The 54,851-nt window shown below is 72.9% G+C and carries 55 protein-coding genes and 1 riboswitch (2 of these 56 only partly in view); of the genes, 30 read left to right on the top strand and 25 right to left on the bottom strand.

Going from position 1 to position 54,851, the window contains the following annotated elements; translation table 11 throughout:
• Positions 1–130, bottom strand: partial view of a winged helix-turn-helix transcriptional regulator gene (locus ACQZ2A_RS02615; protein WP_430206943.1) — the beginning only. It extends 248 nt beyond the left edge of the window; 130 of the gene's 378 nt are visible here — the first part of the coding sequence; its start codon is at positions 128–130; the stop codon falls past the left edge of the window.
• Between the two features lie 114 nt (positions 131–244).
• Between ACQZ2A_RS02615 and ACQZ2A_RS02610 the strand changes: the two genes are divergently transcribed.
• The gene (locus tag ACQZ2A_RS02610; RefSeq protein ID WP_430206942.1) at positions 245–1,126 is read left to right on the top strand and encodes an NmrA family NAD(P)-binding protein; all 882 of its coding nucleotides are present in this window, start codon (positions 245–247) and stop codon (positions 1,124–1,126) included.
• Between the two features lie 19 nt (positions 1,127–1,145).
• Positions 1,146–1,988, top strand: coding sequence for an SDR family oxidoreductase (locus ACQZ2A_RS02605; RefSeq protein ID WP_430206941.1), 843 nt, complete (start codon positions 1,146–1,148; stop codon positions 1,986–1,988).
• Positions 1,989–2,109: 121 nt separating this feature from the next.
• Here the strand turns inward: ACQZ2A_RS02605 and ACQZ2A_RS02600 are convergent, their stop codons facing one another.
• Genes ACQZ2A_RS02600 through ACQZ2A_RS02590 form a run of 3 tightly spaced genes read right to left on the bottom strand, consistent with a single transcriptional unit; the run spans position 2,110 to position 4,568 of the window.
• Positions 2,110–3,120 carry an aldo/keto reductase family protein gene (locus ACQZ2A_RS02600; protein WP_430206940.1) on the bottom strand — a complete coding sequence of 337 codons (1,011 nt, stop codon included), beginning with the start codon at positions 3,118–3,120 and terminating at the stop codon, positions 2,110–2,112.
• A gap of 48 nt (positions 3,121–3,168) precedes the next feature.
• The gene (locus ACQZ2A_RS02595; protein ID WP_430206939.1) at positions 3,169–3,504 is read right to left on the bottom strand and encodes a hypothetical protein; all 336 of its coding nucleotides are present in this window, start codon (positions 3,502–3,504) and stop codon (positions 3,169–3,171) included.
• 35 nt (positions 3,505–3,539) lie between these two features.
• Positions 3,540–4,568: a hypothetical protein gene (locus ACQZ2A_RS02590; protein ID WP_430206938.1), complete on the bottom strand. Its 1,029-nt coding sequence runs from the start codon at positions 4,566–4,568 to the stop codon at positions 3,540–3,542.
• 243 nt (positions 4,569–4,811) lie between these two features.
• Here ACQZ2A_RS02590 and ACQZ2A_RS02585 point away from each other — a divergent pair, with 243 nt between their 5' ends.
• The 4 genes from ACQZ2A_RS02585 to ACQZ2A_RS02570 all read left to right on the top strand — a co-directional run bounded on the left by ACQZ2A_RS02585 (position 4,812) and on the right by ACQZ2A_RS02570 (position 9,778).
• Entirely contained in the window at positions 4,812–6,476 is a 1,665-nt protein-coding gene (locus ACQZ2A_RS02585) for a SulP family inorganic anion transporter (RefSeq protein WP_430206937.1), read from the top strand.
• A 107-nt stretch (positions 6,477–6,583) separates the two neighbouring features.
• Positions 6,584–8,095 carry a cation:proton antiporter gene (locus ACQZ2A_RS02580; RefSeq protein WP_430206936.1) on the top strand — a complete coding sequence of 504 codons (1,512 nt, stop codon included), beginning with the start codon at positions 6,584–6,586 and terminating at the stop codon, positions 8,093–8,095.
• 37 nt (positions 8,096–8,132) lie between these two features.
• Positions 8,133–9,137: a HAMP domain-containing sensor histidine kinase gene (locus ACQZ2A_RS02575; protein ID WP_430206935.1), complete on the top strand. Its 1,005-nt coding sequence runs from the start codon at positions 8,133–8,135 to the stop codon at positions 9,135–9,137.
• Entirely contained in the window at positions 9,134–9,778 is a 645-nt protein-coding gene (locus ACQZ2A_RS02570; protein WP_430206934.1) for a response regulator, read from the top strand. Before ACQZ2A_RS02575 ends, ACQZ2A_RS02570 begins: the two co-directional genes overlap by 4 nt.
• 7 nt (positions 9,779–9,785) lie before the next feature.
• On the opposite strand, the gene ACQZ2A_RS02565 is transcribed toward ACQZ2A_RS02570, so the two are convergent.
• A complete protein-coding gene (locus tag ACQZ2A_RS02565; protein ID WP_430206933.1) occupies positions 9,786–10,640 on the bottom strand; it encodes a nuclease-related domain-containing protein in 855 nt (284 codons plus the stop codon).
• Between the two features lie 198 nt (positions 10,641–10,838).
• Between ACQZ2A_RS02565 and ACQZ2A_RS02560 the strand changes: the two genes are divergently transcribed.
• The 3 genes from ACQZ2A_RS02560 to ACQZ2A_RS02550 all read left to right on the top strand — a co-directional run bounded on the left by ACQZ2A_RS02560 (position 10,839) and on the right by ACQZ2A_RS02550 (position 20,493).
• Complete coding sequence (locus ACQZ2A_RS02560) at positions 10,839–14,768, top strand: hypothetical protein (RefSeq protein WP_430206932.1); 3,930 nt, start codon at positions 10,839–10,841, stop codon at positions 14,766–14,768.
• Entirely contained in the window at positions 14,765–19,747 is a 4,983-nt protein-coding gene (locus tag ACQZ2A_RS02555; RefSeq protein WP_430206931.1) for a hypothetical protein, read from the top strand. Before ACQZ2A_RS02560 ends, ACQZ2A_RS02555 begins: the two co-directional genes overlap by 4 nt.
• A gap of 158 nt (positions 19,748–19,905) precedes the next feature.
• On the top strand, positions 19,906–20,493 hold the full coding sequence (locus ACQZ2A_RS02550; protein ID WP_430206930.1) for a hypothetical protein: 588 nt from the start codon (positions 19,906–19,908) through the stop codon (positions 20,491–20,493).
• A 108-nt stretch (positions 20,494–20,601) separates the two neighbouring features.
• Here the strand turns inward: ACQZ2A_RS02550 and ACQZ2A_RS02545 are convergent, their stop codons facing one another.
• The 3 genes from ACQZ2A_RS02545 to ACQZ2A_RS02535 form a co-directional block, all read right to left on the bottom strand.
• The gene (locus tag ACQZ2A_RS02545; RefSeq protein WP_430206929.1) at positions 20,602–20,976 is read right to left on the bottom strand and encodes a type II toxin-antitoxin system VapC family toxin; all 375 of its coding nucleotides are present in this window, start codon (positions 20,974–20,976) and stop codon (positions 20,602–20,604) included.
• A 20-nt stretch (positions 20,977–20,996) separates the two neighbouring features.
• Positions 20,997–21,254: a type II toxin-antitoxin system VapB family antitoxin gene (locus ACQZ2A_RS02540; RefSeq protein ID WP_430206928.1), complete on the bottom strand. Its 258-nt coding sequence runs from the start codon at positions 21,252–21,254 to the stop codon at positions 20,997–20,999.
• A 116-nt stretch (positions 21,255–21,370) separates the two neighbouring features.
• Positions 21,371–22,075 (bottom strand): Ltp family lipoprotein, encoded by a 705-nt coding sequence (locus tag ACQZ2A_RS02535; RefSeq protein WP_430206927.1) that lies wholly within the window; start codon positions 22,073–22,075, stop codon positions 21,371–21,373.
• 217 nt (positions 22,076–22,292) lie between these two features.
• Between ACQZ2A_RS02535 and ACQZ2A_RS02530 the strand changes: the two genes are divergently transcribed.
• The 6 genes from ACQZ2A_RS02530 to ACQZ2A_RS02505 all read left to right on the top strand — a co-directional run bounded on the left by ACQZ2A_RS02530 (position 22,293) and on the right by ACQZ2A_RS02505 (position 27,473).
• Complete coding sequence (locus ACQZ2A_RS02530; protein ID WP_430206926.1) at positions 22,293–22,637, top strand: hypothetical protein; 345 nt, start codon at positions 22,293–22,295, stop codon at positions 22,635–22,637.
• Positions 22,625–23,659: an HNH endonuclease gene (locus tag ACQZ2A_RS02525; protein ID WP_430206925.1), complete on the top strand. Its 1,035-nt coding sequence runs from the start codon at positions 22,625–22,627 to the stop codon at positions 23,657–23,659. The genes ACQZ2A_RS02530 and ACQZ2A_RS02525 overlap by 13 nt, the downstream gene beginning before the upstream one ends.
• 86 nt (positions 23,660–23,745) lie before the next feature.
• On the top strand, positions 23,746–24,333 hold the full coding sequence (locus ACQZ2A_RS02520) for an RNA polymerase sigma factor (protein WP_430206924.1): 588 nt from the start codon (positions 23,746–23,748) through the stop codon (positions 24,331–24,333).
• On the top strand, positions 24,330–25,331 hold the full coding sequence (locus tag ACQZ2A_RS02515) for a hypothetical protein (protein WP_430206923.1): 1,002 nt from the start codon (positions 24,330–24,332) through the stop codon (positions 25,329–25,331). Before ACQZ2A_RS02520 ends, ACQZ2A_RS02515 begins: the two co-directional genes overlap by 4 nt.
• 89 nt (positions 25,332–25,420) lie before the next feature.
• The gene (locus tag ACQZ2A_RS02510; RefSeq protein WP_430206922.1) at positions 25,421–26,380 is read left to right on the top strand and encodes a hypothetical protein; all 960 of its coding nucleotides are present in this window, start codon (positions 25,421–25,423) and stop codon (positions 26,378–26,380) included.
• 49 nt (positions 26,381–26,429) lie between these two features.
• Positions 26,430–27,473 (top strand): LacI family DNA-binding transcriptional regulator, encoded by a 1,044-nt coding sequence (locus ACQZ2A_RS02505; protein ID WP_430207077.1) that lies wholly within the window; start codon positions 26,430–26,432, stop codon positions 27,471–27,473.
• Between the two features lie 54 nt (positions 27,474–27,527).
• Here the strand turns inward: ACQZ2A_RS02505 and ACQZ2A_RS02500 are convergent, their stop codons facing one another.
• Positions 27,528–29,450: a glycosyl hydrolase family 28-related protein gene (locus tag ACQZ2A_RS02500; RefSeq protein ID WP_430206921.1), complete on the bottom strand. Its 1,923-nt coding sequence runs from the start codon at positions 29,448–29,450 to the stop codon at positions 27,528–27,530.
• A 170-nt stretch (positions 29,451–29,620) separates the two neighbouring features.
• Between ACQZ2A_RS02500 and ACQZ2A_RS02495 the strand changes: the two genes are divergently transcribed.
• From ACQZ2A_RS02495 to ACQZ2A_RS02470, 6 genes are all read left to right on the top strand, one after another.
• Positions 29,621–30,796 (top strand): YibE/F family protein, encoded by a 1,176-nt coding sequence (locus ACQZ2A_RS02495; protein ID WP_430206920.1) that lies wholly within the window; start codon positions 29,621–29,623, stop codon positions 30,794–30,796.
• 111 nt (positions 30,797–30,907) lie between these two features.
• A riboswitch (SAM riboswitch) is annotated at positions 30,908–31,007 on the top strand.
• A 45-nt stretch (positions 31,008–31,052) separates the two neighbouring features.
• Positions 31,053–31,301: a hypothetical protein gene (locus ACQZ2A_RS02490; RefSeq protein ID WP_430206919.1), complete on the top strand. Its 249-nt coding sequence runs from the start codon at positions 31,053–31,055 to the stop codon at positions 31,299–31,301.
• Positions 31,298–31,657 (top strand): cyclic-phosphate processing receiver domain-containing protein, encoded by a 360-nt coding sequence (locus tag ACQZ2A_RS02485; protein WP_430206918.1) that lies wholly within the window; start codon positions 31,298–31,300, stop codon positions 31,655–31,657. The genes ACQZ2A_RS02490 and ACQZ2A_RS02485 overlap by 4 nt, the downstream gene beginning before the upstream one ends.
• Before the next feature lie 67 nt (positions 31,658–31,724).
• Positions 31,725–32,135 carry a hypothetical protein gene (locus ACQZ2A_RS02480; RefSeq protein ID WP_430206917.1) on the top strand — a complete coding sequence of 137 codons (411 nt, stop codon included), beginning with the start codon at positions 31,725–31,727 and terminating at the stop codon, positions 32,133–32,135.
• The gene (locus ACQZ2A_RS02475; RefSeq protein ID WP_430206916.1) at positions 32,129–32,431 is read left to right on the top strand and encodes a hypothetical protein; all 303 of its coding nucleotides are present in this window, start codon (positions 32,129–32,131) and stop codon (positions 32,429–32,431) included. Before ACQZ2A_RS02480 ends, ACQZ2A_RS02475 begins: the two co-directional genes overlap by 7 nt.
• A gap of 90 nt (positions 32,432–32,521) precedes the next feature.
• Positions 32,522–33,442, top strand: coding sequence for a PGN_0703 family putative restriction endonuclease (locus tag ACQZ2A_RS02470; RefSeq protein ID WP_430206915.1), 921 nt, complete (start codon positions 32,522–32,524; stop codon positions 33,440–33,442).
• Between the two features lie 11 nt (positions 33,443–33,453).
• On the opposite strand, the gene ACQZ2A_RS02465 is transcribed toward ACQZ2A_RS02470, so the two are convergent.
• The 4 genes from ACQZ2A_RS02465 to nrdR all read right to left on the bottom strand — a co-directional run bounded on the left by ACQZ2A_RS02465 (position 33,454) and on the right by nrdR (position 38,298).
• The gene (locus tag ACQZ2A_RS02465; RefSeq protein WP_430206914.1) at positions 33,454–34,179 is read right to left on the bottom strand and encodes a DUF6308 family protein; all 726 of its coding nucleotides are present in this window, start codon (positions 34,177–34,179) and stop codon (positions 33,454–33,456) included.
• A 21-nt stretch (positions 34,180–34,200) separates the two neighbouring features.
• Positions 34,201–34,608 (bottom strand): ATP-binding domain-containing protein, encoded by a 408-nt coding sequence (locus ACQZ2A_RS02460; RefSeq protein WP_430206913.1) that lies wholly within the window; start codon positions 34,606–34,608, stop codon positions 34,201–34,203.
• Positions 34,609–34,772: 164 nt separating this feature from the next.
• Positions 34,773–37,745 (bottom strand): vitamin B12-dependent ribonucleotide reductase, encoded by a 2,973-nt coding sequence (locus tag ACQZ2A_RS02455; RefSeq protein WP_430206912.1) that lies wholly within the window; start codon positions 37,743–37,745, stop codon positions 34,773–34,775.
• A gap of 55 nt (positions 37,746–37,800) precedes the next feature.
• Positions 37,801–38,298 (bottom strand): transcriptional regulator NrdR, encoded by a 498-nt coding sequence (nrdR, locus tag ACQZ2A_RS02450; RefSeq protein WP_430206911.1) that lies wholly within the window; start codon positions 38,296–38,298, stop codon positions 37,801–37,803.
• A gap of 457 nt (positions 38,299–38,755) precedes the next feature.
• Between nrdR and ACQZ2A_RS02445 the strand changes: the two genes are divergently transcribed.
• The gene (locus ACQZ2A_RS02445) at positions 38,756–39,475 is read left to right on the top strand and encodes a hypothetical protein (RefSeq protein WP_430206910.1); all 720 of its coding nucleotides are present in this window, start codon (positions 38,756–38,758) and stop codon (positions 39,473–39,475) included.
• 9 nt (positions 39,476–39,484) lie between these two features.
• Here the strand turns inward: ACQZ2A_RS02445 and ACQZ2A_RS02440 are convergent, their stop codons facing one another.
• Complete coding sequence (locus ACQZ2A_RS02440) at positions 39,485–39,670, bottom strand: hypothetical protein (protein WP_430206909.1); 186 nt, start codon at positions 39,668–39,670, stop codon at positions 39,485–39,487.
• A gap of 246 nt (positions 39,671–39,916) precedes the next feature.
• Between ACQZ2A_RS02440 and ACQZ2A_RS02435 the strand changes: the two genes are divergently transcribed.
• Entirely contained in the window at positions 39,917–40,096 is a 180-nt protein-coding gene (locus tag ACQZ2A_RS02435; RefSeq protein WP_430206908.1) for a hypothetical protein, read from the top strand.
• 20 nt (positions 40,097–40,116) lie between these two features.
• Here the strand turns inward: ACQZ2A_RS02435 and ACQZ2A_RS02430 are convergent, their stop codons facing one another.
• On the bottom strand, positions 40,117–40,971 hold the full coding sequence (locus tag ACQZ2A_RS02430; protein WP_430206907.1) for a helical backbone metal receptor: 855 nt from the start codon (positions 40,969–40,971) through the stop codon (positions 40,117–40,119).
• A gap of 57 nt (positions 40,972–41,028) precedes the next feature.
• Here ACQZ2A_RS02430 and ACQZ2A_RS02425 point away from each other — a divergent pair, with 57 nt between their 5' ends.
• Positions 41,029–41,613, top strand: coding sequence for an N-acetyltransferase family protein (locus ACQZ2A_RS02425; RefSeq protein ID WP_430206906.1), 585 nt, complete (start codon positions 41,029–41,031; stop codon positions 41,611–41,613).
• A gap of 34 nt (positions 41,614–41,647) precedes the next feature.
• Here the strand turns inward: ACQZ2A_RS02425 and ACQZ2A_RS02420 are convergent, their stop codons facing one another.
• A complete protein-coding gene (locus tag ACQZ2A_RS02420) occupies positions 41,648–42,274 on the bottom strand; it encodes a hypothetical protein (protein WP_430206905.1) in 627 nt (208 codons plus the stop codon).
• A gap of 957 nt (positions 42,275–43,231) precedes the next feature.
• Positions 43,232–43,609, bottom strand: a complete 378-nt coding sequence (locus ACQZ2A_RS02415; RefSeq protein ID WP_430206904.1) for a LysM peptidoglycan-binding domain-containing protein — start codon at positions 43,607–43,609, stop codon at positions 43,232–43,234.
• Between the two features lie 249 nt (positions 43,610–43,858).
• Between ACQZ2A_RS02415 and lexA the strand changes: the two genes are divergently transcribed.
• On the top strand, positions 43,859–44,572 hold the full coding sequence (gene lexA, locus ACQZ2A_RS02410; RefSeq protein WP_430206903.1) for a transcriptional repressor LexA: 714 nt from the start codon (positions 43,859–43,861) through the stop codon (positions 44,570–44,572).
• A 51-nt stretch (positions 44,573–44,623) separates the two neighbouring features.
• On the opposite strand, the gene ACQZ2A_RS02405 is transcribed toward lexA, so the two are convergent.
• Both ACQZ2A_RS02405 and ACQZ2A_RS02400 read right to left on the bottom strand, forming a co-directional pair.
• Positions 44,624–45,586 (bottom strand): succinylglutamate desuccinylase/aspartoacylase family protein, encoded by a 963-nt coding sequence (locus ACQZ2A_RS02405; protein WP_430206902.1) that lies wholly within the window; start codon positions 45,584–45,586, stop codon positions 44,624–44,626.
• Positions 45,586–46,062, bottom strand: coding sequence for an ATP-dependent zinc protease family protein (locus ACQZ2A_RS02400; protein WP_430206901.1), 477 nt, complete (start codon positions 46,060–46,062; stop codon positions 45,586–45,588). The genes ACQZ2A_RS02405 and ACQZ2A_RS02400 overlap by 1 nt, the downstream gene beginning before the upstream one ends.
• Before the next feature lie 26 nt (positions 46,063–46,088).
• On the opposite strand from ACQZ2A_RS02400, the gene ACQZ2A_RS02395 reads away from it, so the two are divergent.
• On the top strand, positions 46,089–47,288 hold the full coding sequence (locus tag ACQZ2A_RS02395; RefSeq protein WP_430206900.1) for a RimK family alpha-L-glutamate ligase: 1,200 nt from the start codon (positions 46,089–46,091) through the stop codon (positions 47,286–47,288).
• Positions 47,289–47,312: 24 nt separating this feature from the next.
• Here the strand turns inward: ACQZ2A_RS02395 and ACQZ2A_RS02390 are convergent, their stop codons facing one another.
• The gene (locus ACQZ2A_RS02390) at positions 47,313–47,828 is read right to left on the bottom strand and encodes an N-acetyltransferase family protein (protein ID WP_430206899.1); all 516 of its coding nucleotides are present in this window, start codon (positions 47,826–47,828) and stop codon (positions 47,313–47,315) included.
• The gene (locus ACQZ2A_RS02385; RefSeq protein ID WP_430206898.1) at positions 47,825–48,802 is read right to left on the bottom strand and encodes an NAD-dependent protein deacetylase; all 978 of its coding nucleotides are present in this window, start codon (positions 48,800–48,802) and stop codon (positions 47,825–47,827) included. The genes ACQZ2A_RS02390 and ACQZ2A_RS02385 overlap by 4 nt, the downstream gene beginning before the upstream one ends.
• Positions 48,803–48,967: 165 nt before the next feature.
• On the opposite strand from ACQZ2A_RS02385, the gene ACQZ2A_RS02380 reads away from it, so the two are divergent.
• Positions 48,968–49,921 (top strand): LysR family transcriptional regulator, encoded by a 954-nt coding sequence (locus tag ACQZ2A_RS02380; RefSeq protein WP_430206897.1) that lies wholly within the window; start codon positions 48,968–48,970, stop codon positions 49,919–49,921.
• A 21-nt stretch (positions 49,922–49,942) separates the two neighbouring features.
• Here ACQZ2A_RS02380 and ACQZ2A_RS02375 read toward each other — a convergent pair whose 3' ends face one another.
• On the bottom strand, positions 49,943–51,571 hold the full coding sequence (locus tag ACQZ2A_RS02375; RefSeq protein WP_430206896.1) for a ComEC/Rec2 family competence protein: 1,629 nt from the start codon (positions 51,569–51,571) through the stop codon (positions 49,943–49,945).
• A 2-nt stretch (positions 51,572–51,573) separates the two neighbouring features.
• Between ACQZ2A_RS02375 and ACQZ2A_RS02370 the strand changes: the two genes are divergently transcribed.
• Positions 51,574–52,974, top strand: coding sequence for a recombinase family protein (locus ACQZ2A_RS02370; protein WP_430206895.1), 1,401 nt, complete (start codon positions 51,574–51,576; stop codon positions 52,972–52,974).
• On the opposite strand, the gene ACQZ2A_RS02365 is transcribed toward ACQZ2A_RS02370, so the two are convergent.
• The 3 genes from ACQZ2A_RS02365 to ACQZ2A_RS02355 form a co-directional block, all read right to left on the bottom strand.
• On the bottom strand, positions 52,958–53,191 hold the full coding sequence (locus ACQZ2A_RS02365) for a DUF3263 domain-containing protein (RefSeq protein WP_430206894.1): 234 nt from the start codon (positions 53,189–53,191) through the stop codon (positions 52,958–52,960). The genes ACQZ2A_RS02370 and ACQZ2A_RS02365 overlap by 17 nt on opposite strands.
• Entirely contained in the window at positions 53,188–53,544 is a 357-nt protein-coding gene (locus tag ACQZ2A_RS02360) for an ImmA/IrrE family metallo-endopeptidase (RefSeq protein WP_430206893.1), read from the bottom strand. The genes ACQZ2A_RS02365 and ACQZ2A_RS02360 overlap by 4 nt, the downstream gene beginning before the upstream one ends.
• A 101-nt stretch (positions 53,545–53,645) precedes the next feature.
• Positions 53,646–54,338: a hypothetical protein gene (locus tag ACQZ2A_RS02355; RefSeq protein WP_430206892.1), complete on the bottom strand. Its 693-nt coding sequence runs from the start codon at positions 54,336–54,338 to the stop codon at positions 53,646–53,648.
• Between the two features lie 222 nt (positions 54,339–54,560).
• On the opposite strand from ACQZ2A_RS02355, the gene ACQZ2A_RS02350 reads away from it, so the two are divergent.
• The gene (locus tag ACQZ2A_RS02350) at positions 54,561–54,797 is read left to right on the top strand and encodes a helix-turn-helix transcriptional regulator (protein WP_430206891.1); all 237 of its coding nucleotides are present in this window, start codon (positions 54,561–54,563) and stop codon (positions 54,795–54,797) included.
• Positions 54,794–54,851, top strand: the 5' end (the start) of a protein-coding gene (locus tag ACQZ2A_RS02345) for a hypothetical protein (protein WP_430206890.1). It continues 98 nt past the right edge of the window; 58 of the gene's 156 nt are visible here — the first part of the coding sequence; its start codon is at positions 54,794–54,796; its stop codon lies off the right edge, out of view. Before ACQZ2A_RS02350 ends, ACQZ2A_RS02345 begins: the two co-directional genes overlap by 4 nt.

Here is a 54,851-nt window from a genome sequence, read left to right as displayed (position 1 = left end):
GCGACACGAGCACGAGCATCCCCCACTTGCTCGTCACGTGGTCGAGCACGACCCGGCTCGGGCACCCCGCGGGAAACACACCGTCGGGAAACATCGCGCGCACCGCGCTGACCTCGTCACTCACCGTCACGTGAGTACCTTACCCAGAAGTGCGTACTTCCCCTCGGGAAGCAACCCGCCCTCCCCCCGGTTGGCCCCGGCGACAGCCACGACCACCCCATCGACCCATCCAGGAGAACCACCCATGACCATCGTCGTCACCGGAGCCACCGGCCAGCTCGGCCACCTCGCCGTCGAGGCGCTGCTGCGCCGCGGCGCCGACCCTACGGACGTCGTCGCCACCGGCCGCGACCTCACGAAGCTCGCCGACCTCGCCGAGCGCGGCGTGCGCACCGTGGCCGCCGACTACTCCGACCCCGCGTCGCTCCGCGCGGCGTTCGACGGCGCCGACCGCGTCCTGTTCGTCTCCGGCAGCGAGGTCGGGCAGCGCGTCGCGCAGCACACCAACGTCGTCGAGGCCGCGGTCGCCGCCGGCGTCGGCCTGCTCGTCTACACGAGCATCCCGCAGGCCGACACCTCCGACCTGGTCCTGGCGCAGGAGCACCGCGCCACCGAGCAGGTCATCCGCGAGTCCGGTCTCCCCTGGGTGTTCCTGCGCAACTCCTGGTACCTCGAGAACTACACGCCGCAGGTGCCGACCTACCTCGAGCACGGGGCCGTCCTCGGCGCCGCGGGCCAGGGCCAGGTCAGCGCCGCCGCCCGGGCGGACTTCGCCGATGCCGCGGCCGCCGTCCTCCTCGACCCCGGCGCCACGGGTGGCACCGTCCACGAGCTCGGCGGCACCGAGTCCTTCACGCTCGCCGAGCTCGCCGCCGCCGTCGCCGACGCCTCGGGGCAGGACGTCACCTACACCGACCTGCCCGAGACCGAGCTCGTCGCCGCCCTCGTCGGCGCCGGGCTGCCCGAGCCCTACGCGGCCGTCCTCGCGGATGCCGACCGCGGCATCGCCGACGGCGCCCTCGAGGTGACCACCGGCGACCTCGAGCGCCTCATCGGCCGCGCCCCCACCACGATGCGCGAGGCCGTCACCGACGCGGTCACCGCGCTCCGCGCCGCGCGCGCCTGACCCGGAGGAGGATGGGGCGATGAGCACCGCACGCCTGGCCGTCACCGGCTCGACCGGCGCCGTCGGCGGGATGGTCGCGCGCGACCTCGCCGGGCGCGGCATCGCCCAGCGCCTCGTCGTCCGCGACCCCTCGCGCGCCCCGGACCTCCCGGGCGCCGAGGTGGTCGCGGCCACGTACGGCGACGGAGACGCGATGCGCGCCGCCCTCGCCGGCGTCCGCACGCTGTTCCTCGTCTCGGCGTCGGAGTCCGCCGACCGGATGGCCGAGCACCGCTCGGTCGTCTCGGCCGCGGCGGACGCCGGCGTCGAGCACGTCGTCTACACCTCGTTCCTCGGGGCGGCCGCCGACTGCACCTTCACCCTCGGCCGCGACCACTGGGCCACCGAGGGCCTCGTCCGCGAGAGCGGGATGGCCCACACGTTCCTCCGCGACAGCCTCTACCTCGACTTCCTGCCCCTCATGGCCGGCGAGGACGGCGTCATCCGGGGGCCGGCCGGCGACGGACGCCTCGGTGCCGTCGCTCGCGCAGATGTCGCACGCGTCGGCCTCGCCGCGCTCCTCGACCCCGACGCCCACCGCGACGCCACCTACGACCTGACCGGCCCGGAGGCGTTGTCCTTCACCGAGATCGCCGCCACCATCACCGAGGTCACGGGTCGCGAGACCCGCTTCCACGATGAGAGCGTCGAGGAGGCCTACACCTCTCGCGCCTCGTACGACGCTCCGGACTGGCAGCTGGACGCCTGGGTCTCGACGTACACCGCCGTGCGCGCCGGGGAGCTCGACGTCGTCACCGGCGACGTCGAGCGCGTCACCGGCCGCCCGCCCCTCTCGCTCCGCGATCTCATGACCATCGGCTGAGCCGGATCCATCGGCTCGGACATCGCCCAGAGCGCGTACGCCTCGATGCTCGACCGGGTCTGGGACGGAACGCAGTTCGCGCCCTGACCCGGCCGACCCGGCCGCAGCGGCCCGCGTGGCCTCAGGCCACGCGGGTCTTCGGCGCGTTCGCGGCCGTCTGACCGGGGTCGCGCACCACGGCGTCGCCGAGCGCCTCGTCGATGGCCGCCATCGCCGACGGCTCGAGCCGCACACCCGCCGCCTTGACGTTGCTCTCGACCTGCTCCGGCCGGGAGGCGCCGACGATGGCCGCGGAGACGTTGTCGTTCTGGAGCACCCAGGCGATCGCGAGCTGCGCCATCGTCAGGCCGGCCTCGTCGGCGATGGGCGCCAGCTTCTGCACGCGCGTCAGCAGGTCGTCGTCCATGAACCGCTTGATCATGTCGGCGCCGCCCTTCTCGTCGGTGGCGCGCGAGCCGGCCGGCGGGGCCTCACCGGGCTTGTACTTGCCGGTGAGGATGCCCTGCGCGATCGGGCTCCACACGATCTGGCCGATGCCCAGCTCCTCGCACGCGGGCACGACCTCGCCCTCGATGACGCGCCACAGCATCGAGTACTGCGGCTGGCTCGAGACGAGCTGGATGCCGAGGTCCTTGGCCAGCGCGTGACCGGCGCGGATCTGGTCGGCGGTCCACTCGGACACCCCGATGTAGAGCGCCTTGCCCTGGCGCACGACGTCGGCGAAGGCCTGCATCGTCTCCTCGAGCGGGGTCTCGGTGTCGTACCGGTGCGCTTGGTAGAGGTCGACGTAGTCCGTCTGCAGGCGCTCCAGGGAGCCGTGGATCGACTCCATGATGTGCTTGCGCGACAGGCCGGTGTCGTTCTTGCCGCCGGGTCCGGTGGGCCAGTAGACCTTCGTGAAGATCTCGAGGCTCTCGCGCCGCTCACCCCTGAGCGCCTCGCCCAGGACGGTCTCCGCCTTGGTGTTGGCGTAGACGTCCGCGGTGTCGAAGGTGCTGATGCCGGCGTCGAGAGCCGCGCGCACGCACGCGGTGGCGGCGTCGTTCTCGACCTGCGACCCGTGGGTCAGCCAGTTGCCGTAGGTGATCTCGGAGATCTTGAGACCGCTGTTGCCGAGGTGTCGGAAGTCCATGCCGGCCACGCTAAGCCTCCGGACGACCCGTGACGGTCGCCGGGGTCGCTACTTCGACGAGCCGTCCATCCCGACCACGACCGGGTCCGACGGCGTCTGGGTGGGGGTCGCGGCGGGCACCGAGACGACGGTCGTTACCGGCGCCGGCGCCGGTGGGTGCGCCGGCACGACGCCGCCGGACCCCGCGTAGAGCCCGAGCAGCCCGGTCGCCAGCGCCAGCATGATGCCGTGGCCGGTGAGAAGCTGGGGTCGGCTGCCGTAGAAGCCGGCGGGACCGGGTACCGGTACGCCGTAGTCGTTGCGCCAGAACGCCCAGCCGCGCGGTGCGGCCGGCCAGTCGGGCTCGGGGGTCCATCCGGGGTCGGGGAACCAGCCCTCGGGCATGGGTGGCCAGGTCGGGGGTGCGGAGAACCGCATCGCTACGCGGAGGCGCGGTGGTGACCGGCGCAGACCTGCTCGAGGCGCTCGGCGAGCCCGGGCACGGTGTCGAGCGCGAGCGGCACCATGACGGTGTCGAGGCACTCGGAGCCCATCCGCACACCCCGACCGATGCGGTGGAGCAGCGAGTGCGCGTCCATCGCGAAGTCGGCGTGCAGGATGTCCTCGCGGGTCAGCTCGGCGACGGCGAGGAGCGCCAGCTCGTCGAACGGGCCCGTGGCGGTGGCGCGCAGGGCGTGCACCTTCACCGAGTCGGCGCCGGGCGAGGCGGCCAGGGCCTTCCGGGCGGTGGCGATGACCACGCCGGCCACGTGCTGGCGGTAGAGGTGCGCGCGGTGTGCGACGGACGAGCGGCGGATCGTGAGCGAGCCGTCCGGGGCCATGCGCACCTCCTCGGCGGGGAGGACGTGCTCGCCGGGGACGACGACGGCGACCTCGACGCAGGCGCCGTGGGTGCCGAGGGCGGCGGCCCGGGTGTCCCCGTCGGAGGCGAAGACGCCGTTGACGTACTCGGTGACAGTGGCGGAGTCGTTGGCGCACAGCGCGTTCCACCACTGGTCGATGCGGCGCTCCTCCGCGCGCACCAGCTCCTCGGCGGCACGCCGGGCCACGCTGATGTCGGTGAGGGCGCGGCGCTGGGCGGCCTTGTGGGCGCGGCGGCGGTTCGGCAGGTCGAACCACGGCACACCGCGCAGCGCGGCCTCGGTGTGGCGGGTGCGGATCGTGCCCTCGTCGACGCGCGCCGGGGACAGGGCGCACGGACGGCTCGCCGTGGCGAACCACGAGCGGTGGACGGAGGTGAGGGCGTCCTCGGCGTCGAGGACGGCCTCGGCGAGGGCGGACTTGGCCGACGAGGCGCAGGCCGGCGTCAGCCGGCTGGTCGGGGCGGCCACGCCGGCACCGGCGTGGTCGTCACCCGCGGGCACGACCCGGGGGGTGAACGTCGCCCGGAACGCCGGGCTCGAGACCCGAACGCTGACACCCGTCGCGGTGTCGACCATGATGCTCATCTGACTCCTCCGGCTCCTCCTGCTGCACAACGAAAATTAGTGACGCGGAACGCAGTCCAGAGGTGACTTGACCATTCCTTTACGAAGGTCGGCAACCCCCTTTACCGACACCGTTGTCCCCCTCAACCGAACGGCCGAACGCCGCTGTCCGGACACACGATGTGCCCCTGTCGCGGCCTGTGCAGAGGGTGGAGTATGGGCTCCGTGCAGGCGCCGCGGCCGAGGGTCCCGGAGAACCTCCGGATGCTGCGTCACTACCCGCGCCACCAGCTCCCCGGCGACCTGCTGGCCGGCCTCCTCGTGGCGGCTCTCGCGGTGCCCCAGGCCCTCGGGTACGCGGCCGTCGCCGGGGTGCCGGTGCAGGTCGGCCTCTACACCCTTCCGCCGGCGCTGCTGGCCTACGCGCTGTTCGGGACCTCGCGCGTGCTCTTAGTCGGTCCGGTCTCCACCGTCTCGGTCCTGTCCGGCTCGATCGTGCGCACCCTGGCGGCCGGCGACCCCGATCTGGCGGTGACGCTGACGTCGGCCCTCGCCGTGACCGCGGGGCTCGTGCTCGTCGTCGCGGGGCTCCTCCGGCTCGGGTGGGTGGCGCAGTTCCTCAGCGAACCGATCGTCACCGGTTTCGTCTTGGGGCTCGTGGTGCTCATCGTCGTCGGCGAGGTGCCGGCCCTCGCGGGGCTGCCCGCACCGTCCGGCAACCTCGCCGAGCGCGTCCTCACGCTCGTCGGGGGCCTCGCCGACTTCGACGGGCTGACCCTGGGCGTCGGCGCCGTCGCCCTCCTCGTCCTCTTCGGCGGGCAGCGCGTGCTCCCCCGCGTGCCGTGGTCGCTCGTCGTGCTCGTCGCCGGGGTGCTGGTCTCGACGCAGGCCGGGCTGGCGGGGCGCGGCGTGACCGTGGTCGGCGACGTGCCGAGCGGCCTGCCCGTGCCGTCGCTGCCGCTCGTCGACGTCCGGCTGCTCGGCGGGCTGGTCACCGGCGCGCTGGCCATCGCGGCGGTGGGCATCGCCGAGGGCCTGGCCGCCGTGCGCACCTTCTCCGCGGAGGACGTCGACGCACGCACCGACGACCGCGAGCTCGTGGCGCACGGCGCCGCCGACCTCGCCTCCGGGCTCTTCGGCGGGATGGGGGTGGGCGGCTCGCTGTCGAAGACGGCGGCCAACGCCAGCGCCGGGGCGCACACGCAGCTGAGCGGGATCACCTCCGCCGTCGTCACGCTCGTCGTCCTCGTGGTGGCCACCGGCGCGCTGGCCGACCTGCCGCGGACCGTGCTGTCGGCGGTCGTGGTCCACGCCGTCTGGGGGCTGGTGCGGCCGCGCGACTTCGCCCGGTACGCGCGGCTCAGGCGCAACGACGTGGTGGCCGCCCTCGTCGCGCTGGGGGGCGTGCTCGCGCTGGGGCCGCTCGGCGGGCTGCTGCTGGCGGTCGCGCAGTCGGTGCTGGGGCTCGTGTACCGGTCGGTGCAGGTCGACGTCGACGAGATGGGCCGGGTCGAGACCGAGAAGGCCGCGTGGGGCTCGCTGGCCTCCGACCCGACGCGCCGCACGTACGCGGGCGTCGTCGTCCTGCGCCCGAGCGGGCCGCTGTTCTGGGCCAACGCCACCTCGGTGCTCGCCCGGGTCGAGGGGATGGCGCTGGAGCGGGCGGCATCACGCGGTGTGCACGCGGTGGTGCTCGACCTGGAGGCGACGAACCAGATGGACGCCACGACGAGCGACCGGATGACCCACCTCGTCCGCTCGCTGCGGCGCCGCGGGGTCGACGTGCACCTGGTCCGCGTCTTCGGCGAGGTGCGCGGGGTGCTCGGGCGCGCCGGGCTGCTCGAGCTGCTCGGGCCCGGTCACGTCTGGCACTCCATCGCGGCCGGGGTGAAGGCGGCGGGCGAGCACCACGAGCACCCCGGGGGCTGACGGGATGGGGTGAGGACCCCATGGGCCCGGTGGGCGCGATCCGCCAGGCTGGAGCTCCCGGCCCACCGACCCGGCACCGCGCGGTGCCCGAGAGCGGAGAACCTCCCGTGCCGCACGCCGCCGACACGCTGATGGCCCTCGGCGGCGCCTTCGTCGTCTGCGCCCTCGTGGCGCGGGCCGGCGCGCGGCTGGGCCTGCCGACGGTGCCGCTCTTCATGCTCGCCGGCGTCGTCTTCGGACCGAGCACCCCCGGCATCGACCTCGTCGGCGAGCCCGCCGACCTCGAGCTCGTCGCCCGCCTCGGGCTGGTCTTCCTGCTGTTCTACCTCGGCCTCGAGTTCACCCTCGACCAGCTCGTCGCGGGTGGCCGCCGGCTCGTCGGCGCCGCCATGGTCTACCTCGTGCTCAACGTGGGTGGCGGTGTGGCGTACGGCTTCTGGGTCGGCTGGGGCGCACCCGAGGCGTTCGTCATCGCCGGCGTGGTGGGCATCAGCTCGACGGCCATCGTCACGAAGGTGCTCGTCGAGACGCGGCGCCTCGGCAACCGCGAGACGCGCACCATCCTCGGCATCGCGGTGATCGAGGACATCTTCCTGGCCTTCTACCTCGCGCTGCTGCAGCCGGTGCTCGGGGGCGCGGAGACGTGGGTCGAGGCGGTGACCGGCATCGCGACGGCCTTCGCGTTCCTCGTGACGCTCGGGGCCGTGGCGCGGTGGGGGGCGGCGTGGGTCGGCCGGCTGGTCAGCACCCACGACGAGGAGGTCGTCGTCGTCCTCTTCGTCGGGCTCGCCGTGACGACGGCCGGGGTCGCCGAGGCGCTCGGGGTCTCGGACGCCATCGGGGCGTTCATGGTCGGGCTGATCCTCGGCGCGACGGCCAAGGCCGGGCGGCTGCGCACCCTCACCCACCCGTTGCGCGACGCCTTCGGGGCGATCTTCTTCTTCCACTTCGGGCTGACCATCGACCCCGGTGAGGTCCTCGGCGTCCTCCCGCAGATCGGGGTCGCCGTGGCGATGACCGTGGTGCTGGCGACGACGGCCGGGGTCGTCGCGGCGCGGATGTACCGGTTCACGCGGGTCGAGGCGGGGAACATCGGGTTCACGGTCCTCACCCGCGGCGAGTTCTCGATCATCCTGGCGTCGCTGGCGGTGGCGGCCGGGCTGGACGGCCGGATCGGGAGCCTCGCGGCCGGGTACGTCCTCGTGCTCGCCATCGTCGGTCCGGTGGCAGCGGCCCACTCCGACAAGGTCTCCCGGCTCATTTCGAACCGGCTGCTGCGGCCGGGCGAGATGCGGTGGGGCGAGACACCACTCGACCTCGAGGCCGGCGCCGGTTCGCTGCACCACCTGGGCAGCGAGCTGTTCCAGGTGACGGTGACGCCGGGGTCGCGGCTGCACGGCCTGCACGTCTGGGAGCTGCGGCTGCCCGAGGGCGTCACCCTCGGGCTGCTGGTGCGGGACGGGGCCACGCGCGCCCTCGAGGAGGACACCGTCCTGCGCCTCGGCGACGTGTTCCTCGTCTTCACGCGACCAGGACTGCGCATCGATGCCGAGCGTCGGCTGCTCGCGGTGCACCGGGCCGGGCGGCTGGCGCAGTGGAGGGGTGAGACCGGTGACTGACCGGGTCACGCCGGAGGCCTCTGCGACGCTGGGGGGCATGCGCGGCGACGTCTCCCTCCCCCTGTTCTGGCGGGTCTGCCTCATCAACGGCGCGGTGTTCGCCGCGGGGACGGCGGTGCTGGCGCTCTCGCCGGCCACGGTCTCGACCCGCCCGCTCGTCTCCGAGGTGGTCGTCCTGGCGGTGGGCCTCGCGGTCATCGTCGTCGTCAACGGGCTGCTGCTGCGCTCGGTGCTGCGACCGCTCGACCGGCTGGCCGCCGCGATGGGGACGGTCGACCTGCGCGAGCCCGGGACGCGGCTCGACGAGGCGCACGCAGGGCCCGCGGGTCGTCTGGTGCAGGGGTTCAACGCGATGCTCGAGCGGCTGGAGTCCGAGCGGGCCGCGAGCACTGCTCGCGCTCTGCAGGCGCAGGAGGCCGAGCGGCAGCGCATCGCCCAGGAGCTGCACGACGAGGTCGGGCAGAGCCTGACCGCGGTGCTCCTCGACCTGCGGCACGGCCTCGACCTCGCGCCGGCCGGGCTGGCGCCGGTCCTCGAAGGGGCGCGTGCGACGACCCGCGCCTCGCTGGAGGAGGTGCGCCGCATCTCGCAGGCACTGCGGCCCGGGGTGCTGGCCGACCTCGGGCTGCTCAACTCGCTGTCCAGCCTGGCGAGCGACTTCACCTCCCGCACAGGGGTTCCGGTGGTGCGGGGGCTCGCACCGGGGCTGCCGTCGCTGACGCCGGAGGTCGAGCTCGTCGTCTACCGGGTGGCGCAGGAGGCGGTGACCAACGTCGCGCGGCACGCGGGGGCATCGACGGTCCGTCTGGGGTTGTGCCGGCACGGGGACCGGCTGGAGCTCGTCGTCGAGGACGACGGGGTAGGCGGCGCCGGGGGTGGTGGGGCCCCCGGCGCCGGGCCCGGCACGGTGCGCGGCGCGGGCATCCAGGGGATGCGTGAGCGGGCGCAGATGGTGGGGGGCGAGCTGACGGTGGGTCCGCCGGAGCGCGGCGGTGCCGGCACGGTCGTCCGGCTGCGGGTGCCGCACGAGGGGGCGCCGTGAGCGTCCGGGTGCTCCTCGCCGACGACCACGCCCTCGTGCGGGGTGGGTTGCGGCGCATCCTCGAAGGAGCCGGGCTCGAGGTCGTGGCCGAGGCGTCCGACGGTGTCGCGGCGGTGGAGGCGGCGCGCCGGTTGCCGTTCGACGTCGCGGTGCTCGACGTGTCGATGCCGCGGATGACCGGCCTGCAGGCCGCCCGCGAGATCACCCGGCGGGTGCCGGGTGCGAGCGTCCTCATGCTCTCGATGCACGAGAACGAGCAGTACTTCTTCTCCGCGCTGCAGGCCGGCGCCTCGGGGTACGTGCTGAAGTCGGCGGCCGACGAGGACCTCGTCGAGGCCTGCCGGGCGGCCGCGCGCGGGGAACCGTTCTTGTACGCAGGGGTCGCGAGCACGCTCGTGCGCGACTTCCTCGAGCGGATGCGCCGGGGCGAGCGGATGCCCCGCTCCGTCCTCACCGCGCGCGAGGAGGAGGTCGTCAAGCTCATCGCCGAGGGCCACTCGTCCAAGGAGATCGCAGCGGCGCTGGTCATCGCGGTCAAGACGGTCGAGCGGCACCGCGCCAACGTGCTCGCCAAGCTGGGGATGCGCGATCGCACGGAGCTGACGCGCTACGCCATCCGGGCCGGGCTGGTCGAGCCGTGAGTGCCGGCTAGGCGCCGAGCAGGCCGACCACCCACTCGGCCGCGGCTCCACCGGATGTCGCCGCCCAGACCCCGGCCGCCACGAGGAGCCCGGCGGCGCTGCGCCGCAACCGGAGCCGGGTGCGGGCCCGCTGAGCAGCGCGGCGCGCGTCGCCACGCTGACGCCGGGTGAGCGGTGCGGTCGGTGCCGGACGCCGGACCGGGCGACGGACCGGGCGGCGTCGCTGGGCGGGGGTGGCGCGCTGCTCGAGCGCGCGGCCCATCGCGGCCAGGAGCATCGGGTCGGTCGTCGTCGACGGGAACTCGGTGCGGGCCTCGACCTTGAGGGTCGTGAGGTCCTGCTCGGGGCAGCGCTGCACGGTCCGCGCCCAGGTCGCGAGGTGAGGCAGCGGCACGACCCAGACGTCCCGCACCACGCGGGGCGGACCGAAGCGGTGGGCATCCCGACCGGCGAGGCAGATCGCCTGCGTCACACCGTGCCCGAGCCGTGAGGCCACCTCGTCCGCCATCCACCGCAGCCGGTCGAGCTCGCGGGTCCGGGGTTGGTGCGCGCGACGCCCGGAGGCATCCCAGAAGTGCTGGAACAGCGTCCCGCGGTACTCGGTGACCTGCCCGCTCCAGTTCTTGGCGTCGACGAGGAGCACGCCGGTCGGGCCGACGACGAGGTGGTCGAGGTTGGACTCGGTGACACCGGGCATGAGCAGGCGGTCGTGCAGGACCAGGAAGTCGTCGGGCAGCGTGGCGAGGGCGGCCGCGACCCGTCGCTCGCCCTCGGCGCCGGCAGCCCAGGCCGCCGCGGTGTGGTCACCACGCGCCGCCAGCGCCTGCGCCATCCGTTCGGCGCTGCCGCCGGACTCCCCCATCGATCCCTCCCGTACCGGTACCCCTCCGGCCGAGCACGCTAGCCGCGCGGCGAACCGCTGTCCGGCGAACGGCGAAACCGCAGGCCAGCCGCCCCCACCGGGCACCGGTATGGCCCGGTCGAGCCATACCGGTGCGGCACCCCCCGCCGGTAACGTCGATCGACCCCCTCCTGTCGGACCGCGGATCCGGAGCCAGCCATGAGCCACCGCAGCATCCCGGACCTGCCCGACGCCGGCACGCTGCACCCCTACGACCACCGCGCGGGTGAGGACGACCTCGTCGTCGACGTGGTCCGCCCGGGGGACCTCGTCGCGCTGACCGTCACCGTCCGCGGCGCCACGCTGCAGCCGCCGGTGAGGATAGGTCCGGCCGCGGACCGCCGGCCGCACTCACTGCTCGTCGCCGGTGCGGGCGCCACCCTCGTCGTCGACCTGCCCTTCCAGCACGGCCACGAGCAGGCGTCGTACGAGGCGGCCGCCGCCCCGCAGGTCGACCCGATGCACCCCGAGGCCACCCCGGCCGTGCCCAGCCCCCCGCCGGCGATCCTGCTGCCCGCCGACCGTCCGGCGCAGTACCGCCCCGCGCGCGGCAGCCGCCTCGTCTTCCGCCTGACCGAGGGCAGCACCATCGACTGGACCTCGGCCGGCATCCTCGGGGCCCTCCCCTGGCTCGACGCCGTGCTCCACCCCCGAGGGGAGGCACCGGGGCTCCGCCCCCCGCCGTACCAGCTGCCCGGCGGCAAGGTCTTCCTCGACCCCCACCTCGAGGTCCCGATCACCGGCGGGCTCGTCGCGGTGCTGCGGCCGGACGACGTCCTCGTCACCGCCCGGCCACCGACGGGCGTGGTCATCCCCGACCCGACGACGGTCCGCGGCGCGGCGCTCCTGGCCGCCAACGACCGGCTCGTCGCGGAGTACGCGCGCACCCGGGTGCTGTCGTTCGGCCGCAGCGTCGACCGCGCCGCCCTGACCGGCCGGATCGGCGACCTGGCGAGCCGGATCGACCCCGGTATCCTCTTCCGGCGAGGTACGTACAGCCGCAGGGCGACCGGGGACGAGACGGCCATCGAGGCGCCCTTCCGGCTCCAGCTCTCGCCGACGAGCGAAGGGCACTGGGTGCACGCGGCCGACCCGGTGCCGGCCGAGGACGCCCCGGGACACCTCGAGCTCTGGCACACCCGGCTCGACACCGGCGCACGGACCCCGGAGGACCTCCTCCGCCCCGGCGCGCCGGACGATGCCCGGAGCCGCGTGGTGCGCGCCGTCTGGACCCGCGACCGCGACGACCAGCCGGCGTCGGTCTGGCACGACCCCACCGCCGACGACGGCGAGAGCGCACCCCTCGGCCCCGACACCGTCAAGAGCACCGGCGTGACGGCCGACCCCTTCCTCGGCTCCCTGGACCGCGCCGACCGGCACCGGCTGGTCCGGCAGACCGCCGAGGTCTGGCCGGGCGAGGGCCGCACCCGCATCGACCCCGTGCCCGTGGGCGCGGACCGGTTGTGGCTCACCGCCCTCGGGGCCTGGCTCGACCTGCACGGGCAGTGGGTCACCAAGCCCTACTCGACCGCCGGGATGGCCTCGATCCTCGCCTGGGACCACGTCGCCACGCAGGGACGCGACCAGTACGTGCGCGTCGTCTACCCCGGGTACCTCTTCCCCCTCGGCCAGCCGACGGTCCGGGTCAAGCTGACCCAGCGCAGCATCCGGCCGCTCACCGACCCGCGGGCCGGTCTCGTGCAGCGCCAGTTCCTCGTCGTCATCGACCCCTTCCGCGACCACACGACCGTCCACGGCTTCCCGTGGCGCAGCACCCGGATCAGCCCCGGGGCGACGCCCGCGCTCGACCCGATGTCGGACGACCCGGTGCCCGGTCTCGATGCGTCGCAGGCGTTCTGGCCACGCGTCGGCGGCAAGACCTTCGCCTGGAAGGTCGACGGCATCGACCGGGACGGTCGCCCGCAGACGCACGCGATGCCGCTCGTCTGGGTCGCCGAGCACGTGAAGATGCCGGCGCTGCTCCGGGCGCTGGAGAAGGGGTACCGCGAGGACGCCCGGCGCGTCATCGACCTCGGCGGGCAGCACGTGGCGTTCGCGCCGGCCGGGCCGGAGGGCGACTCCCGGGTCGAGACGCGCAGCGTGCGCCTCCTCGGGTCGGCACGCCAGGGCGGCAGCACACCCCGGATGTCGAGCGCCGACGTCGTGCTCCCCGCCGCCCAGGCCGTGGCGGGCACCGGCGCCACCCGGGTCACGTACTTCCCGGAGTACCGGGCCAAGGGCTTCACGGCCGGCAACGTCGGACGGGTCTGGGCCTCCACCCTGCTGCCCGGGATGGAGTCCGCCACCGAGTACCGGGACGACCTCGGGACCACGGGTCCGGCTGCGGCACAGGACGAGACGCAGGACCTGCCGCGCATCGGGTTCGGCGGCACGCCCGGCGATGTCGGCTCGGACCGGGCCGGGGGCTTCGTCCAGCCGAACCTCACCGTCGCCGGGCTCTCCCAGGCCCGGGGTCCGGTCGGCGACCTCGCCTCCGTCGCCACCGGGTCCTTCGACCCCAAGGCGTTCCTCGGCGACGCCCTCCCCAAGCTGTTCGGCCTCGTCGAGCTCGTCGACCTCCTCCCGGACGACGGGCCGCTCGCGGATGCACCGGCACTCGTCACCGAGGCCCTCGACACCTTCTCCGCGGTCGAGGCCGAGGTCCGGCGAGCGGTCGCCGCCGCGCAGGACGCCGCGAACCAGGCTGCGGCGGTGCGCGACCGGGTGCAGGCCGCCGGGGGTGCGGCGCTGGCCGAGGCGCAGGCGCTGCTCACCGACGCGCAGGCCCTGGCCACCGCCTCGGCCGACCTCCTGACCCTCGTCGGCGGGCTCCCGGCCGCGCTGGCCGGGAAGGACCCGGCCGCCATCGGCGCCGAGCTGACCCGCCCGGACGGGCTGGTGCCCCGGCTCACCGCCGCCTCGGATGCGGCCCGCGCCCTCGTCCGCCCTCCGCTGCCGCTCTTCGCGCGCTCGCGCCTGCTCCAGCTCGCCGACACCCTCGGACGGCTCGCGGGAGTCGCGGGTCTGGCGAACGACGCGTTCGCCGTGCTGCGCGGTCTCGACCCGGAGCGCCGGGAGGTGTCGTTCCGCTACGAGTGGACGCCGAAGCTCCAGTCCTGGCCGAAGGACGAGGCACCGCTCGTGAAGCTCGAGCCCGACTCGCTCGTCATCGCCCTCTCCGGCACCCTCAAGGCGTCCGGCCCGCCGAGCGTCGAGGTGCTCGCCGAGCTGCGCCGGTTCTCGCTCGTCCTCTTCGCCTCCGAGCCCCTCGTGACCATCCCCTTCGAGCGACTGTCCTTCCACGGTGGCTCGTCGGGCAAGGCCGAGGTCGACGTCGTCATGGGCGACATCGTCTTCGGTGGCTTCCTCTCCTTCGTCGAGACGATCAAGGACCTCATCCCGCTCGACGGCTTCTCCGACCCGCCGAGCGTCGAGGTCACGCCCGCCGGGCTCACGGCCGGGTTCAGCCTCACCCTGCCCAACCTCGCGGTCGGGGTCTTCAGCCTCTCGAACATGTCGCTCGGCGCCGACGTCAAGGTGCCCTTCCTCGGCGAGACGATCAGCTTCGGCTTCAACTTCTGCACCCGCGAGCGTCCGTTCGTCCTCTCCGTCGTCTTCCTCGGGGGTGGTGGATGGTTCCTGATCCGGCTCTCGCCCAAGGGACTCGAGGTGCTGGAGCTCGGCCTGGAGGCCGGTGCCTACCTCGCCGTCGACTTCGGGGTCGCGTCGGGCTCGATCTCGGCGGCCATCGGCGTCTACATCCGGCTCGAGGGGAAGAAGGGCTCGCTCACCGGGTACTTCCGCCTCCGCGGCGAGGTCGACGTCCTCGGGCTCATCTCCGCGTCGATCGAGCTCTACATGGAGCTCGTGTACCGGTTCGACACGGGGAAGATGGTCGGCCGGGCGCGCATCACGGTCGAGGTCGAGGTGCTCTGCTTCTCCGCGAGCGTGAGCATCGAGGCCGAGCGGCAGCTGGCCGGCTCGAACGGTGACCCGAGCCTGCGCGAGGTCGTCCTGGAGGACGACGGGTCGGCGCCCGCCTGGGACGACTACCTGCTCGCCTTCGCCCCCGAGGAGGTGCCGGCATGAGCGAGGAGTGGTTCACCGCCATCGCCCTTCCCGTGTCGGTCCGGGACGATGCCCGGGCCCACGTCACCGTCTTCGTCGCGCCGACCCTGCGCCCCGATCACAAGGGCACGGTGCTCGGGGAGTTCGACCTCTTCCGGGACTGGGCCGGAGCCCTCGCCGATGGGGCGACGGTCACCCTCGTCGACCAGTCCGGGGAGATGGACGCCGAGCTCGACCTCTCGGCGCTCGACCCGTCCCTGTGGCGCAGGGCTTTCGACGAGGGCACCCCCGTCCTCGCGAACCGTGTCCCGGAGTGGCAGGGCCGCGACTGGCGCACCTTCGCCGCCAAGGACTGCGCCGACATCGCGAAGTCCGTCCACCTGGCCACCGTGGCGGCCGACCCGCTCACCCCCGTGCCGCCGAGCGCGCACCCGCTGCTCCAGGGCGTCGTCGGGATGGCCAACGAGGCGGGCGCCATCACCTACGAGGGCCGCGGCACGCACGGCCGACGAGGCAGCCGCGTCCCCACCTACGACGAGTCGAAGCTGACGGCCTACCTCGACAAGAGCCTCGTCCGCGGCCGGCGCGGCGCGTGGACGACGCCGGCCGCCGGGGCGCTGCCGGACCCGACGGGGTCGGTCGGCTCGGCCCTCGAGCAGCTGCACCTCGCGCGGCGCTTCTACGAGCGGCCCGAGAGCCAGTTCGCGGAGCAGGTGAGGCACGACCCACCGGCGAAGGTCGAGCCGCTCGACCCACCCGCGCCGGAGTTCCACGAGCGGGTCGGCGCGGCCGGCGACCACCCGGCCTTCCTGCGTCGCCTCGGTCTGCTGCTGCCCGTGCGGTCGGACCCGGCCCGGCTGCGCCGCAGCGAGTGGCTGGCAGCCGTCGTCCGAACGCGCGGCGGCGACGAGGCCTGTCGCTCACCGCGGCTCGCCGTCCGAGCGCTGCGCGACGGCGCGTTCGTCACCCGCCCGAACCCGGCCGACCCACCCGTCTGGTCCGACGGTGCCCTGACCCTCGGCGACACCGAGGTCTTCGACGTCGTCGACGTGGACCCCGACGGCTCGGCCATCAAGGCGGAGCGCTTCCTGACGACCATCCCCCGGCTGGCCCTCACGGAGCTCCAGGGCATGCCGGCCGATGCCGCCTCCCCCGCGCTGCGAGCCACCGGGTTCACCCTGACCCGCCGCCAGCAGGCCGGCCGTGGGCTCGACCAGCTCGGCCGGCAGGAGGGGTACCAGGCCGCGCTGGAGGTGCCGAAGCCCCCGCAGGACCTGCCCCTCCTGCACACCCAGGACGTCACCCGCGGGCTGCGGGTCGAGGTGTGGGACAGCGTCTCCCGCGCGTGGCACTCCCTCCACTCGCGGCGCTCGACGCTGCGCGTGGCCGGTGAGGAGGTGTACGCGGACGAGCCCGGCGAGGGGTTCGTCCAGGGAACGAGCGCCACCGAGACCCGCGGCGTCGAGGGTGGCGCGGTGCACGTCCACGAGGCGATGCTCGGCTGGGAGGGCTGGAGCCTGTCGGTGCCCCGCCCCGGCAAGCGGGTGACCCCGGTGCTCGAGGACGCCCCAGGCGGTGGCACCCACATCCGCGAGGAGGCCCAGGTCACGTCGACCGACCCCACCGGGAAGGAGCCGCACCCGTTCGTCTTCGCGCACGAGTACGCCCCCGGCACCCTGCCGCGACTGCGGTACGGGCGCGACTACGCGTTCCGCGCCTGGGGGGTCGACCTCGGCGGCAACGTCCGTGACCACCACGTCGGTCCGCGGCCCCCCGAGCTCGTCGAGGTCCTCGACGCCGTGTCCGGTCTGTCGCCGTTGTCCGACACCGCCCTCGGCCGGCGGCTGCGGGCGGCCGGGACGGCGGATGCACCGCGGCTCGTGGGTGACTTCGCGTCGGGAGTGCTCGAGGAGCCCCGGGTCGGTGACCTCGACGCCGCCCTGGACCGCCTCGTGACGGTCCTGCCCGACGACCCGGACGCCCCGGTGGTTGGCGAGGTCGTGCGCGGTGGTGTGGCGGGCTCACCCGCGCTGACGGCCGAGGACCTCCTGCTCGATGCCGCCTCGCCCGCGCTGCTGCACACCGTCGTCGCCGCCACCTCGCTGGGGCGCCCGGCTGCCGAGGCGGTCACGGACCTGGAGGCGCGGGGTGCATCGGACGACGAGCCGGTGCCGCTCCGCGCCCTCGGCATCCGGGGCGTCGAGGCCCGCAGGGTGCTCGCCGAAGCACCACCTACGAGGACCGGGACCGGTTCTCGCACAGCCGCTGTCGGCGACGCGTTCCGCCGGGCGGCGGCCGCGGGCACCGTGGCGCGCAGCACGGTCTCGACCGACCGGGCGGTCACGCGCGAGCTGCTCGCCGGTCACCTCGCGGACGTCGTCGGTGGCCTCGGCCGGCCGGGACTCACCGTGCCGGGCCTGCGGGCCGCGGCCTCCCTCGTCACGGCGGCCCGGCCGTTCCTGCGCTGGGACCCGGTGCCCCCGCCGGTCGTCGTCCCGCTGGCGCAGTTCACCGAGGGTGAGTCGCTGCGGGTCGTCGTCGTGCGGTCGGGGGTCGAGCAGGACCCCGAGACGCTGGCGGTGACCGTCACGCCGCCGGACGAGTACGCGGCCGCGGTGGCCGGCGTGGCGCCGCTCTACGCCGGGAGCGCCCGTCGTCATCTCGCGCCGCCGAAGACCAGCCAGGTGCAGGCCGAGCTGCACAGCACGTTCGACGCCGGCATCGACGAGGGAACCGCGGAGGCCCGCCGCCAGGTGCTGGCGTGGGCGGTGCGGGAGAACGGGTCCTGGTACGACCAGGAGGTGCCGAACCCCACCGACCCGATGGGCGCGCCGTCCCCGCAGGAGGGTGTGCGGCTGCTGCCCGAGCCGGTCGACGGGGACCACCACAACCCGCACGACCCGAAGAGCCCGCTCAAGGTGCTGCCCCCGGGGGCTCCCGGGACGCCGCCGGGGCTGGTCCTCCAGCCCGGTGACGCTCCGGCGCCGGGGCAGTACGTGGTGCACGCGACCGAGGACCTCGACCTGCCCTACCTGCCGGACCCGCTGGCCTCCGGGGTGTCGCTGGCCTTCACCGAGGCCGGCAGCGGGCGGCACGTGCGCTTCCCGTGGGGCGCCGAGCAGGTCACCGCGCCGTACGGCGGGACGTGGCCGGAGCGAGAACCGTTCCTGCTCAGCCTGTCCGGTGCCGACCGGCTCGGAGCATCCATCGACGGTCGGGCGCTCGACCTCCATCTCCCGGCGGGTGACGTGCAGACGTTCCGGCTCGCCAGCACCGTCACGGACGAGCGCCTCGCGTGGCTCGGCGTGTGGCGAAGCCTCGACGACGCGCTGACGAGCGACCCGGACGTGCGGGGTGCAGCCGCGGACGGTCTGCTGTGGGCGCTGACCCCGGGCGAGGAGGTCCGGCTGGTACACGCGGTCCCGCGGCCGGTGACCGCCCCGCGGCCGACGGTGGTCGCACCGCTGCGCGCACGGGGCTCGGTGCTCGCCTCGCTCGTCGGGGGTGTCGAGGTGCACGGCCCGAGCACCGACAAGGTCACCGCCTCGCTCGCCTGGACCGACGAGGTCGATGACCTGACGCTCCCGGGACCGGTGCAGCGCAACGCCACGGCGGCGGGGTTCGAGGTCGTCGTGCGCCCCGAGGACCGCATCCTCCCGCTGTGGGTGGCCGACCAGGCGATGGCCCTGCCCGGCTTCGAGGGTGTCGTGCTGCGCGGCACCGCCCATCCGATGCCGGACACCCGCCACCACCTCGTGCGGTACCGGTTCCGGGCCTCCACGCGCTTCCGCGAGTACTTCGCGCCCGCCCTGCTCGCCGGCGACCCGGCGGACCCGCTCGACGACGGGCAGAGCGTCGTCAGCCCCGAGCTCGTCGTGTCGCTGCCCTCGACCGAGCGCCCGGACCCGCCGGCCGTGCACTCCGTGCTGCCGCTGTTTCGGTGGGAGGAGAGCGACGAGCCGGAGCAGCCGTTCGGACGGCGGCGGGTGCGCCGGCCCGGGGTGCGCATCTACCTCGAGCGGCCGTGGAACTCCAGCGGTGACGGCGAGCTGCTGGCCGTGCTCCTCGCCGTGGGCGACGACGACAAGGCGCCGTACCCGCTGCCCGACCCGAAGAACCCCGAGGCCGACCCGGCGGGCGGATTCCCGTTCGTCAGCCAGTGGGGGGCGGACCCGATCTGGACGGCGCCGGGCGTGCCGCGCCGGCCCGTCACGCTGGCCGAGCTCGACGACGGCCTGTCGGTCCTCGGCTGGGACGACCGGGTGGAGCCGGGGCGGCCCGTGCACGCGCCGGTCACGCTTCCGCTGCCGCTCCAGGGCGGTGGTCTCGCGAACCCGCCGGCGACGGTGCCGGTGGTGGTCGCCGGGTACCTACCGCGGTACAGCCACGCTCGGAGGCAGTGGTACGTCGACGTCGCGTTCGACGCGCGGGCCACGTTCTGGCCGTTCGTGCGGCTGGCCGTGGCGCGCTACCAGCCGGACTCGGTCACCGGTGCGCACCTGTCGACGCCCGTGCGCCTCGACCAGGTGCAGCTCGCGCCCGAGCGCACCGTGTCGGTCGCGCGCACCGACGCCACGCACGCGCGCGTCGTGGTGACGGGACTGGCCGGACATCGCGAGTCGGCGTCCCGCCAGTACGCGGTCTCGATGTCCCGCAACCGGACCCTCGTCGCGCGGCTGCAGAGGTACGACCCGTCGGTGGGTGGTGACCTCGCGTGGTCGAGCGTCGACACCGTCGAGCTCGTGGCTCGCGGGACGGCGAGCCGGGCCGAGGACCTCGTGTGGGTCGGCGAGCTCGAGGCCGACGCGGCGATGGACGTGCGCACGCCGGTCAGTGGGGTGACCGCGAGCGGCGTGCCGGAGGGCTCGCAGTGGCGGGTGCGCGTCGAGGAGTGGGAACGCTTCCCGGGCGACCCGCCGCGGCGCGAGCAGATGGCGGAGTTCGGCGAGGCCCCGGTGTGGCAGAAGCGTCTCGTCTACGCGGACGACGTCCACCTCTGATGCCCTGGTGCGCCAGCGATCGCGGCCGTGTGGTGCACGTCATACCTCGTTGACGGTTCTACTACTACCGGTCGTACTACGTACCGTAGTAGTTTGTGGTCGTCAGACCACCACCACCGGGCCGCACTGACCGGCCCGACCGGAAGGACGCGAGACCCATGCGTAGCTCGTTCGACAAGCTCATCTCCTGGACCGGCATCATCGTCGCCGCGGTCCTCCTCGTCGCCGGCGGCCTGCTCGTGTGGGCCTCCTCGTTCGCCACCACCAACGTCCACGACCAGCTCGCTGCACAGCAGATCACGATGCCGGCCGCGGCCGCCCTCACCACCCCCGAGATGAAGGCCAACCTCACGCAGTACGCGGGCCAGCCGATGACGACCGGCGCGCAGGCCAAGGCCTATGCCGACTACTACATCCAGGCCCACATGGACGAGCAGGCCGAGGGCCGCACCTACTCGCAGGTCTCCGGCGAGTTCATGGCCGCCCTGAAGTCCGCCCCCGACGCGCAGGCCACCGCCGACCTCGGTCAGCTGCGGCAGTCGCTCTTCATGGGCACGACGCTGCGGGGCATGCTCCTCAACGCCTACGCGTTCGCCACCCTCGGCACCATCGCGATGTACGCGGCCATCGCCGCCTTCATCGGCTCCGCCCTGATGTTCGTCCTCGGAGCGCTGGGCCTGGCCCACGCCCGCCGGATCACCCCGATCGAGGCCCCGGCCATCGAGCGGATCCCCCTCACCGCCTGACACCGCGTCATCTCCTGCAGACGCAGCTCAGGACACCGGAGGCCCCGGTCGGCACCAGCCGACCGGGGCCTCATCGTGCTCCATGGCCCTCCTCACGGGGCCCAGCCGCTACCTGGCGATCGCCCTCGTGAGGTCCGTGTGCCCGAAGTCCTCACCCTTGAACAGCAACGGCTCCCCGGTCTCACGCGCGAGGGCATAGGCGAAGCAGTCGCCGAAGCTCAGGCCCGCGGGGTGACCGCTCCCCCGTCCGTAGTCACGGTAGGCGGCACGACCGAGTCCGACGTGCGCCTCCGTCACGGGGACGACGTCGATCTGCAGCTCGCGGACGAGGTCGTCGAACATCCGGCTGACGGCAGGGCTGCGGCGGGAGTCGACGACGATTCCGGCCTCCAGCAAGGACCCTGCGGACATCCGCGCATGGTGGGCCGATCGAATCGCCTCGATGAAGGCATCGCGCTCCGGCTCCCCGCCGATGATGGCCACGAGGGCCGAGGAGTCGACGATCACACCGGCAGCCCGTACGCGTCGTAGAGGTCGTCGGATGTCAGCAGGCGCCTGTCCTCGTCGGTCAGGTGGGCGTCGATCCGCGCCAGGAGGTCTCCCACAGTGCGTCGTCGCGCAGCCTCGTCGTCGGGTCGGTCCAGCGCGGCGAGGTAGTCCTCGAGCGCGGCCTCGATGACGCTCGTCTGCGACCGGCCGGTCCGCGCGGCGGCCTCACGCGCGAGCGCGTGGACGCGTTCGTTCTTGATGTTGAGGCTCATGGCACCATTCTACCCCCCGACGGGGGACGTCTACCATGCGCCGGCATTCCACCACGGAGGCCCCGGTCGGCACCAGCCGACCGGGGACTCTGTGGCGTTGCGAGGAGGTCAGTCGGTCACAGCCCGACCGACTTCGCGCCGTACGCCGCCTGCTTGGAGGTGTAGCCCTCGAACTTCAGCTGGTCGATGAGACTGCCTCGCGAGAAGTGGCTCATCTCCATGTACGACTCGGCGGACTGCGCGGCCTCCTCGTTCCAGTTGACCTTCATGGTGGCCAGTGCGGCCTCGATGTCCTTCGTCGCGTAGTCCTCGAACTTCAGCTGCTCGATGAGCCCCTTCCGGCTGAAGCCGGACATGTCGAGGTAGGACTCCGCACTCCCCTTGGCGTTCTCCTGAGCGGTCGTCAGGGTGGGGGCGGCCGGCTTCGGCGCAGGCTTGGGCGCGGCGGGCTTGGCCGTCGGGGTGGCCGACGGCGAGGCGACCTCGGCGGCCGGCGACGCGCTCGTGACGGGAGCCGGCTCGGCGCTGACCGTGGGCGAGCTCTTGAGCGCGGCGTCCTGCGGCTTGACCTGGTCACCGCCACTGGTCAGGGCGGACCCGAGAATCACGGCACCGACGAGGCCGGCGGGGATGAGGACGCGCTTCTTGCGGAACCAGGGCCGCGCGGCAGTGGTCACCGGAGCGACCGCACTCGTCTGCGCCGCGGTCTGCGGCATCTGCTCCGTGGCGCCCGGGGCGAAGTGCTCGGTCCACTGCTGGCCGTCCCAGTACCGCTGGCGGCCGTCGTTCTGCGGGTACCAGCCGGCGGGCGTGTTCGACATCGTGATGCTCCTAGCGAGAGGTTGCCGGAGACACAGAGGGAGCCCCCGGGACGTCACGACGTGATCCCCCACCTCGTGAACGCGCCCGACCGTATGTCAGACCTCCGACAACGAGAAGGGCTGCACCGGAACGGGAGCCGAACGGCTGATGCCTCGAGGGCCGAGGGGGCTGTCAGTGGTCGCGGCTAGGTTTGGAGGCATCAGGAGGGGGGTAGCCGTGGACGCTTCGCACAGTCAGACGCCGCTCGGGGCCGGCTCCCCCGCGTCGGTCGTCGCGGCCTTCCGGGAGTGGCTCGCCGGCGCCGACGCCGTCGACGATGGCGACCGCATCAGCCTGGTCACCGAGCTCGAGCGTCTCAAGGGTGCCGCGGCCGCTGCGCAGGCCCGCGCCACCGATGCGCTGCGCGTCTCGCAGGAGGCGGTGCGGCCGCAGGATGCGGCGCGGTCGGTCGGGTCGCAGGTCGCGCTCGCCCGCCGTGAGTCGCCCACTCTGGGTGACCGGTTCGTCGGCCTGTCCCGAGCTCTGGTCCACGAGAGATGCCCGCCACCATGGCTGCCCTGACCTCCGGTGACATCGTCGAGCGGCACGCCGTCGAGGTCGCCCGCGAGAGCGCCACCCTCACCCGCGAGGACCGCGCCACGCTCGATGCCCGCCTCGCCGGCGTCCTGGCCCGCCTCTCACCCCAAGCCGCCGGGAGGGCCGCGCGCCGGATCGCCGCCGAGCTCGACGCCGCCTCCGTCATCGCCCGGATGGAGGCCGCCGTCGCCTCCCGCCGCGTCTCGGTCCGCCCGGCCCCCGACGGGATGGCCTGGCTGACCGTCCTGACACCGCTGCGCGACGCGGTCGGCGCCTACGCCGCCGTGCGCGCCCGCGCCCAAGCCGTCCTCGGTGGGCAGTGCGAGGACGAGGCCCCCGACGGGCGCGGCCTCGGCGCCGTCATGGCCGACACCGCCACCCGCCTGATGGCCGGCCTGGCGCCCGGCCAGGTCCAGCCGGTCGAGGTCCACCTCGTCATCACCGACCGCGCCCTCCTCGGCACCGGCAACCCTGACGTCTCGATGATGACCCCGGCCCGCATCCCCGGCCACGGCTCGGTCCCGGCACCGGTCGCCCGCGCCTGGCTCCGCGACGCCGACGAGGCATCGGTCTGGCTGCGGCGCCTCTACACCAGCCCCGACGGACGCGACCTCGTCGCGATGGACGCCCGACGCCGCCGCTTCGTCGGCTTGCTGCGCCGGATGCTCGTCCTGCGCGACGACGTCTGCCCCACCCCGTACTGCGACGCCCCCGTCGTCCACGCCGACCACACCCACCCCGTCCACGCAGGCGGCATCACGAGCTACACCAACGGCTCCGGAGCCTGCGCCCGCTGCAACCACGTCAAGGAAGCCCCCGGCTGGTCCGTCACCGTCGTGCGCGGCTCACCCCGCGAGATCGAGATCCGCACCCCCACCGGCCACACCCACACCTCCCTCGCCCCACCCCTGCTCGGTTGGGGCAGCGACCAACCCGACCCCGACGTCTCACCACCCACCGACTCTCCCCTCGAACGCCACCTCGAGGCTCTTCTCGCCACCGCGTGACCGACCTTCCCCGCTTCGGGCTGTAACGCTTCCTGCGCGCCCGGACATGGGGGTGGTGTCAGACTCACCACCGTGGAGGGGGATCCATGAGCTCGCCCGAGGACCGCTTCTCGGCGCTCTTCGACACCACGCACGTCGGGCTCCTCGGGTACGCCGTGCGCCGCGTGGCCGACCCCGCGGACGCCGCCGACGTCGTCGCCGAGACCTACCTCGTCGCGTGGCGGCGGCTCGAGGACGTGCCACCCGGCGCCGAGGCCCGGCCGTGGCTCTTCGGCGTCGCCCGCCGTGTCCTCGCCAACCACTACCGCGGCGAACGCCGCCGCATCGCCCTCGCCGACCGGCTCCGCGACTCGCTGCACCACGTCGTCCCACCGCCCGAGCTCCACGAGCCGACCGTCGTCGAGCGCGCCGTCGAGCGTCTCGGCGACGACGACCGCGAGCTGCTGCGCCTCCTCGCCTGGGAGGAGCTCGCCCGCGAGGAGATCGCCGTCGCGATGGGCCTGTCCCGCGCGACCGTCCGGGTCCGCCTGCACCGGGCCCGCACCCGCCTGCGCGAGGCGATGGCCGACATCGAGGCCGAGATGGATCGCGTTGCGCTGCAACGTACTGCGCCGTCCGGACATGACTCCCACGGATGGGCCAGCGCCCGTCCCGGGACCGAGGAGACCTCATGAACGACACCGACCTGATGGAGGCCCTGCGCACCACGCGCCGGGTCGACGACACCACGCTCGGCCGTGTGACCGACCGCCACGCGCTCGACGCGCTGCGCGACGGCATCACCCTCACCGACCGCCACGCTCCCCCGACCGCCGAGGCGCCGCGGAGGGGCAGGCGCCTCGGCCGTCGGGGGCTCACCGCCGGCGCGCTCGGGGTCGTTCTCGCCGGCGGCGGCGTCGCCTGGGCCGCCACCCACTTCGACCGCGGCCCGCTGCTCGACGGGCTGAGCTGCGCGCAGTCGATGACCGTCCGCGAGGGCGACGTCACGCTCGACGGGTCGGCATCCGGCCGCCCCGTGAGCGGCGACGACGTCGCGGACTGCGCCGCCATCCGGGCCGATGCTGGCCTGCCCGCGCTCGTCGACCCCGTCGCGTTCGAGTACGCGGGCAACCGCTTCGTCGTGTCGCGGGCCGGGGTGCCGGCGCCGGTCCTGGCCGACGTCCAGCCGACCACGCCGGATGCCGACCGCGCCGCGCGCCTCGAGCTCGATGCCGCGCTGGGCGACTGGGTCGACGGCCCTCGTGGCGGATGCTTCACTGCACCCGAGGCGCAGGACTACGCCATCGCGTCTGTGGCCAGGGCCGGGCTCGCCGGCATGCCGGTGCGCGTCATCGAGGCCCCGGCGGGTGGCGACTCCGGGCCGTGCGCCCTCGCCGAGGTCGCCCTCGACGGTCGTTCCGTGGAGGTGACGGCGGACGCTCGTCAGCCCGTGAAGCGCGGCTCCCCCGAGATCGACGACTCGGTGTTCGACGTGTCCGGCTCCCTCCGGACGGCCCTCGACGGCCGGTGCCTGTCGCTCGCCGACGCCGAGGCGCTGGCCCGCACCACGATGGGGTCAAACGGCCACGTGTCGACCGTCGCCGACGAGGCGCTGGACTGCGCCAACGTCGACCTGGTCGTCGGCGGAGACATCCAGCTCACCGTGCGCGGGCCCGAAGCATCCCGCCCCTGACCCCGAGCTCCGGGTCGGGCCTCGGCCGTTCGGTCGGGGCCCGACCCGATCGCCCCGCGCGCCGACGCCCGCCTCCCTAGCGTGTGCGGGTGCTGATGCCCGGGGGGAGCCGCGAGGGCGGGGACGACGCCGAGTGGGAGCGTCTCGTCGCGACGACCTGGCCCGACCCCTCCGAGCGTGCCGTCCTCGGCGCCAGCGCTCCCCCAGTGACCCGGCGGGAACGCCGCCCCGATCGCCGGGACCGTAGGTCATCCGGCTCGCTGCGCACCCTCTGGGTCACGCTCGTCGTGGTGCCCCTGCTCGTCGGCGGCAGGATCGTGGCGCCGCACGTGTCGGGGTGGGTCGACTACCTCGTGAACGGCGACCCGACCTTCCGCGTCGGCCAGGGCGCGACCCCCGGGGCCGTCCCGCTCGGTGGCCGGCTGCGCGCCGCACCGCCGCTGCCCGAGCAGCCGTCGCCGGACGACTACGCATACATGGACGTCGCGGGCCCCGCCGACCCCGTCGCCTTCGACCCCTGCCACGCCATCCACTACGTCATCCACGACCCGCACGGCGTCGGCGACGCGGGTCGCGACATCATCGCCGAGGCGGTGGCCGAGGTGTCGGACGCCACCGGGCTGGCGTTCGTCTTCGACGGCTACACGGACGAGAAGCCCTCGCGGTCGCGCGGGCTGCGGATGCCGCAGTACCCGCGGACGTGGGCCCCGGTGCTCATCGCCTGGAGCGACTCGACGGAGACCCCGCGGCTGGGGAAGGAGGCCATCGGTCTCGGCGGACCGCGCGCGTCGGACCGTCCGGCGAGCCGGCGCACCTGGGTCACCGGCGCCATCGAGCTCGACACCCCGGCCCTCGCGAGGTACCTGAACCGCTGGGGCGGAGACGACTATGTCCGCAGCGTCGTCGTCCACGAGCTCGGCCACGTGCTCGGCGCCAACCACCCCACCTCCGGCGACCAGCTGATGAGCGCGTCCGGCGGCACCGACTCCCTGCAGGACGGTGACCGCTACGCCTTCGCCAAGCTGGGGCGCGGACCCTGCCTACGGTGAGTGCCGGCCACCTTCGCGCCCGGGTGGTTACGGTGTGGGCGTGCACCGGATGATGCCCGCCCGCCAGCGGCCCACGCTCGAGCAGGTCGCCGAGCGCGCCGGGGTGTCGCGCGCCACCGTCTCGCGCGTGGTCAACGGCGCCGACACCGTCGAGGAGTCGCTGGCCGTGCGGGTGCGCGCGGCGGTCGACGAGCTCGGCTACGTGCCCAACCTCGCTGCGCGAGCGCTGATGACGCGTCGCACCGACGCCGTCACGCTCATCGCCGTCGAGTCGACGAACCGCGTGTTCGGCGACCCGTTCTTCGCCGCCGTGACACGCGGGGCGAGCCAGGAGCTGGCCCGCTCGGGGGTCCACATGGTGCTCTCGATGGTGCAGGCCGATGCCGACCTCGAGCGGCTCGCGGCGTTCCTGCGCGGCGGTCACGTCGACGGCGCGCTGGTCATCTCCGAGCACGGGGACCACGACGTGGTCGGGCTCGTCGAGGAATGCGGCATCCCGGTCGTCGTCGGCGGGCGGCCCGTGGCCCGGCACGACGAGGTTGGCCACGTCGACCACGACAACGTCGAGGGCGGCCGGCTGGCTGCGCGTCACCTGCTGGTGGGTGGGCGGCAGCGCATCGGGACGGTGGCCGGGCCACAGGACATGACGGCGGGGGTCGACCGGCTCGTGGGGTTCCGCTCCGAGCTCGGGTCGGCCTTCGACGGCTCGCTCGTCGAGGTCGGCGACTTCACGACGACCGGCGGCGCGAGGGCGACCTCCGCTCTGCTGGAACGACGCCCGGACGTCGACGGACTCTTCGTCGCCAACGACTTGATGGCCCTGGGAGCGCTCGGCGCTCTCCGCGGGGTGGGCCGCCGGGTGCCGGAGGACGTGGCGGTCATCGGGTACGACGACGCCGACATCGCGGCGGTGGCCGCTCCCCCGCTGACGACGGTGCGCCAACGCACCGAGACCCAGGGTCGGCTGATGGGTCAGCTGCTGCTCGAGCGGCTCGGGCGCCCGGCCGCCGACCCGCTGCCCGAACTCGCGGAGCGGGGGTCATCCTCCGCGGTCGTGCTCGGTGTGGAGCTGGTCGTCCGCGACAGCGCCTGAGCGGGAACCGGCTCGGCGCTGCCGCGGACGGGTCCGGGCGTCAGGCGGTGCGGCTCACGGGTACTCGTTGACGTAGGCCGGCGTGCCGGTGTTGGAGTTGTCGACCTGGCTGCCGACGTCGTTGACGACGTGGCGGGTCGTGCCGGCGCCGAGGTTGACGGTGAGCAGGTGGTGGAGCCGCACGCCCGGGGTGGTCGGCACCTGGAAGCCGCGCTCGGTGACGATCGCCGGGTTGTTGCGGTTGTAGACGTAGGAGCCGCCGCCCCAGAGCTCGTGGGTGCGGACCGTCGGGGAGACGACGTACCCCGAGTAGCCGAGCGTGCCGTCGGGCTGGGTCCAGTCGGCCTGCGTGGGCGGGTCGTAGGGAAGCTCGTTCTGGTAGAGGACGGTCCGTCCGCGCTCACCGTTCCAGATGGTGTTGTGCTCCTGGAAGTGCTCGACGAACAGACCGGTGGCGGTGACGTCGTCGCCGTTGACGATGAGCCCGTGGGTGCCGGTGTTGACGGCCCAGCGCTCGTCGTCGCCGAGGACGCCGCCGGTGAAGTCCTCGAGCCCGTGGTCGGCGCGCCACACCCAGGTGTGGTCGACGAGCACGTGGTCGGCCTCGATCTGCAGCGCGGTCTTCACCTTGCCGATGTGCGGGCCACCGACGCGGAAGTAGACGTCACTGAGGGTCAGCGGGTCCTTGGCGCTCGAGCCGCGGCCGGAGCGGTCGCCGCCCTTGCCCTTGTCGTGGTCGTCGACGTGGAGGAGGTTGCGGGACAGCTTCGTTCCGGCGTCGATGGTCACACCGGCGATGACCGTGCCGGCGCCGTCGGCGACCTCGAGCGGAGTCGCTCCCTTCTGCGCGGTGAGGGTGGCGTGGCCCATCCCGAGGACGACCGTGCCGGGGCGCTTGACCTCGATGCTGCGGTCGACGTCGTAGATGCCCGGGGTCAGGAGGAGGTGCTTGCCCTTCGAGAGGGCCTTGTTGATGTCCTTGACCGACTCCCCCGGCTTCGCGACGTGGAAGGCGCTGAGCGGCAGCGTCTTCCCGGCAGTCGTGCCGGTCGCCCAGCTGCGGCCGCGGGTGTTCGTCTGAGCCGAGGGCACGCGCACGGCCCAGCGGTCGCCGTCCATGAAGAGGTACGGCTTCTCGCGGCTGACCGGGGTCGTCTCGAGCGTCGTGTACGGCGGGTCCGGGAAGGCGCTGTCGTCGGGGGCGCCCTCGACGCCGGCGAACACCTGGTTCCAGACGCCGTTGCTCCAGCTGCCGACGGTGCTGTTGCGGGTGAGCCACTGCTGCTGCGACCCGTTGATGACCGCCTCGGCGGAGGTGTCGGCGATGAACCCGCCGCTGGCGAACTGCGGTCCGGCGGTGCAGTAGTCCATCAGGCTGAGGGTGCCGCCCGTGACGGCGACGCGGCGCATCGAGACCGCCTGGCTGACCGCCCAGAAGTTGGCGGTCTGGCGGCAGCCGTCCTGGCCGGTGCCGTTGACGTCGATGGTCAGGTTGCTCAGGGTGCGCCAGAAGTTGTTGAGCGCGATGCAGTTGCTCGTGCCGCCGTCGTCGAGGCAGCGGTTGTAGACCTCGACCTTGCCGACGATGTGCACGTCGTCGGGGCTGGCGCCGAGGCCGGCGACCTCGGTGTTGTAGCCGACCTTGATCTGCAGCGGCTCGGTGGCGGTGCCGTAGGTGCCGGGCTTGAAGAGGATGCTCCAGCGGTCGGTGCCCATCTCGTCATCGGTCTGCGCGTTACTGATCCGGTCGACGGCGGCCTTGATGTCAGCGGTCGGCATGCTCGGGTCGAGGACGAGGACATTGCCGCCGAGCGGCTGGGCGGCGGCCGGCGACGTGGGCTTCGCGGTGCCTGCGGGCGCCGCGGCGGCAGGCGCGAGCTGGGCGATCGTGCCGGTCAGGGCGAGCAGGCCCGTCACGGCGGCGGCGACCGCGCGGCGCGGCCTCCGGGACGGGCGGGCGGGCAGGGGTGGGGTCATGACGGTCCGTTCGCGCCGGGGCTCCCTCTCCGCTGAGAGAGCGCTCTCTGGCTAAGAGCCAACCACAGGGCACCCGCCCCGACAACCCGGGGAGCCCACGGCCGCCCGACTGTGTCGAAGGCCGGGCGTGCGAGGCTGTCTCGGCACCGCCGAGCGACAGGAGAGAGACCGTGGGAGCGCACGGACATCCCGAGGGGCCGACCCTGCCGATGAACCGGATCGCCTGGGCGGTCCTCGTCCCGCTCGCCCTGGCCACCCTCGTCGGTCTCGTCCTGCTCTGGCCGTCGAGCTCCCCGCCACCCGCGCAGGCCCCGGCCCAGGAGTTCCAGGGCGTGGTCCTGGCGCTGCAGGCCGAGGAGTGCACCGGGGAGCAGGGCGGGCCGCCGTCGAGCTGCGGCACCGTCACCGCGCGGATCTCGACGCCCGACGGGGACCGCGAGATCGAGGCCCCGCTGTCGAGCGGGCCGTCGGCGCCCGACCTGTCCGTCGGTGACGACGTCATCGTGGCGGTGTCGGAGAGCCCGGACGGCCCGATCTACGGAGTGGTCGACCACCAGCGCGGGTCCGAGCTCGTCCTCGTGCTCGTGGCGCTCTCCCTGGCGCTGGTGGCTTTCGGGCGCTGGCGAGGGCTGTCGGCGCTGGTCGGGCTGGCCATCACCTTCGGCGTGCTGTTCGTGTTCATCGTGCCCAGCGTCATCGCGGGCAGCAGCCCCGTCCTCGTCGCCCTGGTCGGCGCCTCCCTCATCACGCTCTCCGTGCTCTACCTGACGCACGGCATCTCCCTGCCGACGACCGTCGCGGTGCTAGGGACGATGAGCGCCTTGGCCCTGACGGCCGCGCTCTCCGAGCTGACGGTCGGCCTGCTCCATCTCACCGGCACCACCGACGACATCTCGACCGCCGTCGCGACGACCTACGGCATCGACACCCGCGGGCTCCTCGTCGCGAGCATCATCATCGGCTCGGTCGGGGTGCTCGACGACGTGACCGTCACCCAGGCGGCCACCGTCACCGAGATCAGCCGGGCCAACCCGGCCTACGGCGTCGGCCAGCTGTTCGGCGCCGCTGCCCGCGTCGGCCGCTCGCACATCGCCTCGGTCGTCAACACCGTTGTCCTCGCCTACGCCGGCTCGTCCCTGCCGTTGCTCGTGCTGGTCGTCGCGAACAACGACTCCGTCGTCAAGGTCGCCACGACCCAGCTCATCGCGCAGGAGGTCGCCCGCAGTGCGGTGGCCACGCTCGGCCTCATCGCGGCCGTCCCCCTCACCACCGGCCTCGCCGCCCTGGCGACGCGCTCAGCGAAGGCTGACGTTGAGGACGCCGAACCGATGAGTGAGCCGGCCTGACTGCTCCACCCCCACTCCTCGATCCGGACAGCCGCCGCGGGAGTCCCTTCGCAGCAGTCGAATCGACGTGAGCGGTCATCCCTGTCGGTCGGTGGTGATACCTTCGGACCAGCTCACGAGAGGCAGCGACAAGCCCTGGCTTGCTGTCCGGCAACCCCTCCGCGGGGGTGCCCCAGGTGACGAGCTGGTCATCCGATGACAACAGCGGATCTCCACGGTCAGGCCGAGGGGTCCGTGTGACCCCGTAGGAGCCACCGTGCCCGTTTCCGACAACCCGTACCGCGCCGCCGACCTGCCGTCCGGATGGACGTCCGAGGCGTTCGACGCCCTATCCGTCCCGGACCTTGTCGAGCACGCACGCCACCTCGACCATCGGATGGCTCACCAGCCTGACGGCTACGGCCGCTGGTGGCTCTCGAAGGAGCTCTCCGAAGCGCGGCGTTCGGTCGTCCGCCGGGGGCTCGACCAGGACTCCTGGATCCCGGACTCCGGGCGGGCCCGATGAGCGGCTCGGTGCTGCGGGTCCTCGTGGACGACGTGCGTGTCTTCCGCGACGGACGTCCCGCCCATGTCGTCCAGACCTCGAGCGAAGCGCTCGCCCTCCTCGACACCCTCGGCGGTCGGTTCATCGACGAGCTCTGGCTCGACCACGACCTGGTGGGTGACGACACGGTGCAGCCGGTCATCGACCGCCTCACCACGCTGGCTGCTGCGGGCACTCCCCTGCCGGTCGGCCGCATCCTCGTCCACAGCGCGAACATCCGCGAAGGACACCGCATCACGACGGAGCTGCAGGCCGTCGGCTACCCGGCCCGCCGATCCTTCGTCGCCGGCATGTGGAGGCACGCATGGACCCGCTGACTCCTCCGGACGCAAGCCGGCTGCTCTCCGAGGGGATCACGGCCCTCCTCCACGGACAGTTCCGGAGGTGGTCGTGGTGACCCAAGGGGATCCAGACATCTCGGAGCTGCTGGCCCTCGCTGACCACCTCGTCCGTACCGCGGGGTGGCTGCGACGCGAGGTGGAGCGTGAGGACCTGGCGATGGCGCGCTCGTACGCCGCCGCTGCCGTTCGTCGTGCCCGAACGGTTGCGGCGGCCACTGAAGCCTGGGGCTCCCGCGCCGAACCACCTGGGGGACGTCCCGGCATCCCGGTGTCGCTCGCCGGCGAGGACGCCACCACCGCCGTGCACACTCTTTCCGACGGTGACCTCCGCAGCCTGCACGACCAGCTGTCCTGGGACCTCCACCAGGAGAAGCGAGTCGGCCCGGCTGAGTGGCTCCGAGCGGCCCTCGCCGACGTCAAGGCCGAGATGGACCGACGCGGTTCGCGATGGTGACCGCCGACGAAAGGACTCCAGTGCTCGGTGAGCCAGCACCGCCCGCGCACGACGACGAGGGGCTCGCAGCCGAGTGGCGCCGAGGTGGCGCGACCGACGACGTCATGATCCGCGACGCAGTGGCGCTGGGGCTGGCCCCTTCTTCCGTGGCAGGCGATCTCGACAACGCGGCCGGATTCATCAGCGCCAGCGTCTTCCACGACCTGGGAGCCCTCGCGGCGGTGTATCTCGAACAGGGTCAAGGGGATCCGGACCTGGCCTGGGAGCTCTGGGCGGCTGACTCCGCGGATGAGTGAGCGCGTCCGTTGGGCAGGCCAGGTCCCCGTCGCGCGCCGCGTACCTCCGTTCGGCATGCCCGCGCCTCCATCGTTGGTTAGCGTCGGCAGATGGTCGACGACGAGGTTCTGCGGACGCATCAGGCCTACTACCGGGGGGACCGCACCGAGTGGCAGCGCACCGCGCGCCTGCTGCAGTCGCTCTGGAGGGAGAGGAAAGGTCTCGCTCCCGGTGGCTCGGAGCCGCACGCCGGCTCGACCCTCGCCGCTCACGAGACGCCCGAAGTGACTGGTTCGGCCTTCGTGTCCGAGGACGCGTTCGCGGCCGCCCGGAAAGCGGTCGAGACGCGGCAGCGCGGTGCGGTGATCCAGCAGGACCGCCTGTTCCGGAACCTGTTGTCAAGCCAGCCGTTGTGCTTCAACCTCTTCGGACGCCTCTCCGAGCATCTCGACGAACGCGCATCCGCTGCACTCGCCCGGGTCTGGCCGGACATCGCGACGGTGACAGGCATCCACTACGAGTGGTCGCCGGGTCGGAAGGATCCCCGCTTCCTGGCCAACGGCACGGCCTTCGACGTCTACGTGGAGTACGACGCGGTCGACGAGTCGAAACGCTTCCTGGGAATCGAGGTGAAGTACCACGAGAACCTCGAGGTCTCGCCGCCCACGGTGGGCGACCGCCCGAAGGAGGTCTTCGCCGCTTCCGGAACGTTCGCCGACGGCTCCTTCCCGGAGATGAGCACCGGGCTCAACGCCCAGCTGCTGCTCGACCACCTGCTCGCCCTCAGCATGAACGAGTCACCGGACGTGCCGCGCGAGGGTCGCTTCGTCCTCCTGTATCCGGCGCAGAACACTGCCGTCGACCGGGTGGTGAGCACGTACGCACCTCTGGTCGTCGACGGTTCGTTCCTGCCGACGACCCTCGAGGCCGTCGTCGCTGCGCTCAGGGAGGAGTACGACGAGCCGTGGGTCGACGAGCTCGAGTCGCGCTATCTCGGCACCCCGGACGTCGGCACCATCGGTCGCGGCTGACCGCTCCGAGGTCAGGACCTCCGCCCGTGCATCCAGAGTGCGACGTCGAGGTGTCGGAGGCGACGGTTCACGTGGCCGACGTTCACCCCGTCGCGCGTCTGGACCTCGTCGATGATCTCGTCCAGGCGCGTGCGCACCTCGTCGTTCTGGATGATGTGTCGGTACACCTGCCAGTCCACCTCGTAGTTGTGCCTCGTGACGCGCAACCCGAGAAGGTCACAGACCACCGTGTCCCTCACCGGGAACAGATCGGGACGCTTGCGAGCGCACAGTTTGGCCGCCGTGACCCACGGATTCTTGTTCTGCGTGCGGTCCAGTGACAAGGCCCTCTTGAGGGTCTCATGGAGGGAAGCCATCGCCACGAGCGTGTCGTTGTCGGCGACCATGAGGTCCGCGTCCAGCGGGAGATGCTCTTCCGTGAGCAGACCGCGGATCTCCCGGTTGGTGGCCGTCATCTCCAACAGACGACGCACCGCCTGCGGTTCGGCCTTCACCCCGAGAAGGGTCAGGGACAGCAGGTCGCCACTGGTGATGGCGTACGGGTCCACGGGGTCGATGTCGAGGAACGTCGCGCCGGCGTAGTTCGAGTCGCGGTCGTAGTGCAGCGCCACGTTGTCCACGACGCGAGCATCGTGCAGAACGGACAGGGCAGTCCCCAGCCCCCTCTCCAGCTGCGCGCCCGTCGCGGCCTTCCAATGGTCAGGTACCGCGGTGAAGCGCTCGTCGGTCGTCGTCATGTCTTCCCCTCTCGGCCGTGCTCACGGTATGTCGATACCCAGACGCCTGGCCACCTCTGGCCCACCGATGTCGCGGATGAGGTCGGGCGGTCCGACGACGACGAGCTTGTCCGTGGCGCGGGAGAGCCCGACGTACAGTCGCTCCCGTGAGCGGTCCTTGACTGCAGTCTCGTTCGCGCACAGCACGACACATCGGCGTTCCAGCCCCTTGAACCCGAGCACGTGCCCATAGAAGACCTGGTCGGTGTCCCAGAAGGTGTCCCAGTAGCCGTCCTGCCCGAGCATCTCCTGCCGGGAGACCTGCTCGTCGTGCCGGGCACCGGTCGTCAGCAGCGCGACGTCCTCCTGGCGCCAGTCCTCCAGCAGGGCCTCGACCGCATCGTCAGCGACCTCGAGTGCATCGTCCAGGCTGCTCGGAATGAACGTCACCTCGGGTCCGTCACCACCCCGGGCCCGCATCCGCATCGGCGCCAGCGGTCCGAAGGTCTCCGCGATCTGCTTGGTGTTCCTCAGGTGTTACCCACCTTTCGTGAAGACGGGCAAAGGCCCGGGCGGAGTGGTCTCCGCCCGGGCCCTCGTCGTGTGACTGACTGTCAGCTGCAGCCGCTGGTGGAGCCGCAGCCCTCGCAGACGTAGCAGGAGCCGGCGGGGCGCATCTTGGTCCCGCAGGTCATGCACATCGGGGCGTCGGCAGCCTTGGAGTTGCCGAACGCCGCCAGGAGGTCGGCCGAGCTGTGGATCTCCGAGGAGACCTCACGGGCCGAGGCCGCACCCGAGCCGGAGGCAACGGTCGCCGCGGAGTCCGCGTCGGCCGAGTGCGCCTCGGCAGCAGCCGGAGCGGACGCCGAAGCAGCCGGCTCCTCGTGCTTCTTGGAGGAAGCACCGATGCCCGCCGAGAGCGACTCGATCTCGCCCTCGAGCTCCTCGTCGGACTCGACGACCGACTCCGGGGCGTACGAACCGGTCTCGAGCTGGCGCGCCCGCTCCTCGGCCGTGTGGATGCCCATGTACGAGCGGGTGTCGAAGTCGAGGTGGTCCAGGGCCAGCCGGCGGAACACGTAGTCCATGAGCGACTGCGCCATCCGCACGTCCGGGTCGTCGGTCATGCCGGCCGGCTCGAAGCGCATGTTCGTGAACTTCTCGACGAACGTCTCGAGCGGCACGCCGTACTGCAGCGCGACCGAGGTGACGATCGAGAAGGCGTCCATGACACCGGCGAGCGTGGAGCCCTGCTTGCCGAACTTGAGGAACACCTCGCCGAGGCGGCCGTCGTCGTACGTGCCGGCGGTGAGGTAGCCCTCGGCCCCGCCCACGGCGAACGACGTCGTCTGCGACGTGCGGCGCTTCGGGAGACGCTCACGGGTCGGCCGGTAGACGACCTTCTCGACGATCTCCGTGGTCGCGGCGGCGACTGCGGCAGAGGCCTTGTCGGCCGCAGCGTCCTTGGCGGTCGAGCCACCGTCGGAGAGCGGCTGGCCGACCTTGCAGTTGTCGCGGTAGACGGCCAGCGCCTTCAGGCCCATCTTCCAGCCCTGGACGTACACCTCCTCGATCTCCTCGACGGTCGCCGTCTCCGGCAGGTTGACCGTCTTCGAGATCGCGCCCGACAGGAACGGCTGCGTGGCGGCCATCATCCGGACGTGACCCATCGGGGAGATGGCGCGCGCACCCATCGCGGTGTCGAAGACCTCGTAGTGCTCGGTCTTCAGGCCGGGCGCGTCGATGACGTGGCCCTTGTCGGCGATGTACTCGACGATCGCCTCCACGGTCTCCTCGGTGTAGCCGAGCTTGCGCAGGGCCCGCGGGATCGTCAGGTTGACGATCTGCATCGAGCCGCCACCGACGAGCTTCTTGAACTTCACGAGCGAGAAGTCGGGCTCGATGCCGGTGGTGTCGCAGTCCATCATGAAGCCGATGGTCCCGGTGGGGGCGAGCACCGACGCCTGGGCGTTGCGGTAGCCGTTCTTCTCCCCGAGCTTGACGACGTCGTCCCACGCCTTGGTGGCGACGCGGTGGATGTCCTTGTCCATCGTGGAGATGGTGCGGACGGCGTCGTTGGCGGCGGCGTGCTTGCGCATGACCCGCTTGTGGGCGTCGGCGTTGCGGGCGTACCCGGCGTACGGACCGACGACCGCGGCCATCTCGGCGGAGCGCTTGTAGGCGGCACCGGTGAGCAGCGAGGTGATCGAGGCGGCGAGCGCGCGGCCACCGTCGGAGTCGTACCCGTGGCCGGTGGCCATGAGCAGCGCGCCGAGGTTGGCGTACCCGATGCCCAACTGGCGGTAGTCGCGGGTGGTCTTGCCGATCGGCTCGGTCGGGAAGTCCGCGAAGCAGATCGAGATGTCCATCGCCGTGATGACGAGCTCGACGACCTTCTGGAAGGTGACGGCGTCGAACGTGTCGTCGTCGCGGAGGAACTTCAGGAGGTTGAGCGAGGCCAGGTTGCACGAGGAGTTGTCGAGGGACATGTACTCCGAGCACGGGTTGGACGCGGTGATGCGGCCGGTCTCGGGGTTGGTGTGCCAGTCGTTGATCGTGTCGTCGTACTGGATGCCCGGGTCGGCGCACTCCCACGCGGCCGTGGCGATCTTGCCCATCAGCTCGCGGGCGTCGACGGTCTCGATGACCGAGCCGTCCTTACGCGAGGTGAGCCCGAACTCGGTGCCCTCCTCGACGGCGCGCATGAAGGCGTCGTTGACGCGGACCGAGTTGTTGGCGTTCTGGTACTGGACGGAGGTGATGTCCTTGCCGCCGAGGTCCATGTCGAAGCCGGCGTCGCGCAGCGCGCGGATCTTGTCCTCCTCGCGCGCCTTGGTCTCGACGAACTCCTCGATGTCCGGGTGGTCGACGTCGAGGACGACCATCTTGGCCGCGCGACGGGTGGCGCCACCGGACTTGATGGTGCCCGCGGACGCGTCGGCGCCGCGCATGAAGGAGACCGGGCCGGAGGCGGTGCCACCGGAGGACAGCAGCTCCTTGGAGGAGCGGATGCGCGAGAGGTTCAGGCCGGCACCGGAGCCGCCCTTGAAGATGAAGCCCTCCTCCTTGTACCAGTTGAGGATGGAGTCCATCGAGTCGTCGACCGAGAGGATGAAGCAGGCGCTGACCTGCTGCGGGCTCTGGGTACCGACGTTGAACCAGACCGGCGAGTTGAAGCTGAACACCTGGTGCAGCAGGGCGTACGTCAGCTCGTGCTCGAAGATCTCGGCGTCCTCGGGGACGGCGAAGTACCCGTGGTCCTTGCCGGCCTTGACGTAGGTGAGGACGACGCGGTCGATGAGCTGCTTGAGCCCGGTCTCGCGCGCCTCGGTGCCGACGGCCCCGCGGAAGTACTTGGTCGTGACGATGGTGGAGGCGTTGACGCTCCAGAAGTCGGGGAACTCGACCCCGCGCTGCTCGAAGATCGTCTCGCCCGTCTTCCAGTTCTGCTGGACGACGTCGCGCTTCTCCCAGGTCACCTCGTCGTATGGGTGGACGCCCGGCGTGGTGTAGATCCGCTCGATCTTCACCCCCTTGCCCTTGGCGGCCTTGCGGGCACCTGCACGTGCTCCGGCGATCTCGGTCATGCCGTTTCCTTCCTTCTGCCCCCCGTGGAGGCGGTGGTGACCTGGTGGTGCTGTTCTACTGCTGGGGTCCGACAGGCGCTCCGGCCTGCGGTTCCTCCGCGGTCGCCTCTCGTTCGGCGCGCAGGAGGGTGATGGCCGACTCGAAGTCCTCGAGGGAGTCGAAGGCCTGGTAGACCGACGCGAAGCGCAGGTAGGCGACCTCGTCGAGCTCGCGCAGCGGCTCGAGGACGGCCAGGCCGACCTCGTGGGCGTCGATCTCGGCGGACCCCGCGCTGCGGATGCTCTCCTCGACCTTCTGGGCGAGGATCGCGAGGTCGTCCTCGGTGACCGGGCGGCCCTGGCAGGCCTTCCGGACGCCGACGAGGACCTTCGGCCGGCTGAACGGCTCGGTGGCGCCGGAGCGCTTGACGACGCTCAGGCTCGCGGTCTCGACGGTGGTGAACCGGCGGCCGCACTCCGGGCACTGGCGACGCCGCCGGATGGCCGCGCCGTCATCGGTGGTGCGGGAGTCCATGACCCGGGAGTCGGTGTGCCGGCAGAACGGGCAGTGCATGCTCTGGGACCCTCTCCTGTGGACGGAACGGTGGACTCACGTGTGAACAACCTGTGGATGACCGTCATTTCGTGTGCACAAGATGTGGACGAACTACAGCGGTGTAACCACTAGATGTTGTGCTCATCATGCCTCGCGTGTGACCTGTGACGCAAGAAGGCGGGCCCGAAGATCGTCCGTTCGGCTGTTTTCGCAGGTCAGAGGGGGTGTGGACGTCCGGCTAGGCGTCCCGGCGGGCGTGTCGCAACACCACCCGTGGGACTCGTGTGACGAATGGGGCACCAGATCTGGGGGTCGGGCCGCAGGTGGGCATCCCCACATCTGGTGGTGGGTGCCCGCCGCCGCAGTCCCTCGGCCGGACGGCCCCGATGCCCGGCGTTCCGGCCCCGTGGGGCGCCGCGACGGGACATCCTGACGGCCGCCGCGCGCGCCGCGCGGCACCGAGGGAGGAGACGGGATGACGGCCTCGCCGACCACCGGCGCCCCGACCGGTTCGAGCACCCCTGCGACGACCGAGGACCCGAGGGCGCGGCTGCGCGACCTGGTCGGCGCGCTCCACGACCGGCTCGGCCTGCCCTGCGACGGCGCGGGCCGGCGCTCACGGCTGCTGCGGGCCGCGGCCGGCGGACCCGACTCGCTCGTGGTGCGGGTGCGACGACCGGCGGGATGGCTCACCGCGGTGGGCCTGGCCCTCGCCGCATGGGGGTTCGTGGCGCAGCTCGTCATGGTCTACCGGTTCGCCGGCGAGGGTGGCGCCGACCTCCTGGCCGGGCGGCTGCCGACCCTGCTCGCCGTCGCCGCGCTGGGCATGGACCTGCTGGCCCGGCTCAACGCCGAGCCGCGCATGGCCGTCGGCCGGGCCGGTGTGGCCCTGCGCGTGTCGGACGGTACAGCCGACCTCGTCCCGTGGTCGGACGTCGCATCGGTGGTCCAGCTGCACGGGGTGCACCCCACGGCACCGGACCTGGTCGAGCTCGGCGTCCGGCTCCGGCGCCCGCTGCCCCAGCCGCACGCGCCCGGTGGCGGGGCGCGCACGCACGAGGCCGAGAGGCTCGGCCTGGGGACCGAGCTGCTCACCCGGCCGGTCGACCCGCTCACCGGCCGCCGGCGCGCCGCGCTGGTGGAGGCGGTGGCGCGGCACTCCCCCGGCACCGCCGTCGAGGACCGGCGCGCCTGAGGCCTCGGCTCACTCCCCCGGGCAGGCGTTCTGGTGGACGAGGGCGGCGGTGAGCATCCAGTGCCAGTCGGTGGCCCCTGCTCCCCCGCGGGCGCCGGCACCGCAGCCGCACTCCCAGTGCCACCGGCCGAGCGCGTCACAGGTGACGGCCGGGTGGTGGGTGCGGCGGGCGGTCCGCCGGCGGAAGGTCCTCATGGGCGCAAGGAGGCGCGTCCGGGCCTGCTGATACCGAAGGTCCTGCACCGCTCCGGGACCCCACCCCCAACGATGGCGTTTCCGCAGGTGTGGAACGTGCCAACCGGCGCATCGGCCGTTCGGCCAGTCGGGGTCGTCCGATCACCTGCACCTACGGAATCAGTAGTGGCTTTACCTTCCCTTGGTGTCAGGCTGGACAACGTCATACCGAAGCAGGGGACTCAACGCTTCTGGGAGGACAGCGTCATGGGGCACCACCTCGAAGGCCCGCTGGGCCGCTACACCATCAGCTCGGCACCGTCGCGCCGCGACGACGCCGATGCACCGTCGCCGTTCGTGGACCTGATCCGCGTCGGCGTCAGCGCGCTCGCGCGCCGGCCCAACGGCCACCAGGTCGCAGAGGGACGCGGCCGCCACCACGCCTGACCCGGTCGGAGGACGCCGGGTCATCGGTCGACGGGGTGCAGGAGCCGAGCCAGCTCCTCCACCCCGTCGACCAGCCTCGGCCCCGGCCGCGCCCACTCGCCGTCGGCGTCGACCGCGTGCACGACGGCCTCCGGGGGGAGCAGACCCTGCGCGACCAGCGCGTCGGCCTGCACCTGCGCACCCTCGCGGTCGTAGCCGCACGGCGCGACGACCACCACGTCGGCGCCGGCCGCGTGCACCTCGTCCCACGTGACGCGGTGCGACCGCGCGCCGACCTCGCCCAGCACCGGATCTCCCCCGGCCAGCGTCACGAGCTCGGGCACCCAGTGGCCCGGGGCGTACGGCGGGTCGGTCCACTCCAGGACGACGACGCGGGGACGGGGCCGGCCGGCCACGTGCTGCGCCCCGGCGTGCAGACGGGCGCGGAGGTCGTGGACGAGCCGCTCGGCCTCCTCGGCGCGACCCACCGCCGCCCCGATGGTCCCGATGGACGCCAGCACCTCCTCGAGGGTGTGCGGGTCGACCGTGACGACCTGCGCCGTGCAGCCGAGGTGCCGGAGCGCGTCGTCGACGGTGGAGACGTCGAGGGCGCAGACCGCGCAGAGGTCCTGGGTGACGACGAGGTCGGCGTCGAGCGCTGCGAGGGCTCCGGCATCGAGGCGGTAGAGGTCCTCACCGCGCGCGACGACCGCCGCGACGGCGTCATCGATCTCTCGCGGTGAAAGACCTTGCGGCAGAGTCGTGTTCGACACGATGGTCCGCGCGCGGGCCTCGGGCGGGTGGTCGCACTCGAAGGTGACGCCCACGACGTCCGCCCCCGCGCCGACGGCGAAGAGGATCTCCGTGGCGGACGGGATGAGACTGACGACGCGCACGCGCCGACCCTACGGCGTGCGGGCGGCCAGTGTCGGTGGCGCGTGCTTGCATGGACCATGGCCGCACCGCAGTGGGAGACCCATCCCGTCACGCCGAGCCGGTTCGACGACTTCGCCGACGTCGTCAACCCGAACCGGCGGGCGACGCACTGCTGGTGCCTGTCGCACCGGCTCCGGCAGCAGGAGATCGACGAGCTCGGGCAGGGCAGCCGCGAGGAGGCGGCGCGCCGGCTCTGCGCGCGCAAGAACCCGCCGGGCGTCGTCACCTACCTCGACGGCACGCCGGTCGGCTGGTGCAACGTCGGCGCCCGCTCCGACATCCCGCGGCTGGTGCACAGCACGAAGATCCACCCGCTCGACGACCTGCCGGTGTGGAGCATCATTTGCGTCGTCGTGCGCGGCGGTCATCGCAAGAAGGGCGTCACCGGGCACCTCATCGAGGGGGCCGTCGAGTACGCCGCGTCGCGCGGGGCGCCGGCCGTCGAGGCCTATCCCGTGGACCCGGGAGGGAAGCGGATGGACCTGACGATGGCCTTCGTCGGGACACGCGCGATGTTCGAGAAGGTCGGGTTCGAGGTGGTCGGCGAGACCGACGCCGTCGCCTCCAAGATGCCCCGGCTGGTCATGCGCCGGATGCTCTGAGCCGCAACCGGCCCAGAGCATCCGGGGTGCGGGCTCAGAGCTCGGGGCCCTTCGTCCGCAGCTTGTCGACCTCGGTCATCGCCTCGCGCAGCTCGCCGAGCCAGCTCTCGGCGTGGTCGCCGACCAGGCGGACGCACCAGGCGAGGGCGTCGCTGCGCGAGCGGGCCACACCGGCGTCGACGAGCGTGTCGAGGACGGTGCGCTCGGGCTGGCGCAGGCGGGTCATCACCGGCACGGCGAGGTGGGTGAAGAGGGCGCGCGTGTCGCCGACGCGGGCGCCCCACGAGACAGTGCGCCCGTAGCGGGCCTGGGCCTCGTCGGCGACGGCCATCCGCTGCTCGCGGGTCTCGGCCCGGAACCGGCTGATCCGGCCCTCGGCCTCGGCGGCGTCGCTCTCGGGGTCGATGCCGCCCAGGGCGCCGAGGACGGTGATCTCCTCGCGGTCGACGGTGACCTCGAGGTCGTCGAACCAGCCGTCGGGGAGGCGGCCGGCGAACCACTGGGGTGCGTCGTCCGCGGCGGGCAGGTCGCCCTGTTGCCAGCCGCCGGGCCGACCGTGGCCACGCCGGCCACCGGGGCCGCCGCCGGGTCCGGGGCGCTGGCCGCGGGGGCCGCGGCGGGGCGCGGAGGAGGGGTCGGGGTGTGGGAGGGGGAATCGCATGGCGTGCTCCTTGCAGTGATTACTTCATTACATCACTGCAGAACGCGCGTGTCGAGCATCCTGTTTCCTGCGGTGGAGGGGGACGGGTCCGGACAGAGTTCCGGCCCCCACCCCGGCGGTCGGAGAGCCTGGGGTGGGGGCCGGTGGACGGCCCGAGCGACGCGGGACCGGTACCTCCCTGCCGGCACGGTCCCGCGCCGACGGGCCCCGCCGGCCACGCAGTGGCGCGACGGGAAGTGCGACCCGGGGACCCTCTGTGTATCCCCGGGCCGCACGTCTACTCCCCGGGACTCTGGCTCTGGTGGACCAGCGCCGCCGTGAAGGCGCCGTGCCACCCGCCCGAGGACGCGGCCCCGCGCGCGCCACAGCCGCACGACCACAGCCACCGCCCCGGACCGCCGCACTGGACGACCGGGTGGTGGGTGGCGCGATAGCTGGTGCGTCGACGGGTCCGCATGCCGAGAAGTCTCCGGGGCGAGGGGCCGAGGGGGAACGGGGCGCGCCCACCCCCGGTCCGGTCAGCGGCCGATCGTGACAGGTCGGGGGATGCCGAGTCGGCCGTTCGGACGAGGGTGAGCCACGGATGAGGTGTGTGAGGCGTCAAGGGACGCCGAATCCGGTTCTGCCGCCGCCAGAAACCCACGCCGCGACGGTGGCGGGAGGGCCCGCGCCGATGGTTCGAGGTATCCCGCCGACGTGTCGTGGTGGCCGGATACCTCGAACCGTCGCGAGCCCGCCGGGTCGAGGTGATGTCGGGCCGCCTGCCGGTGCGGTTCCACCTCGACCCGGGAGCGGGAGCATCCGGCCATGTGCTCCAAGGGGTGAGCAGAGGCGGACAGCACAGAGGGCGTCGCCTCTCCTGCACGGGAGACGACGCCCTCCGGCGTCCTGAGCCGGGTCGAGGGACTCGGACGGATGGTCCCGCGGCCGCCCTGCACGGCCGCGGGAAGTGTGGGGTCAGCCCTGGGGGATGACCAGCTGCTGGCCGGCGCTGACGCGGGCGCTGCTCATGCGGTTGGCCACCTGGATGGCGATGATGCCCTGGTCGACCGAGAGGTTCGGCAGCTCGGCGGCGGCGATCTGCGAGAGCGTCTGCCCGCCCTGCACGGTGACCGTGTGCGCCGGCTCGACCGCTCCGGCCCCGCCGGTGGCGCGGATGCCGAGCACGCCGGCCAGGACGACGGCGGCCAGGACCAGCAGCACGAGCCGGCCGCGGGCCGTGAGCCGCAGCCCGGCCTCGGGCTCGGCGGCGGCGCCGCCCTCGAGGACGACCAGCCGCGGCCGTCGGGGCATCGGCACGGCACCGTCGAGGTGCTCCCACGCGATCGCGCTCATCATGTCCTCCATCCCGGCGGCGAGGGCCGCCGTCGAACCGCTGTTCGATAGAACGTCTGTACGAGTTGTAGCACGGATGTTCGAGCCGGACAAGACACGCGTCGAAAGGATGTTTGAATTCCCTGTTCGACGCCCGTACGCTGTCCGCATGCAGATCAGACTGCACGGGACCACTGACAGGCCGTCTGACCTGCACAAACACCAGCAGGACCGCTGCCGTGACGGCGGTCCGACACCGAAGGGGTCGTGATGGCACGTCCGAGGAACGCCGACATCCACGAGATGCCAGACCGCGGCGACGGGGGCGAGCTCACGCACCGCCAGCGCAAGGTCCTCGAGGTCATCCGCAACGCCGTGGACCGGCACGGTTACCCGCCGAGCATGCGCGAGATCGGCGAGGCGGTCGGCCTGACCTCCCCCAGCTCGGTGGCGCACCAGCTCTCCGCGCTCGAGCGCAAGGGCTACCTGCGCCGCGACCCCAACCGCCCCCGCGCGATCGAGGTCGTCTCCCCCGACCGCGAGGGCGCCGGCTACCGCCGCCAGGAGCCGGACGACGTCGACGTCACCGGCATCGGCGACCAGCGCCCCGAGGCGTCCTACGTGCCCGTCCTCGGCCAGATCGCGGCCGGCGTGCCCATCACCGCCGAGGAGGTCGTCGAGGACGTCTTCCCGCTGCCCAAGCAGATCGTCGGCGAGGGCTCGCTCTTCCTGCTCAAGGTCGTCGGCGACTCGATGGTCGACGCCGCCATCTGCGACGGCGACTGGGTCGTCGTGCGCCAGCAGCCGACCGCCGACAACGGCGACATCGTCGCGGCGATGCTCGACAACGAGGCCACCGTCAAGACCTTCAAGCGCAAGGACGGCCACGTCTGGCTGATGCCGCACAACCCGGCCTTCGAGCCGATCGACGGCGACCACGCGACCATCCTCGGCAAGGTCACCGCGGTCCTGCGCCGCGTCTGACGCACCACCGGCCGGCCGACGGCCCCCGCCCGACCAGGGTGGGGGCCGTCGTCAGTCCTCGACCTCGGCGATGTGCACCACGGCGTCGCCGGAGGTGACGACCGGCGCCTCGGTGCGCCCGACGACCACGCCGGTGCGGTTGGCGTGCACCAGACGGACGCGCTTGCCGAAGGAGTCGAAGAGCCCGCCGAGCCGCTCCCCCTCGGTGACCCGCTGCCCGAGCGCGGCCTCGAGGTGCAGCATCCCCGTCCCGCGCGCCCGCACCCAGCCGCTGCGGAAGGACACGAGCGACGGGGTCGGTGGGTCCTCCGCGACCGGCTCGGTCATGCCGAGGGCAGCCAGCACCCGGCGCACCCCGAGCACGCCGGCGTCGACCGCCCAGCGGTCCATCCGCCAGGCCTCCCCCGCCTCGTACAGCAGCACCGCCGCCCCGTGCTCGCGCGCCGCGGCCCGCAACGAGCCGTCGCGGAGCTTGGCGTTGAGCATCACCGGCGCGGCGAAGGCGGCGGCCAGCTCGCGGGTGCGCGGGTCCTCGAGGTCGGCGCGGACCTGCGGCAGGTTGGTGCGCCGGTCCGACCCGGTGTGCAGGTCGATGCCGACCTCGCACTTGTCGACGACCTCGGTCATGAACAGGTGCGCGATGCGCCCCGCCAGCGAGCCGCGCGGCGCGCCGGGGAACGAGCGGTTCAGGTCGCGCCGGTCCGGCAGGTACCGGTCGCCGTTCATGAACCCGAGGACGTTGACGATGGGCACGGCGATCACGGTGCCGCGCACCGTCTTCGGGTCGAGACCGGCGAGCACCTGGCGCACCACCTCGACCCCCACCGCCTCGTCGCCGTGGATGGCGGCGTCGACCCAGACGGTCGGGCCCTCCTCGCGGCCGTGGACGACGCGCACCGGCAGGTCGACGTCGGCACCGGTGACGAGCCGGGTGATGGGCAGCGCGAGCGACTGCGAGCGGCCGGCCCGCACCCGCACCCCACCGATCTCGAACGACGGACGCAGCCGGGCCATCAGCCGGCGCCCCTGTTGCGGCGGCGCAGGCGCAGCGGTGGACGGCCGCCGAGGTATGAAGCGCCGGGGTCGACCGCGTAGCCCTGGCGCAGTGCCTCGCGGCCGACGAGCATCCGGAAGCCCATCTCGTCGCGGCGGGCCAGCGTCACCTCGGCCGCGACGGTGCGCCCGACGACGGTGAGGTCCATCGCGACCACGAGCCGCTCCTCGGAGTGGCCCGAGGACGAGCGGACCTCGCGGACGTCGAGCACGGGGCACTCGACGGCGACGGCGTCCTCGTCGGACTTCTGCCACGGACGCACCTCGAAGCGGGCCCAGCGCTCACCGTCGCGCTCGAGCTCCTCGAGGTCGAAGGCGTGGATGGCCGAGGACCGGGCGCCGGTGTCGAGCTTGGCCTTGACCCACGGAACTCCCAGACCCGGGAGACTCACCCACTCCCGCCATCCTGCAAGGGTGTAGGAATGGCTGTCCGTCACCGTCCGTCCTCTCCGACCGGGAAACCATGAAGCTCGCGATCCTCTCCCGCGCGCCTCGCTCGTACAGTACGCAGCGCCTGCGCACCGCCGCCCTCGACCGGGGCCACGAGGTCAAGGTCCTCAACACGCTCCGGTTCGGCATCGACCTGTCCGGCGAGGAGCCCGACCTGCAGTTCCGCGGCAAGCCGCTGTCGACGTACGACGCCATCCTGCCGCGAATAGGCAACTCCATCACCTACTTCGGCACCGCCGTGGTGCGGCAGTTCGAGCAGATGGACGTCTACACGCCGAACACCTCGTGGGGCATCGCGAACTCGCGGGACAAGCTGCGCGCCACCCAGATCCTGTCGCGGCACAACATCGGGATGCCGCCCACGACCTTCGTGCGCGACCGGGCCGACGTGATCCCGGCGATCGAGCGGGTCGGCGGCGCGCCGGTGGTCATCAAGCTGCTCGAGGGCACCCAGGGCATCGGGGTCATCCTCGCGCCGACCATCAAGGTGGCCGAGGCGATCATCGAGACCCTGCAGTCGACGAAGCAGAACGTGCTCATCCAGCGCTTCGTCAAGGAGAGCAAGGGCCGCGACATCCGCGCCCTCGTCGTCGGTGACCGGGTCGTCGCGGCGATGCGCCGGGTGGCCAAGGGCGACGAGTTCCGCTCCAACGTGCACCGGGGCGGCTCGGTCGAGCCGGTCGAGCTCGACCCCGCGTTCGAGCGGGCGGCGGTGCGCTCGGCGCAGATCATGGGGTTGCGCTTCGCGGGCGTCGACATGCTCGAGGGCATCGACGGGCCCCAGGTGATGGAGGTCAACTCCTCCCCCGGCCTCGAGGGCATCGAGACCGCGACCAAGCTCGACGTCGCCGGCGCGATCATCGACTTCATCGACAACCAGGTCGCCTTCCCGGAGATCGACGTCCGGCAGCGGCTCACCGTCTCGACCGGCTACGGCGTGGCCGAGATCGCCGTGCACGAAGCATCCGACCTCGTCGGGAAGTCGTTGGCGGACAGCGGCCTTCGCGAGCGTGACATCACCGCGCTGACGCTGCACCGGGGCACGGCGGTCATCCCGAACCCCAACGGGCACCACCTGCTCGAGGCCGGGGACCGGCTGCTCTGCTTCGGCAAGCTCGAGGAGATGCGCTCGATGATCCCCAACCGACGGCGCCGCTCGCGCAAGGTCAAGAAGCTGCCGAAGGAGCCGATCCACGACCCGCGTCCGGAGTGATGGCGGCCGGGTGCACCGCGCCGGTCAGGCGTCGGGGCGCAGCCGCTGCCAGAAGGCGGTGTCGACCCACGCGTCGAACTTGCGGCCGACCTCGCGCAGCGTGCCGACGGGCTCGAAGCCGCACGCCCGGTGCAGCGCCTCGCTCGCCGGGTTCGGCTGCGCGATGACGGCCAGGCAGGTGTGGATGCCGTCGGCGTCGACGCGGGCCAGCAGCTCGTCGTAGAGCCGGCGGCCCAGGCCCTGCCCGCGCGTGCCGTCGGCGAGGTAGACCGACACCTCGCGCGTGCCGCCGTAGGCCGCCCGCGGGCGGTAGGTCCCGGAGAACGCGTACCCCAGAACGAGACCGGCAGCGTCGACGGCGACGAGCACGTGGTCGCCCGGTCGGGTGGACGCGAGGTGGCCGGCGTAGTGGTCGTCGGGCCGCGGCTCGACGTCGAAGGTCGCGACGGTGTGGCGCACGGCGTCGTTGTAGATGCGCGCCATCCCGGCGAGGTCCTGCGGTGTGGCGGAACGGATCTCGGCGATGCTCCCGCCCGTCACGCCGCGTCCTCCGTGCGCAGGAGCTGCTCGAGAGTGGGAGCGAGCGGTGCGTCGACCCGCAGGGTCATGTGCTGGTCGCCGCGGGTCGGGCCGCGTGTGACGGCCATGACGGGGATGTTCCGGCGAGCCGCGTGTCGTACGAAGCGCAGCCCGGACATCACGGCGAGGGAGGAGCCGAGCACCAGGAGAGCCGGGGCGGCGTCGGTGAGCGCGAAGCAGGCCTCGACGCGCTCGCGTGGCACCGAGCCGCCGAAGAAGACGACGTCGGGCTTGAGGGTGTCGGCGCCGCAGACGAGGCAGAGCGGCAGGCGGAACCCGGCGACGGCGGCATCGGGCAGGACGACGTCGCCGTCGGGACGGATCTGGCTGCTGACCCGCGAGCCGTCGGGCGCGGCGCCGCGCACCTGTTCCTCGAAGCCGGGGTTCGCCTGCACCATCCGGGCCTGGAGCAGCTCGCGGTCCGAGCGGTCGCCGCAGGTGAGGCAGACGACGTCGGCGAGCGTGCCGTGCAGGTCGGTGACGCCCGGGCTGCCGGCCGCCTGGTGGAGACCGTCGACGTTCTGCGTGATGACGGCACCGAGCGCGCCGGCCTCCTGGAGCGCGGCGACCGCCCGGTGCCCGGCGTTGGGCTCGGCCCGGCTGAAGCGCTGCCAGCCGACGAAGGAGCGCGCCCAGTACTTCTGCCGGTTCTCGGTGGAGGCACAGAACTCGCCGTGCTGCATCGGCATCACGCGGCGGGTGCCGTCGCGACCGCGGTAGTCGGGGATGCCGGAGTCGGTGGACATCCCGGCGCCGGTGAGGACGAGGGTGCCCGGGTGGGCTCGCAGCAGCGCGGCGAGCCGGTCGACGGCGGCGGGGTCGCGGGTCTCGGGTGGGAGGTCGCGGGTGGCCCACTCCGGGGTCACGCCGACGGCGTCGCGACCGCTCGGGGGCAGCGTGGCGCCCGGCGCGGGCGGGGGCGCGGCGTCCGGCATGGAGCCAGTATCGCGCGGCCGGCCGACACCGACCCACCGGAGTCGAGGGCGCTCGTGGTTGCCGGAGCGACCAGTTGCGCACTCGACTCGGGAAGCAGCGGGGCTCGGATGACGCCGTGTTGCGAGGTCGGGCCGCTGGATAACAGGTGCTTATAGGATGAGGTCATGATCGACGCCGCCGGCCTGCGCGTGATGCGCGCCATCTCCGAGGAGGGCAGCTTCACCGCGGCCGCCGCCGCGCTCGGCTACACCCAGCCCGCGATCTCGCAGATGGTGCGCCGGCTCGAGCAGCGCACCGGCACCGTGCTCGTCGAGCGGATCGGGCGCAACGTGCGGCTCACCGAGGCCGGGCTCGTGCTCGCCCGGCACGCCGGCCCGGTGCTCGCCGCGCTCGACGCCGCCGAGGAGGAGGTCGCCGCCATCGCCGGTCTGCGCAGCGGCCGGGTGCGGCTCATGGCCTTCCCGTCGGCCTCCGCCACCCTCGTGCCGCGCGCGCTGGCGCTGGTCAAGCAGCGCTTCCCCGACGTCACCATCACCTTCACCGAGGCCGAGCCGCCGGAGAGCCTGGCCGCGCTCAAGGCCGGCGAGTGCGACCTCGCGGTGGCCTTCGCCTACGAGGGCACCGACGTCGCGCGCGGCGAGGAGGACCTCGACGCGTTCGTCATCACCCCGCTCCTCGACGACGAGGTGCGCCTGGCTGTCCCGCGGGCGCACGCCGTGGCCGAGCAGGGCACCGTGCACCTCGGCGACCTGGCGGCCGACCCCTGGATCGCCGGCTGCCCCCGATGCCGTGGGCATCTGGTGCAGCTCGCCGACGCCGCGGGCTTCCGCCCGGACGTCGCGTACGAGACCGAGGACTACGTGGCCGTCATGGGGCTGGTCGCCGAGGGCCTCGGCGTGGCGCTCATCCCCGACCTGATCCTGCGCACGGTCCACCACGACGACGTCGTGGCCCTCCCGATGGAGCCCGCCTCGCGCCGCACCATCACGGCCGTCACCACCTCCGACCTCGGCCGGGTGCCGGCGGTCAAGGCCACGCTCGACGCGCTCATCGAGAGCGCCCAGCGGCAGTCGACCGCTCCGACGACCCGGGTGCCGGAGCCGACCTTCTCGATCTGAGCCGCCCCGTGTGGCGCGGTCTCACCGGGTCGTGACCACCCGCACCTCTCCCCCGTGCTCGACGAGCGCGACGTCGCCGCGCTGGTCGGTGCGGTAGACCGCGTACCCCAACCGGCGCAGCAGCGCGAGGTGCTCGGCGGTCGGGTGGCCGTAGTCGTTGTCCGCGCCGACGCTGATGACGCCGACCGGCGCGCGGACGGCGGCCATCAGCTCGTCGTCGAGGTTGGCGCTGCCGTGGTGCGGGGTCTTGACCAGCTCGAAGCCGCGGGCGGCGGCCGACATCGCGGGGTCGCGTCGCAACCGGAGCAGGAGGTCGTGGGCGGACTCGCGCTCGACGTCGCCGAGCAGCAGCGCGTCGACTCCTCCGGTGTGGGCGGCAAGGACGACGCTCGCGTTGTTGGGCACCGACCCCTCCCCGATCCGTCGCCAGGGGCTCCACACCACGGCGTCGAGCTCGCCGAGGGTCAGCCGGTCCCCCGCGTGCAGCGCCGTCACGGGCACCCCGGCGTCGCGGGCCATCCGGTCGACGGCCGCCGCGCCCTGCTCGGGCTCGCGCACCGGGCACACGAGGAGCCGGAGCACCGTGCGCCCCCGCAACGCACCGGCCAGGCCGTCGACGTGGTCGGCGTGGAAATGGGTGAGGACCACGGCGTCGAGGGTGCGCACGCCGAGCCGGTCGAGGCAACCGTCGACGAGCGGCGGGTCCGGTCCGGCGTCGACGAGGACGGCGCGACCCGGGCCGGTGCGCAGGACGACGGCGTCGCCCTGCCCGACGTCGCAGACGACGACCCGCCAGCCGTCCGGCGGCCAGGTGACGACCCGGGTCGGGACGAGCACCGCACCCACCAGCGCGACGACGCCGAAGGCCACGACCGGATGCCTGCCCACCCCTGCCACCAGGGGACGGCCGGTGAGCAGGACGAGGACGAGCAGCGCCGCCAGGAGCAGGGCCCCCGGCGGGCCGTCGGGCCACGGCAGGGTGCCGCCGGGGACCTCGGCGAAGACCCGCGCCACCCGGGCGATGACCGCCGTCGGCACCACCCCGACCCACGCCACGAGCTCTGCGCCGCGGGCCCAGACGAGGGACACGAGGGCCGCCGACACCCCCGCGACGGTGGCCACCGGCACGAGCGGCGCCGCGAGCAGGTTGGCGACCACGCCCACGAGGCTGACCGAGCCCTGGAGCAGGACGACGACGGGCGCCGTCATGGCCTGGGCCGCCAGGGGCACGGCGAGCGCCGGCCCGAGCGGGGCTAGCCGCCGCGGTAGGCGGGCGCCGACGGCCTCCCCCCAGGGCCGGGTGAAGAGCAGCAGCCCGAGGGTGGCCAGCGTGGAGAGCGCGAAGCCGAAGGAGCGGGCCAGCCACGGGTCGAGGACGAGTACGACGAGCACCGCGCCGCCGAGCACGGGCAGCCCGGCCGACCGGCGCGAGCGGCTCAGGCCGAGCAGGCCGATGGCGCCCATCGCCGCCGCCCGCACGACGCTGGGCTCGGGGCGGGCGAGCACGACGAAGCCGGCGAGCGCGACCGCGGCGAGCACCGGTCGGGCGCGCCGCGGCACACCGAGCACCGCGCACAGCCCGAGCACCATCGCGATCACCACCGCGACGTTGCTGCCTATCAATGTCGGCTGGTAGTAGTAATGTAGCACCCATGCGCGCAGGGATCCAGGCCAGAGTTAGCCTCGACCGGAACGGCCGCTCGGTGCCCGAGCAGGTCGACGAGTGCAAGGCCTGGGCCGCCCGCGAGGGCTGGGACGTCGTCGAGGTCATCACCGAGACCGGGTCCGCCTCTCGCTTCGCCCGCTCCACCCAGGCACGCACCCGATGGGACGACGTCGTCGCCCTCGTCGCCTCCGGCCGCATCGACATCCTCCTCACCTGGGAGGCGTCCCGCGCCACCCGCCAGCTCGAGGAGTACGCCGAGCTGCGCAACCTCTGCGCGAAGCACGGGGTGAAGTGGGGCTACTCCGGCACCGTCTACGACCTCACCGAGCGCGACGCCCGCTTCCGCACCGGCCTTGACGCCCTGCTCGCCGAGGACGAGTCCGCGCGCACCAGCGAGCGGATCCAGCGGGCCGTGCGCGCCCGGGCGGCCGCCGGCACTCCCCACGGCAAGCTGCCCTACGGCTACCGTCGCGAGTACGACCCCCAGTCCGGCGCCCTCCTGCGCCAGGTCCCCGACGAGACCACCGGCCCCATCGCCCGCGAGATCATCACCCGCGTCGCTTCGGGCGACTCGTTCTACGCCGTCGCCGCTGACCTCACCGATCGCGGCGTCCCACTCCCGCGGCCAGCCCGCGGCCGGCACAACGCTGGCGACTGGCTCTCCACCACCGTCAAGCGGATCGCCCTCTCCCCCACCTACGCCGGCCTGCGCGTCCACAAGGGCGAGGTCGTCGGCGAGGCCACATGGCCCGCCCTCGTCGACCGAGCCACCCACGAGCGCGCCGTCGCAGCCATCGAGAACGCCGCCGCCGGCCGGCCGCGCCTCGACCGCACCGTCAAGCACCTCCTCACCGGCATCGCCAGGTGCGGGGTCTGCGGAGGACCCGTCGTCCACCACGTCAACCGCGGCCGCTACGCCGCCTACATCTGCCGGACCCGGTTCTGTGTCACCCGAACCGCCGACCCGGCCGAGCAGCACGTCACCGCCCTCCTCCTCGAGCTCCTGGCGCTCCTCGACGACACCACCCCCGCCGACACCGAGGACGCCGACGTCACCGCGGCGCGCGAGAAGGTCGCCGCCCTGCACACCAGGCGCAGCTCGTTCATCGACCAGGCCGCCGACGGCGCGCTCTCCGCCGCAGCCCTCGCCCGGGTTGAGGCGCGGCTCCTGCCGCAGATCGCTGACGCCGAGACCGAGCTGCGCGCCCTACAGCGCCCGCGCACCCTCGCCCGCTTCGACCTCAGCGACCCGCGCGCCCTCTGGGATGGCCTATCGATCATCGACCGGCGCGACCTCGTCGCGGCCACCGTCGACGTCACGATCCTGCCCAGCACCCCCGGACGGAGCTTCAAGCCGGAGACCGTCCGAGTCACCCCGCGCTGGTGAGCCGCCGCCCGCGGGACAGTCGGGCACGCCGCTGACGCAGGAGCCTGGCGTGGGCCGGCATGGTCACGACGAAGGCCGGGTCGTCGACGAGGGCGTTGAGCCGCTGCTGGTACCGCGTCATCGACAGGCCGTGCTCGGCGAGCACCGCCGCGGTCTTGCGGCCGTCGTCGACGCCCGGGAAGCGCCGCTCCATGGCGACGACGTCACTGAGCGTCATCCCTGCTCCTCCCTCATCGCCACGATCTTCGTTCTCTCACTCGGGTGCAGGTGCTCGAGCCGGACCTTGACGGTGTCCTCGTCGACCCACAGCTCGTCGGCCAGTTCGTGCAGGTTCCTGGCCCAGCGCAGCCCATCGAGCAACGCCGGGAACGGGATCAGCCTGCGCGCCACCGCGACGTGTACGTCACGCTCGACGGCCGGCGGCTGACACCCGCGGTGTCCGCGGCGCACGTGCTCGAGCTCGTGCTCGAGGGTGCAGCGCCGCTCGACCTGCAGCAGCCGGGAATCCAGCCAGATCCGGTCGCCGGCCGTCAGGCCCCACACCCCGGGCGCCAGCCGCGCGAAGTGCACGGTCAAGTGGCTCAGGGCGCGCAGCTCGCGCCAAGGATGGTGTGCCGCTTCTCGATCCCCCATGATGCGGCGACGCTAGGCGCCGCCACTGACAGGGCCGTTTAGACGCCGGCGTCGGCGTCCTGGTCTTCCCGTAGTTGCTGGCCGCGGCTCCGCTGGTTCGTCGTGCGGGCCGCGGCCAGATGGTTCGCTTCGGCGTCCAGAAGTTCGACGTTGCGGTAGTAGACCAACAGCGTTCGCGCCAGGTCCTCGCGACCGTTCTCCGAGAGGGTCTGGACCGCCTCGGCGTAGAGCTTCGCCTGAATCTCCGGATCGCTTTCCGCAAGCGACTCGTCCGGACTGCTTGTCTTCAGCTCGACTCGATGGCCGCCGATCAGGAAGTCGGGCCGAGCCCTCCTTGCCGGGACGATGTGCGCCAGGCTCCCCCTGGCGCGGGTGATGGCGGTTCCATCGGCTTGCTCCTGCTGCTCGGTCATCGCGAGGATGATCTCGGCGACCGCCTTCCTCTGGCGGTCGGTGAGCAGCGCAGCTTCGGCCGGCGGGTCCCACGACTTGAGCTCCTGGACGTTGAGCCACTTGGCGACGTCGTCGCCGAGCTCGCGCTGCAGGAGCAGCATCGTGTTCGCGTCGGCGCGGGTGGTCCCGTGGATGGCGTTCGAGATCGTCGTGGCGTGCAGGCCGGTCTTCCTGGCCAGGGCCGAGACGCTCGGACGACCTCCCCCACGACCGTCGACGAACCCGCGCTCGATGAGGCGGGCACGCCACGGGTCAGGGACCTCGCGCTGAGTGCTCACGTCTACGACCTTCCACGACCACCGGCCCAGCCGTCTAACGCGGCTGTAGACAAACAGGCTACAGATTCCACCCCTGTAACTCCCACTTGAGCAGGGTTCTTGCGCGGAACTTGACCTGATCTTGTAGACAAACCTGTCTAATACCCTCTAACGTCTTGCTCGACGTTCAGAGATCGTCTACAGTCAGGAGCAGCAGTGATCGAGACCACCTGGAGGTTGGACATGAGGCTCAAGGACCGCCTGATGCTCCGCCAGTACATGGACTACAAGCGCATGAAGATCCGCGAGCTGGCCAAGGCCGCCGGCGTCAGCCGCGCCACCATCGGCCACCTCCACTCGGGGAAGCGCAACACCTGCTCCCCCGCCACCGCCCGTCGCGTCGAGGAGGCCCTTGGCGCGCCCCCCGGCCTGCTCTTCGTGGTCACATCGTCTACCGTCCAGCGCGAGGTTGCAGCATGAGCAGCCAGCCCGAGACGCCGAAGGCCTGGGCCCGCCGCGTGCTGGCCGAGCACG

It is taken from the genome of Phycicoccus avicenniae, from assembly GCF_050496545.1.
GTDB classification, from domain to species: Bacteria; Actinomycetota; Actinomycetes; order Actinomycetales; family Dermatophilaceae; genus Phycicoccus; species Phycicoccus avicenniae_A.
Note: the sequence above shows the minus strand (reverse complement) of the source record. Positions and strands in the feature narration are given on the sequence as shown.

Bases quoted from the DNA above. Each gene is read 5' to 3' on its own strand.
- ACQZ2A_RS02610 (WP_430206942.1), top strand. From the start codon at position 245: ATGACCATCGTCGTCACCGGAGCCACCGGCCAGCTCGGCCACCTCGCC.
- ACQZ2A_RS02605 (WP_430206941.1), top strand. From the start codon at position 1,146: ATGAGCACCGCACGCCTGGCCGTCACCGGCTCGACCGGCGCCGTCGGC.
- ACQZ2A_RS02600 (WP_430206940.1), bottom strand. From the start codon at position 3,120: ATGGACTTCCGACACCTCGGCAACAGCGGTCTCAAGATCTCCGAGATC.
- ACQZ2A_RS02595 (WP_430206939.1), bottom strand. From the start codon at position 3,504: ATGCCCGAGGGCTGGTTCCCCGACCCCGGATGGACCCCCGAGCCCGAC.
- ACQZ2A_RS02590 (WP_430206938.1), bottom strand. From the start codon at position 4,568: ATGAGCATCATGGTCGACACCGCGACGGGTGTCAGCGTTCGGGTCTCG.
- ACQZ2A_RS02585 (WP_430206937.1), top strand. From the start codon at position 4,812: ATGCTGCGTCACTACCCGCGCCACCAGCTCCCCGGCGACCTGCTGGCC.
- ACQZ2A_RS02575 (WP_430206935.1), top strand. From the start codon at position 8,133: ATGCGCGGCGACGTCTCCCTCCCCCTGTTCTGGCGGGTCTGCCTCATC.
- ACQZ2A_RS02565 (WP_430206933.1), bottom strand. From the start codon at position 10,640: ATGGGGGAGTCCGGCGGCAGCGCCGAACGGATGGCGCAGGCGCTGGCG.
- ACQZ2A_RS02560 (WP_430206932.1), top strand. From the start codon at position 10,839: ATGAGCCACCGCAGCATCCCGGACCTGCCCGACGCCGGCACGCTGCAC.
- ACQZ2A_RS02555 (WP_430206931.1), top strand. From the start codon at position 14,765: ATGAGCGAGGAGTGGTTCACCGCCATCGCCCTTCCCGTGTCGGTCCGG.
- ACQZ2A_RS02550 (WP_430206930.1), top strand. From the start codon at position 19,906: ATGCGTAGCTCGTTCGACAAGCTCATCTCCTGGACCGGCATCATCGTC.
- ACQZ2A_RS02540 (WP_430206928.1), bottom strand. From the start codon at position 21,254: ATGAGCCTCAACATCAAGAACGAACGCGTCCACGCGCTCGCGCGTGAG.
- ACQZ2A_RS02535 (WP_430206927.1), bottom strand. From the start codon at position 22,075: ATGTCGAACACGCCCGCCGGCTGGTACCCGCAGAACGACGGCCGCCAG.
- ACQZ2A_RS02525 (WP_430206925.1), top strand. From the start codon at position 22,625: ATGGCTGCCCTGACCTCCGGTGACATCGTCGAGCGGCACGCCGTCGAG.
- ACQZ2A_RS02520 (WP_430206924.1), top strand. From the start codon at position 23,746: ATGAGCTCGCCCGAGGACCGCTTCTCGGCGCTCTTCGACACCACGCAC.
- ACQZ2A_RS02515 (WP_430206923.1), top strand. From the start codon at position 24,330: ATGAACGACACCGACCTGATGGAGGCCCTGCGCACCACGCGCCGGGTC.
- ACQZ2A_RS02505 (WP_430207077.1), top strand. From the start codon at position 26,430: ATGATGCCCGCCCGCCAGCGGCCCACGCTCGAGCAGGTCGCCGAGCGC.
- ACQZ2A_RS02500 (WP_430206921.1), bottom strand. From the start codon at position 29,450: ATGACCCCACCCCTGCCCGCCCGCCCGTCCCGGAGGCCGCGCCGCGCG.
- ACQZ2A_RS02485 (WP_430206918.1), top strand. From the start codon at position 31,298: ATGAGCGGCTCGGTGCTGCGGGTCCTCGTGGACGACGTGCGTGTCTTC.
- ACQZ2A_RS02475 (WP_430206916.1), top strand. From the start codon at position 32,129: ATGGTGACCGCCGACGAAAGGACTCCAGTGCTCGGTGAGCCAGCACCG.
- ACQZ2A_RS02470 (WP_430206915.1), top strand. From the start codon at position 32,522: ATGGTCGACGACGAGGTTCTGCGGACGCATCAGGCCTACTACCGGGGG.
- ACQZ2A_RS02465 (WP_430206914.1), bottom strand. From the start codon at position 34,179: ATGACGACGACCGACGAGCGCTTCACCGCGGTACCTGACCATTGGAAG.
- ACQZ2A_RS02455 (WP_430206912.1), bottom strand. From the start codon at position 37,745: ATGACCGAGATCGCCGGAGCACGTGCAGGTGCCCGCAAGGCCGCCAAG.
- nrdR (WP_430206911.1), bottom strand. From the start codon at position 38,298: ATGCACTGCCCGTTCTGCCGGCACACCGACTCCCGGGTCATGGACTCC.
- ACQZ2A_RS02445 (WP_430206910.1), top strand. From the start codon at position 38,756: ATGACGGCCTCGCCGACCACCGGCGCCCCGACCGGTTCGAGCACCCCT.
- ACQZ2A_RS02440 (WP_430206909.1), bottom strand. From the start codon at position 39,670: ATGAGGACCTTCCGCCGGCGGACCGCCCGCCGCACCCACCACCCGGCC.
- ACQZ2A_RS02435 (WP_430206908.1), top strand. From the start codon at position 39,917: ATGGGGCACCACCTCGAAGGCCCGCTGGGCCGCTACACCATCAGCTCG.
- ACQZ2A_RS02425 (WP_430206906.1), top strand. From the start codon at position 41,029: ATGGCCGCACCGCAGTGGGAGACCCATCCCGTCACGCCGAGCCGGTTC.
- ACQZ2A_RS02420 (WP_430206905.1), bottom strand. From the start codon at position 42,274: ATGCGATTCCCCCTCCCACACCCCGACCCCTCCTCCGCGCCCCGCCGC.
- ACQZ2A_RS02415 (WP_430206904.1), bottom strand. From the start codon at position 43,609: ATGAGCGCGATCGCGTGGGAGCACCTCGACGGTGCCGTGCCGATGCCC.
- lexA (WP_430206903.1), top strand. From the start codon at position 43,859: ATGGCACGTCCGAGGAACGCCGACATCCACGAGATGCCAGACCGCGGC.
- ACQZ2A_RS02405 (WP_430206902.1), bottom strand. From the start codon at position 45,586: ATGGCCCGGCTGCGTCCGTCGTTCGAGATCGGTGGGGTGCGGGTGCGG.
- ACQZ2A_RS02395 (WP_430206900.1), top strand. From the start codon at position 46,089: ATGAAGCTCGCGATCCTCTCCCGCGCGCCTCGCTCGTACAGTACGCAG.
- ACQZ2A_RS02385 (WP_430206898.1), bottom strand. From the start codon at position 48,802: ATGCCGGACGCCGCGCCCCCGCCCGCGCCGGGCGCCACGCTGCCCCCG.
- ACQZ2A_RS02380 (WP_430206897.1), top strand. From the start codon at position 48,968: ATGATCGACGCCGCCGGCCTGCGCGTGATGCGCGCCATCTCCGAGGAG.
- ACQZ2A_RS02370 (WP_430206895.1), top strand. From the start codon at position 51,574: ATGCGCGCAGGGATCCAGGCCAGAGTTAGCCTCGACCGGAACGGCCGC.
- ACQZ2A_RS02365 (WP_430206894.1), bottom strand. From the start codon at position 53,191: ATGACGCTCAGTGACGTCGTCGCCATGGAGCGGCGCTTCCCGGGCGTC.
- ACQZ2A_RS02350 (WP_430206891.1), top strand. From the start codon at position 54,561: ATGAGGCTCAAGGACCGCCTGATGCTCCGCCAGTACATGGACTACAAG.